The organism is Pseudomonas fildesensis, from assembly GCF_001050345.1.
In the GTDB taxonomy this organism is placed as follows: Bacteria; Pseudomonadota; Gammaproteobacteria; order Pseudomonadales; family Pseudomonadaceae; genus Aquipseudomonas; species Aquipseudomonas fildesensis.
This window is the reverse complement of the sequence record NZ_LFMW01000017.1, coordinates 55,564-112,442: the sequence shown is the minus strand read 5'-3', so window position 1 is coordinate 112,442 and position 56,879 is coordinate 55,564. Positions and strand designations below refer to the sequence as shown.

The 56,879-nt window shown below is 59.3% G+C and carries 49 protein-coding genes, 1 tRNA gene and 1 pseudogene (1 of these 51 running past the window's edge); 29 read left to right on the top strand and 22 right to left on the bottom strand.

Features of this window, described 5'->3' with window-relative positions; genetic code table 11:
- Nucleotides 1-204 precede the first annotated feature (204 nt).
- Complete coding sequence (locus ACR52_RS22520) at nt 205-624, top strand: PaaI family thioesterase (protein ID WP_048729623.1); 420 nt, start codon at nt 205-207, stop codon at nt 622-624.
- A gap of 114 nt (nt 625-738) precedes the next feature.
- Here the strand turns inward: ACR52_RS22520 and ACR52_RS22515 are convergent, their stop codons facing one another.
- Genes ACR52_RS22515 through ACR52_RS22505 form a run of 3 tightly spaced genes read right to left on the bottom strand, consistent with a single transcriptional unit; the run spans nt 739 to nt 3,322 of the window.
- Nucleotides 739-1,920 carry an acetyl-CoA C-acetyltransferase gene (locus ACR52_RS22515; protein ID WP_048729622.1) on the bottom strand — a complete coding sequence of 394 codons (1,182 nt, stop codon included), beginning with the start codon at nt 1,918-1,920 and terminating at the stop codon, nt 739-741.
- 11 nt (nt 1,921-1,931) lie between these two features.
- On the bottom strand, nt 1,932-2,591 hold the full coding sequence (locus ACR52_RS22510; RefSeq protein ID WP_048729620.1) for a CoA transferase subunit B: 660 nt from the start codon (nt 2,589-2,591) through the stop codon (nt 1,932-1,934).
- Nucleotides 2,592-2,623: 32 nt separating this feature from the next.
- The gene (locus ACR52_RS22505) at nt 2,624-3,322 is read right to left on the bottom strand and encodes a CoA transferase subunit A (protein ID WP_048729618.1); all 699 of its coding nucleotides are present in this window, start codon (nt 3,320-3,322) and stop codon (nt 2,624-2,626) included.
- A gap of 133 nt (nt 3,323-3,455) precedes the next feature.
- Here ACR52_RS22505 and ACR52_RS22500 point away from each other — a divergent pair, with 133 nt between their 5' ends.
- Nucleotides 3,456-4,355, top strand: a complete 900-nt coding sequence (locus ACR52_RS22500) for a LysR family transcriptional regulator (protein ID WP_048729616.1) — start codon at nt 3,456-3,458, stop codon at nt 4,353-4,355.
- A 174-nt stretch (nt 4,356-4,529) separates the two neighbouring features.
- Here the strand turns inward: ACR52_RS22500 and ACR52_RS22495 are convergent, their stop codons facing one another.
- From ACR52_RS22495 to ACR52_RS22470, 6 genes are all read right to left on the bottom strand, one after another.
- The gene (locus ACR52_RS22495) at nt 4,530-4,859 is read right to left on the bottom strand and encodes a hypothetical protein (RefSeq protein WP_048729614.1); all 330 of its coding nucleotides are present in this window, start codon (nt 4,857-4,859) and stop codon (nt 4,530-4,532) included.
- 656 nt (nt 4,860-5,515) lie between these two features.
- Nucleotides 5,516-6,361 (bottom strand): NAD-dependent protein deacetylase, encoded by an 846-nt coding sequence (locus ACR52_RS22490; protein ID WP_048729612.1) that lies wholly within the window; start codon nt 6,359-6,361, stop codon nt 5,516-5,518.
- An 8-nt stretch (nt 6,362-6,369) separates the two neighbouring features.
- A complete protein-coding gene (locus ACR52_RS22485; RefSeq protein WP_048729609.1) occupies nt 6,370-6,810 on the bottom strand; it encodes a CBS domain-containing protein in 441 nt (146 codons plus the stop codon).
- A gap of 131 nt (nt 6,811-6,941) precedes the next feature.
- Complete coding sequence (locus ACR52_RS22480; RefSeq protein WP_048729608.1) at nt 6,942-8,891, bottom strand: DNA topoisomerase III; 1,950 nt, start codon at nt 8,889-8,891, stop codon at nt 6,942-6,944.
- Between the two features lie 182 nt (nt 8,892-9,073).
- Nucleotides 9,074-10,696 carry an MFS transporter gene (locus tag ACR52_RS22475; RefSeq protein WP_048729605.1) on the bottom strand — a complete coding sequence of 541 codons (1,623 nt, stop codon included), beginning with the start codon at nt 10,694-10,696 and terminating at the stop codon, nt 9,074-9,076.
- A 157-nt stretch (nt 10,697-10,853) separates the two neighbouring features.
- Entirely contained in the window at nt 10,854-12,500 is a 1,647-nt protein-coding gene (locus tag ACR52_RS22470) for a GMC family oxidoreductase (protein WP_048729602.1), read from the bottom strand.
- Between the two features lie 332 nt (nt 12,501-12,832).
- On the opposite strand from ACR52_RS22470, the gene ACR52_RS22465 reads away from it, so the two are divergent.
- Nucleotides 12,833-13,723: a LysR family transcriptional regulator gene (locus ACR52_RS22465; RefSeq protein ID WP_048729599.1), complete on the top strand. Its 891-nt coding sequence runs from the start codon at nt 12,833-12,835 to the stop codon at nt 13,721-13,723.
- 138 nt (nt 13,724-13,861) lie between these two features.
- On the opposite strand, the gene ACR52_RS22460 is transcribed toward ACR52_RS22465, so the two are convergent.
- The 3 genes from ACR52_RS22460 to ACR52_RS22450 are packed head-to-tail and all read right to left on the bottom strand — an operon-like array spanning nt 13,862 to nt 16,889.
- On the bottom strand, nt 13,862-14,959 hold the full coding sequence (locus tag ACR52_RS22460) for a DNA alkylation repair protein (protein WP_048729597.1): 1,098 nt from the start codon (nt 14,957-14,959) through the stop codon (nt 13,862-13,864).
- Between the two features lie 14 nt (nt 14,960-14,973).
- The gene (locus ACR52_RS22455) at nt 14,974-16,320 is read right to left on the bottom strand and encodes a glutamine synthetase family protein (RefSeq protein WP_048729595.1); all 1,347 of its coding nucleotides are present in this window, start codon (nt 16,318-16,320) and stop codon (nt 14,974-14,976) included.
- Between the two features lie 11 nt (nt 16,321-16,331).
- On the bottom strand, nt 16,332-16,889 hold the full coding sequence (locus ACR52_RS22450) for a helix-turn-helix domain-containing protein (RefSeq protein WP_048729592.1): 558 nt from the start codon (nt 16,887-16,889) through the stop codon (nt 16,332-16,334).
- Here ACR52_RS22450 and ACR52_RS22445 point away from each other — a divergent pair.
- From ACR52_RS22445 to ACR52_RS22430, 4 genes are all read left to right on the top strand, one after another.
- Nucleotides 16,888-17,304 (top strand): nuclear transport factor 2 family protein, encoded by a 417-nt coding sequence (locus ACR52_RS22445; protein ID WP_236692180.1) that lies wholly within the window; start codon nt 16,888-16,890, stop codon nt 17,302-17,304. The genes ACR52_RS22450 and ACR52_RS22445 overlap by 2 nt on opposite strands.
- A 460-nt stretch (nt 17,305-17,764) precedes the next feature.
- Nucleotides 17,765-18,256, top strand: a complete 492-nt coding sequence (locus tag ACR52_RS22440; RefSeq protein WP_048729589.1) for an REP-associated tyrosine transposase — start codon at nt 17,765-17,767, stop codon at nt 18,254-18,256.
- Between the two features lie 237 nt (nt 18,257-18,493).
- On the top strand, nt 18,494-18,802 hold the full coding sequence (locus ACR52_RS22435) for an RcnB family protein (protein WP_048729587.1): 309 nt from the start codon (nt 18,494-18,496) through the stop codon (nt 18,800-18,802).
- An 89-nt stretch (nt 18,803-18,891) separates the two neighbouring features.
- The gene (locus ACR52_RS22430; RefSeq protein WP_048729585.1) at nt 18,892-20,085 is read left to right on the top strand and encodes an MFS transporter; all 1,194 of its coding nucleotides are present in this window, start codon (nt 18,892-18,894) and stop codon (nt 20,083-20,085) included.
- Here the strand turns inward: ACR52_RS22430 and ACR52_RS22425 are convergent.
- Both ACR52_RS22425 and ACR52_RS22420 read right to left on the bottom strand, forming a co-directional pair.
- Nucleotides 20,048-20,320 (bottom strand): DUF1652 domain-containing protein, encoded by a 273-nt coding sequence (locus ACR52_RS22425; protein ID WP_048729583.1) that lies wholly within the window; start codon nt 20,318-20,320, stop codon nt 20,048-20,050. The two genes, ACR52_RS22430 and ACR52_RS22425, sit on opposite strands and share 38 nt — an antisense overlap.
- 130 nt (nt 20,321-20,450) lie before the next feature.
- Entirely contained in the window at nt 20,451-21,947 is a 1,497-nt protein-coding gene (locus ACR52_RS22420; RefSeq protein WP_048729580.1) for a PAS domain S-box protein, read from the bottom strand.
- 196 nt (nt 21,948-22,143) lie between these two features.
- On the opposite strand from ACR52_RS22420, the gene ACR52_RS22415 reads away from it, so the two are divergent.
- Nucleotides 22,144-23,112 carry a hypothetical protein gene (locus tag ACR52_RS22415; protein WP_048729579.1) on the top strand — a complete coding sequence of 323 codons (969 nt, stop codon included), beginning with the start codon at nt 22,144-22,146 and terminating at the stop codon, nt 23,110-23,112.
- A gap of 122 nt (nt 23,113-23,234) precedes the next feature.
- Nucleotides 23,235-23,855, top strand: a complete 621-nt coding sequence (locus ACR52_RS22410) for a transglycosylase SLT domain-containing protein (RefSeq protein WP_048729578.1) — start codon at nt 23,235-23,237, stop codon at nt 23,853-23,855.
- 222 nt (nt 23,856-24,077) lie between these two features.
- Here ACR52_RS22410 and ACR52_RS22405 read toward each other — a convergent pair whose 3' ends face one another.
- Complete coding sequence (locus ACR52_RS22405) at nt 24,078-24,965, bottom strand: nitrilase family protein (RefSeq protein ID WP_048729577.1); 888 nt, start codon at nt 24,963-24,965, stop codon at nt 24,078-24,080.
- A gap of 346 nt (nt 24,966-25,311) precedes the next feature.
- Here ACR52_RS22405 and ACR52_RS22400 point away from each other — a divergent pair, with 346 nt between their 5' ends.
- The 7 genes from ACR52_RS22400 to ACR52_RS22370 all read left to right on the top strand — a co-directional run bounded on the left by ACR52_RS22400 (nt 25,312) and on the right by ACR52_RS22370 (nt 35,472).
- Entirely contained in the window at nt 25,312-25,656 is a 345-nt protein-coding gene (locus ACR52_RS22400) for an FKBP-type peptidyl-prolyl cis-trans isomerase (protein WP_048729576.1), read from the top strand.
- A 12-nt stretch (nt 25,657-25,668) separates the two neighbouring features.
- Entirely contained in the window at nt 25,669-26,268 is a 600-nt protein-coding gene (locus tag ACR52_RS22395; protein WP_048729575.1) for a GNAT family N-acetyltransferase, read from the top strand.
- A 482-nt stretch (nt 26,269-26,750) separates the two neighbouring features.
- Nucleotides 26,751-29,456 carry a magnesium-translocating P-type ATPase gene (gene mgtA / locus ACR52_RS22390; protein WP_048729573.1) on the top strand — a complete coding sequence of 902 codons (2,706 nt, stop codon included), beginning with the start codon at nt 26,751-26,753 and terminating at the stop codon, nt 29,454-29,456.
- 192 nt (nt 29,457-29,648) lie between these two features.
- Complete coding sequence (locus ACR52_RS22385) at nt 29,649-30,365, top strand: MgtC/SapB family protein (protein WP_048729570.1); 717 nt, start codon at nt 29,649-29,651, stop codon at nt 30,363-30,365.
- 304 nt (nt 30,366-30,669) lie between these two features.
- The gene (locus tag ACR52_RS22380) at nt 30,670-31,296 is read left to right on the top strand and encodes a response regulator transcription factor (RefSeq protein WP_048729569.1); all 627 of its coding nucleotides are present in this window, start codon (nt 30,670-30,672) and stop codon (nt 31,294-31,296) included.
- A gap of 1 nt (nt 31,297) precedes the next feature.
- Nucleotides 31,298-34,915, top strand: coding sequence for a transporter substrate-binding domain-containing protein (locus tag ACR52_RS22375; RefSeq protein WP_048729567.1), 3,618 nt, complete (start codon nt 31,298-31,300; stop codon nt 34,913-34,915).
- A gap of 134 nt (nt 34,916-35,049) precedes the next feature.
- Complete coding sequence (locus ACR52_RS22370) at nt 35,050-35,472, top strand: ANTAR domain-containing protein (RefSeq protein WP_048729565.1); 423 nt, start codon at nt 35,050-35,052, stop codon at nt 35,470-35,472.
- Here the strand turns inward: ACR52_RS22370 and dkgB are convergent.
- The gene (gene dkgB, locus ACR52_RS22365; protein WP_048729563.1) at nt 35,469-36,287 is read right to left on the bottom strand and encodes a 2,5-didehydrogluconate reductase DkgB; all 819 of its coding nucleotides are present in this window, start codon (nt 36,285-36,287) and stop codon (nt 35,469-35,471) included. The genes ACR52_RS22370 and dkgB overlap by 4 nt on opposite strands.
- Nucleotides 36,288-36,458: 171 nt before the next feature.
- Nucleotides 36,459-37,535 carry a 3-deoxy-7-phosphoheptulonate synthase gene (locus tag ACR52_RS22360; RefSeq protein WP_048729561.1) on the bottom strand — a complete coding sequence of 359 codons (1,077 nt, stop codon included), beginning with the start codon at nt 37,533-37,535 and terminating at the stop codon, nt 36,459-36,461.
- A 624-nt stretch (nt 37,536-38,159) separates the two neighbouring features.
- Between ACR52_RS22360 and ACR52_RS22355 the strand changes: the two genes are divergently transcribed.
- Nucleotides 38,160-38,906: a carbon-nitrogen hydrolase family protein gene (locus ACR52_RS22355; RefSeq protein WP_048729559.1), complete on the top strand. Its 747-nt coding sequence runs from the start codon at nt 38,160-38,162 to the stop codon at nt 38,904-38,906.
- Between the two features lie 18 nt (nt 38,907-38,924).
- Nucleotides 38,925-39,365 carry a GNAT family N-acetyltransferase gene (locus ACR52_RS22350; protein WP_048729557.1) on the top strand — a complete coding sequence of 147 codons (441 nt, stop codon included), beginning with the start codon at nt 38,925-38,927 and terminating at the stop codon, nt 39,363-39,365.
- A 35-nt stretch (nt 39,366-39,400) separates the two neighbouring features.
- Here ACR52_RS22350 and ACR52_RS22345 read toward each other — a convergent pair whose 3' ends face one another.
- Nucleotides 39,401-39,640: a DNA-binding protein gene (locus ACR52_RS22345; protein ID WP_048729555.1), complete on the bottom strand. Its 240-nt coding sequence runs from the start codon at nt 39,638-39,640 to the stop codon at nt 39,401-39,403.
- Between the two features lie 80 nt (nt 39,641-39,720).
- Between ACR52_RS22345 and ACR52_RS22340 the strand changes: the two genes are divergently transcribed.
- The 8 genes and pseudogenes from ACR52_RS22340 to tnpC all read left to right on the top strand — a co-directional run bounded on the left by ACR52_RS22340 (nt 39,721) and on the right by tnpC (nt 46,456).
- The gene (locus tag ACR52_RS22340; RefSeq protein WP_048729553.1) at nt 39,721-40,086 is read left to right on the top strand and encodes a helix-turn-helix domain-containing protein; all 366 of its coding nucleotides are present in this window, start codon (nt 39,721-39,723) and stop codon (nt 40,084-40,086) included.
- 152 nt (nt 40,087-40,238) lie between these two features.
- Complete coding sequence (gene gacA / locus ACR52_RS22335; RefSeq protein ID WP_017530522.1) at nt 40,239-40,880, top strand: response regulator transcription factor GacA; 642 nt, start codon at nt 40,239-40,241, stop codon at nt 40,878-40,880.
- Between the two features lies 1 nt (nt 40,881).
- Complete coding sequence (gene uvrC / locus ACR52_RS22330) at nt 40,882-42,705, top strand: excinuclease ABC subunit UvrC (RefSeq protein WP_048729548.1); 1,824 nt, start codon at nt 40,882-40,884, stop codon at nt 42,703-42,705.
- Between the two features lie 32 nt (nt 42,706-42,737).
- Nucleotides 42,738-43,298 carry a CDP-diacylglycerol--glycerol-3-phosphate 3-phosphatidyltransferase gene (gene pgsA, locus ACR52_RS22325; RefSeq protein WP_048729546.1) on the top strand — a complete coding sequence of 187 codons (561 nt, stop codon included), beginning with the start codon at nt 42,738-42,740 and terminating at the stop codon, nt 43,296-43,298.
- A 63-nt stretch (nt 43,299-43,361) separates the two neighbouring features.
- Nucleotides 43,362-43,437: transfer RNA gene (locus ACR52_RS22320), tRNA-Gly, on the top strand.
- 222 nt (nt 43,438-43,659) lie between these two features.
- Nucleotides 43,660-44,460: pseudogene (locus ACR52_RS29680) on the top strand (tyrosine-type recombinase/integrase); the annotation flags it as partial.
- Nucleotides 44,461-44,545: 85 nt separating this feature from the next.
- On the top strand, nt 44,546-44,905 hold the full coding sequence (tnpB, locus tag ACR52_RS22310; protein WP_048729542.1) for an IS66 family insertion sequence element accessory protein TnpB: 360 nt from the start codon (nt 44,546-44,548) through the stop codon (nt 44,903-44,905).
- An 18-nt stretch (nt 44,906-44,923) separates the two neighbouring features.
- Nucleotides 44,924-46,456, top strand: coding sequence for an IS66 family transposase (gene tnpC, locus ACR52_RS22305; RefSeq protein ID WP_048729541.1), 1,533 nt, complete (start codon nt 44,924-44,926; stop codon nt 46,454-46,456).
- Between the two features lie 41 nt (nt 46,457-46,497).
- On the opposite strand, the gene ACR52_RS22300 is transcribed toward tnpC, so the two are convergent.
- The 3 genes from ACR52_RS22300 to ACR52_RS22290 form a co-directional block, all read right to left on the bottom strand.
- On the bottom strand, nt 46,498-46,785 hold the full coding sequence (locus ACR52_RS22300) for a hypothetical protein (RefSeq protein WP_048729540.1): 288 nt from the start codon (nt 46,783-46,785) through the stop codon (nt 46,498-46,500).
- A 317-nt stretch (nt 46,786-47,102) separates the two neighbouring features.
- Entirely contained in the window at nt 47,103-47,495 is a 393-nt protein-coding gene (locus ACR52_RS31000; RefSeq protein ID WP_236692179.1) for a hypothetical protein, read from the bottom strand.
- A gap of 245 nt (nt 47,496-47,740) precedes the next feature.
- Nucleotides 47,741-52,360, bottom strand: a complete 4,620-nt coding sequence (locus ACR52_RS22290) for an RHS repeat-associated core domain-containing protein (protein WP_048729539.1) — start codon at nt 52,358-52,360, stop codon at nt 47,741-47,743.
- 274 nt (nt 52,361-52,634) lie between these two features.
- Between ACR52_RS22290 and ACR52_RS22285 the strand changes: the two genes are divergently transcribed.
- Nucleotides 52,635-55,127 carry a TonB-dependent siderophore receptor gene (locus ACR52_RS22285; RefSeq protein ID WP_048729537.1) on the top strand — a complete coding sequence of 831 codons (2,493 nt, stop codon included), beginning with the start codon at nt 52,635-52,637 and terminating at the stop codon, nt 55,125-55,127.
- A 153-nt stretch (nt 55,128-55,280) separates the two neighbouring features.
- A complete protein-coding gene (locus ACR52_RS22280; protein WP_048729535.1) occupies nt 55,281-55,610 on the top strand; it encodes a hypothetical protein in 330 nt (109 codons plus the stop codon).
- On the opposite strand, the gene ACR52_RS22275 is transcribed toward ACR52_RS22280, so the two are convergent.
- Nucleotides 55,611-56,492, bottom strand: a complete 882-nt coding sequence (locus tag ACR52_RS22275; protein ID WP_048729532.1) for a LysR family transcriptional regulator — start codon at nt 56,490-56,492, stop codon at nt 55,611-55,613. It lies immediately after the preceding gene.
- A gap of 109 nt (nt 56,493-56,601) precedes the next feature.
- Between ACR52_RS22275 and ACR52_RS22270 the strand changes: the two genes are divergently transcribed.
- Nucleotides 56,602-56,879, top strand: the start of a protein-coding gene (locus tag ACR52_RS22270; RefSeq protein WP_048729530.1) for an AbrB family transcriptional regulator. The gene runs 778 nt beyond the window's last position; 278 of the gene's 1,056 nt are visible here — the first part of the coding sequence; its start codon is at nt 56,602-56,604; its stop codon lies beyond the right edge, outside the window.

The window sequence follows — 56,879 nt, the reverse complement described above, 5'->3', positions numbered from 1 at the left end:
AAGCCCGCTCGCCACAATAAGCCCGCTCGCCACAAAAAAGGCGCTTAGCCATATGCTTTATGGGGTACAGGGAAATTGACGGCGATTAACGCGCGTCTGCCGAATTAACACAACGCATCCCAGGGGATTTGCGCCGCTGATGGTGATGGCTGCCGCACTGGCCCTGGAGTACACCTCAAGCCTCACTCCAAGGAAGAACTCGCCATGATCGCTCGTGCCGTGCCCGAAGGTTTTGTCCCGCTGCACCGTAGCAGCCCGTTGCTTGACCTGCTTGGCCCGGCGTATTGCCGGGGTGAAGGTTTGCAGCTGGAAATCGGCCTGCGTGCCGACAATCGTCACGCAAACGGGCGCGGCACGGTGCATGGTGGCGTGTTGGCAACCTTGGCGGATGTCGGTATGGGCTATGCCATGGCGTTTTCCAGTGAGCCGCCGTTGCCGTTGATTACCGCGAGCATGACCCTGGATTACCTGGGGGCGGTGCAGGTAGGCGAGTGGGTTGTGGTGCGGTTGGAGCATCACAAGCGGGGGCGGCAGATGGCGTTTGCCACGGTCAGTTTGCAGGTGGGCGAGAAGGTGGTGGTACGCGCGAATGCGGTGTTTGCGGTGCCGCAGGGGCAGGATTGAGGGGTAAAGAAAAGGCCTGGCTTTTCGTGGAGCCAGGCCTTTTCTGTGTTGCTCTTATCGCAGGGGGCCGCTGCGCAGCCCAACGGGAGCAAGCTCCCTCGCCACAAAGGCCCTTCAGCTGCGTTCGAGGGCGAGGGCGACGCCCTGGCCGCCACCGATGCACAGCGTCGCCAGGCCTTTCTTGGCATCGCGCTTGATCATTTCATGCAGCAGGGTGACCAGTACGCGGCAGCCTGAGGCACCGATCGGGTGGCCGATGGCAATGGCGCCGCCGTTGACGTTGACCTTGTCGGCGTCCCATTCCAGCTCTTTGCCCACCGCCAGGGATTGCGCGGCGAAGGCTTCGTTGGCTTCGATCAGGTCCAGGTCAGCCAGGCTCCAGCCGGCTTTGTCCAGGCAGCGGCGGGTCGCCGAAACCGGGCCGATGCCCATGATGGCTGGGTCGACACCGGCGTTCGCGTAGCTGGCAATACGCGCCAGCACGGGCAGGCCGAGCGCCTTGGCCTTGTCCGCGCTCATCAGCAGCACCGCAGCGGCGCCGTCATTGAGGCTGGAGGCGTTGCCGGCGGTGACGCTGCCGTCTTTCTTGAACGCGGGTTTGAGCTTGGCCAGCGACTCGGCGGTGGTGCCGGCGCGCGGCTGTTCATCCACGGCGAAGGCCACCGGATCGCCCTTGCGCTGCGCAATCAGGATCGGCGTGATCTCATCGACAAAACGCCCGGCTTCGATGGCAGCAGTGGCTTTTTGCTGGGAAGCGGCGGCGAACGCGTCCTGGGCTTCACGGCTGATGCCGTACTTGTCCACCAGGTTTTCGGCGGTGATGCCCATGTGGTAGTCGTTGAACGCATCCCACAGGCCGTCAGTGATCATGCTGTCGATCATCTTGGCGTGGCCCATGCGCAAACCGGTGCGCGCCGCGGGCAACACGTAGGGCGCCAGGCTCATGTTCTCCATGCCGCCGGCGATGATTACGTCTGCGTCGCCGCAACGGATAGCCTGGGCACCCAAGTGCAGAGCCTTGAGGCCAGAACCGCAGACCTTGTTCAGTGTCATGGCGGGTACGGCGTGGGGCAGGCCAGCGAGAATCGATGCCTGGCGCGCCGGGTTCTGGCCGCTGCCGGCGGTGAGTACCTGACCGAGGATCACTTCATCCACTTGGGCCGGGTCCAGGCCGGTCTGCTCCAGCAGGCGACGGATCACGGCGGCGCCCAGTTCCGGTGCCGGGATGCTGGCCAGCGAACCTTGAAAGCTGCCCACGGCGGTGCGGGTGGCAGCAACAATCACGACGTCTTGCATGGAATCTGTCCTCACTGGAAGTGCATTTCTGGAACGTGGTCCGGGACGATCAGTTTACCGGCGGTCTTGCTCACAATCTCTTCAACGCTGACGCCAGGTGCGCGTTCCTTGAGGACAAAAGCGCCATTTTCGATTTCCAGGTAAGCCAGGTCCGTCAGTACACGCTTGATGCAGTTGGCGCCGGTCAGCGGCAGTGTGCATTGGCTGAGCAGCTTGGACTCACCGTCCTTGGACGCGTGGGTCATGATCACGATGATGTTTTCTGCGCCGGCCACCAGGTCCATGGCGCCGCCCATGCCCTTGACCAGCTTGCCGGGGATCATCCACGAAGCGATGTTGCCGTGTACGTCGACTTCAAACGCGCCCAGCACGGTGAGGTCGACGTGGCCGCCACGAATCATCGCGAAGGACTCTGCAGAGGAGAAGATCGAGGCGCCGATGCGTGCGGTCACGGTTTGTTTGCCGGCGTTGATCATGTCTGCATCGATGGTTTCTTCGGTAGGAAACGGCCCCATGCCCAGCAAGCCGTTTTCCGACTGCAGCATCACTTCCATGCCTTCGGGGATGTAGTTGGCCACCAGGGTCGGAATGCCGATACCGAGGTTGACGTAGAAACCGTCCTGCATTTCGCGGGCAACGCGTTGAGCCATTTGTTCGCGGGTAAGAGCCATTGTGCTGTTCCTCTTATTGTTCTGGACGTGGATTATTTGCGGACGGTGCGCTGTTCGATGCGCTTCTCGAAGGTGCCGCAGATGATCCGGTCGACGTAGATGCCAGGGGTGTGGATCTGCGCCGGGTCCAGCTCGCCCGGTTCGACGATTTCCTCGACTTCGACCACGGTGATCTTGCCGGCGGTGGCGGCCAGCGGGTTGAAGTTCTGGGCGGTGTGGCGATAGATGACGTTGCCGAAGTGGTCGGCTTTCCAGCCTTTGACGATGGCGAAGTCGCCGGTGATGGACTCTTCCATCAGGTACGGACGGCCATTGAATTCGCGGGTTTCCTTGCCTTCGGCGACCGGGGTGCCGACGCCGGTGGCGGTGAAGAAGGCCGGGATGCCGGCACCGCCTGCGCGCATTTTTTCCGCCAGGGTGCCTTGGGGGGTCAACACCACTTCGATTTCGCCGCTGAGCAGTTGCTTCTCGAACAGTGCGTTTTCACCGACGTAGGACGCGATCACTTTGCGGATCTGCTTTTCTTCCAGCAACACGCCGAGGCCGAAACCGTCGACGCCGCAGTTGTTGGAAACCACGGTGAGGTCGCGGGTGCCTTTGCGCTTGATTTCGGCGATGAGGTTTTCCGGAATGCCGCACAGGCCAAAACCACCGGAGAGTACGGTCATTCCGTCTTCCAGGCCTGCCAGCGCTTCTTCATAGGACGCCACGCGTTTATCGAAACCTGCCATATGCACCTCTTTTATTATTTGTGGGCCAGCCAATGACTTGAGTGTTGCGCCGGCGGATTGATTTGTTAAGTTGTTTTTTAAGGTTGATTGATTTAAAAAACAGCATAGTCGACCCGTCGTCCGGAGTAGCGTCATGACAGTAAAACAGATGCGTGCCTTTCTCGCCGTGGCCCAGAGCCTGAGTTTTGCCGCTGCCTGTGAGCGCTTGCACCTCTCCCAGTCGGCGCTGAGCCTGACCATCAAGGGGTTAGAGGAAGGGCTGGGCGGGCGCCTGTTCAGCCGCAATACACGTAATGTCGCGCTGACGCCTGAGGGTGAATCCTTATTGCCCCTGGCACGCCGGTTGATTGCCGATTGGGACAACGCCGAGGACGAACTGCGCCAGCGCTTCACGCTGCAGCGCGGGCGGGTGACGGTAGCGGCGATGCCGTCGTTCGCGGGTAACCTGCTACCGCCGATCCTGAAGATATTCCGCGCGCGTTACCCTCAGGTGAATGTGACCGTACACGACCTGATCAACGAGCAGGTGCTGGAAATGGTTCGCGACCGCCAAGTGGAGTTGGGCGTGGCATTCGAGCCATCCGAAGGTTCATCGCTGGCGTTTACGCCGTTGTACCTGGACCGCTTTATCGCTGTGGTACCGGGGGATTCTCCCCTGGCGCAGGTGGCCGAAGTCGATTGGCCGACGCTGTTGCAGCACCCATTCATCACGTTGCAACGGCCTTCCACCGTGCGGGTGATGCTGGAAGAACACTTGGGTGCCTTGCAGATGAAACTGCCGGTGGCGCTGGAAAGTCATCAGTTGGCAACGGTGGGCAAGATGGTTGCCAGTGGTTTGGGCGTCAGCGCCGTGCCCGCGTTGTGCGCACGGCAGATGGAGGAGGCGGGGGCGCATTGCATCACCCTTAGCGATCCGGTGATTGAGCGGCCGATTGGTGTGTTGACCAAGCCGGGGCATGAGTTGTCGGCAGCGGCGCAGGTGTTGTTTGATATTTTTCGCGACGAAGCGCGCAAGGGCAGCTTCCCACGGTGATCGCGTGCAGGAGCCGGCTTGCCGGCTATGACGATATCGATTACACCGTTGCCCTCAAGATAGTTATCGCCGGCAAGCCGGCTCATACAGTTTGCGTCAGTGATAAAAATAATTAGGCGAATAAAAAAGTCCGCTCGGCTAACCGGGCGGACTTAATGTACTAATTGGTTTTTATCAGCAGTATTTATCAATCACTTTAACGTGCGATTGGCCTTTGAGATTCTGCCATTCGGTATTAAGTGTGTGGAAGACTTGCTCGATAAAGTTGCGATCGGCAGCGGCCTTCTTGCCGACATAGCCCTGGCCACGGCGGTACATCTTCAGGCGCGCTGCCAGTTCGCGGTGATCCTTGTCGAATTCGGCTTCTTCGGTATGGGGCGCCAGGCAGTCAATTTGGACTTCGCCCGATTTGCCAATCCACAGGATATGGTCGTCGAGTGTGTCTTTCTGCGCTGCGAACATCTCAGCCAATTCATCGATAGTGGGTTGGTTGTTCAGATTCATGTGTAAGCCCCTTGACCAGTTGGCGATCTATCAATTGATTCGTTAAAACTGCTTAGTTGTCTCCGGTTCCGAAAACCGGGCGTCAGTGACGGTCTGCCGAATACGGGCAGGGTCTTGAACCTGATGCATGTAGTCTTGCTGATGAACTGCTACGCAATGGTTTCATAACGAAGACAAGCAGCGTTTGAGCTCCTTGTACCGATCCTTTCGGGCCGGTCAGCTTCATCAATCTGCCTTGTGGGCAGTGCACATCCGGAAAAAACAGCTCGGCGGTCAGACGAGCTTGCTCAAAACGCTTGTTACCAACGCTCCCGATCCGGGAGACGTCTAGATCATGCAAGGACAAAAAGGTTACGTCAACGGTTATGTAGTGAATATTTTTAAGCACTACATAAATCGCAGTGGGGACGGGGTAATGCGCGGGAACGTGACTTGGGCGTCATTTTTTGGAGGTGTGAGTCAAGCAGAGGCGTGTACCTGTGGCGAGCGGGCTTGTCGGGTCGCCGCATCGCCCGCGTTGGGTGGCGAAGCCGCCCTAAAACCTGCCATCGCGGTGTGCCTGACATACTGCGTTGGTCTTATTGGGGCAGCTTCGCTGCCCAACGCGGGGCAAGCCCGCTCGCCACAGGGCAGCATTCCATAGGGTGGGTTGAGCGTTAGGTGAGTCGCTCGGCCAGCAAGGGCAACAACCGTTCACACGACGCTTCGATCTTCACCTGCAACAGCTCATCCCCACGGGTCTTGCCCAGGTTGATGGCGATCACCGGCTTGCCCTGGTCAACCATCGCCTTGCACAGGCGAAACGCTGAATAGGCCATCAGCGACGAGCCCACCACCAACAAACCCTCGGCCTGCTCCACGGCGGCCATGGCCCTGGCTGCTGTAGCCGGCGCCACGTTCTCGCCAAAAAACACGACATCCGGTTTCAGCCGTTCGCCGTCGCAATGGGGGCAGCGGGGTACCTGGAAGCGCTCTTCAAACGCGGGATCCAGCAGGGTGTCACCATCGGGCGCCTGCACGGCATCGACGCCCGCCAGGTACGGGTTTTCGATCTCCATCAATCGCTGGATCACATTGCGCTCGCTGCGCAGCTGGCAATCCAGGCACAGCACTCGGTGGAGACTGCCATGCAGCTCAATCACGTCATGGCTGCCGGCCTGATCATGCAGAGTGTCGACGTTTTGCGTGATCAGCCCGCTGATGCGCTGGCGTTGTTGCAATGTCGCCAGTGCCAGATGGGCCTTGTTCGGCTGCGCAATGTGTACCCGTGGCCAGCCCAGCATCGCCCGCGCCCAGTAACGGCGTCGCGCTTGCGCAGTGGCCAGGAACGCCTGGTACATCATCGGCGCCTTGCCCCGGCGCACGCCTTCGCTGTCGCGATAATCGGGAATCCCAGACGACGTACTGATCCCCGCGCCGGTCAGCACCAAGAAACGCCGTTCGGCCATGGCGCGGTGCAGGGTATCGAGGTGGTCTTCTTGATGTTCCAGCGTGTCGAGCATGAGGTCCCCTATTCGCCGCGAATGTACTGCTCCAGTTGTTTGATCAGGTTCGCTTGCTCGGCGATGGCTTCCTTGACCAGGTCACCGATGGACAGCAGGCCCAACAGTTTGCCGTCTTCGACCACGGGCAAGTGGCGCAGGTGACTGTCAGTCATGATGTTCATGCATTCCTCTACAGTTTTATGCGTATCGACGGTTATGACCGGCGAGCTCATCACCTCATGGACTTTGGTGGTGACCGAAGACAGGCCCTTGAGTATCAGCTTTCGTGCGTAATCACGCTCGCTGATGATGCCGACCACCGTACCCTGCTTGACGACCGGCAGGGCCCCGACATTTTTCGATGACATCACCACCAGTGCTTCGAATACGGTGTGATCCCATTCAATGGTGTGGACCTCCTGGTTTTTCTGTTCCTTGGCTTTGAGCACTTCTGCGACGGTTTTCATGGCGGCCACTCCGGTGTTGTTGTTAGGACGTCAGCGGGTCCCTACAGAATCCTAGACGGCCCGCGCCGGGGCAAGGACCAAAGCGGCGTTAAACCCGTCGAAAAACGTCATTCGCCGGATTTTTTCGCCTTTTAACCCGCACTGGTCGTCTTTTTCGCCCGTTTGGGGGCGGCCGCTGTTTTACGTGGCGTGCTCTTGCGTTTCTTTTTCCACGGCGCGGCGCCTTTACCTGCCGGGCTGGCCGGGCCGGTGATGGTCATGCGCATACCGTTGCAGCGGGCCACTTGTTTGCTCATCCAGGCCGCTTGTTTGGCGACGAATTCTTCCAGGCTCATTTCCCCGCTTTGCACCATGTCCAGCGCCTGTTCCCAGATCGCGGTGGTGCCTGGGTCGGCAATTGCGCGCGGCACCGCGTCGATCAGGCTGAACGCTGCCGGGGTCGCTGAGAGGGCCTTGCCGTTTTTCACCAGGTAACCTCGGTCGAGCAGGCCCTGGATGATCCCGGCGCGGGTGGCTTCGGTGCCGATGCCGGTGGTGTCCTTGAGCTTTTGCTTGAGCAGCGGGTCTTCCACCAACTTGGCGACGTTTTTCATCGCTTTGATCAGGTCGCCTTCGGTAAAGGGCTTGGGCGGTTGGGTCCACAGGTCCTTGAGGTTGACCTTGGCCACCGCGCAGTCCTGGCCTTGCACCAGCGTCGGCAAGGCTTGCGGCGCGGGAGCCTCGCGCCCTTTGGCGGGCGCCAGGGCTTCGGGCAGGGCGCGTTTCCAGCCGGGCTCGATGATGACTTTACCCACCGCGCGCAATGCCTGGCCCGCACAATCGAAATCCGCCTGGGTGCGATCGTATTCATGGTTGGGCAGGAACTGCGCCAGATACCGCGCGCGAATCAGGGTGTAGACCGCACGATGCTTGCCGGTGAGTTGCCCGACGTCCTTGCCGGCGCCGGTGGGAATGATGCCGTGGTGGGCGCTGACCTTGGCGTCGTTCCACGCGCGGGAGCGGCGCTGGGGATCGATATGCGGCATCAGTTCATTCACCGCCGCATCCGCTCGGCCCAATGCAGCGAGGATCTTCGGCGCGTCGCTGTGCTGGCTCAATGGCAAGTAACCGCAATCGCTGCGCGGGTAGGTGATGACCTTGTGGGTTTCGTAGAGGGATTGGGCGATGTCCAGGGTTTCCTGGGCGCCTAGGCCGAGCTTTTTCGAACAGATTTCCTGCAGCGTGCCCAGGTCAAAGGGCAGGGGGGCCACCTCGCGCATGCGCTCGGTACGCAACTTCACCAATCGCGCGCTGGCAGCGTGGGTCATGGCGTGCGCGGCGTCGCGCGCGAGTTGCGGGTTGAGGCAGCGGCCCTGGTCATCACAGACGTCGTCGGCGGCGCGCCACTGGGCGGTGAACGTCATGCGTTCGTGGCGCAGGTCGACATCGATGGCCCAGTAAGCCACTGGCACGAAATCGGCGATGCTGCGGTCGCGGTCCACCACCAGGCGCAAGGTCGGGGTTTGCACCCGGCCCACCGGTAGCACGCCCTGATAACCGGATTGACGTCCGAGCAAGGTAAACAGGCGGCTCATGTTCATGCCGATCAGCCAGTCGGCGCGGGAACGGCCCAGGGCCGAGTGGTACAGGCTGAAGGTTTCTGCGCCTGGCTTGAGTGCGGCCAGGGCCTTGCGAATGGACGCGTCGTCCAGCGCCGACAGCCACAGCCGCTGGATCGGCCCGCGATAACGGCAATGTTCCACCAGCTCGCGGGCGATCATTTCGCCCTCGCGGTCGGCGTCGGTCGCGATCACCAGTTCCTGGGCTTCCCCCAGCAGGCGCTTGACCACCTTGAACTGGCTGGCGGTCCTGGGCTTGACCAGCATCTTCCATTTTTCCGGGACGATCGGCAGGTCGGCCAGCACCCAGCGCTTGTACTTGGCGTCGTAGGCATCGGGCGGGGCGGTTTCCAGCAGGTGGCCGATGCACCAGGTGACGGTAACCCCGTTGCCCAACCAGCACCCGTCGCCCCGGCGACTGGCGCCGAGCACGGCCGCAATATCCTTGGCCTGGGAGGGTTTTTCGCAGAGGAACAGCCGCATGGTCAGCCCATTCGAGACAGAGTTGAATGGGGAGCAGGATGGGCAAAAGAAGGGGATTGATCAACCTTTATCTGGATGGATGTACAGCTATAGGTTTCAAGCGGCAAGTTTCAAGCTACAAGCTGCAAGTAGAAGCCGATCAGCTTTCTCTTGCCGCTTGCAGCTCGCCCCTTGAAGCCTGTTTAGTTGTTATCGATATCCACATGCCGCGTTTCTTTCAGGCAGAACAACCCGACAATCAGGCTCACCCCGGTCACCACCACCGGGTACCACAAGCCGTAGAAGATATCGCCGGTGTACACCACCAGGGCAAACGACACCGTTGGCAGGAACCCGCCAAACCAGCCGTTACCGATGTGGTAGGGCAGGGACATCGAGGTGTAGCGGATGCGCGTCGGGAACAGCTCCACCATCAACGCCGCCAGCGGGCCGTAGCACATGGCTGCGATCAGGATCAGTACGACGATCAGCACCACCACCATCACCTTGTTGACCTGCGCCGCATCGGCCGAACTCGGGTAGCCGGCCAACGTCACCGCGCCGCGCAGGGCCGCTTCGTCATAGCCGTCGATGCGTACTTCGCCGACGCTCACTTGCACTGGGCTGCCGGCGGGTGCGGCGGCGCTGCTGTACGGCAGGCCTTGCTTGACCAGGAAGGTCTTGACCTTGTCGCACGGGCTGTCAAAACGTGCCTTGCCCACCGGGTCGAACTGGAAGGTGCAGGTGGCCGGGTCGGCCAGCACGGTGATCGGCGCCTGATGGCTGGCCTGGTCCATCGCCGGGTTGGTGTAGTGCGCCAGGCCTTTGAAGATCGGGAAGTACAGCGCGGTGGCCAACAGCAAACCGAGCATCAGCACTGGCTTGCGCCCGACCTTGTCCGACAGCCAGCCAAAGAAGACGAAAAACGGCGCACCGATCACCACGCTGATGATCAACAGCATATTGGCCAGGGCCGGGTCCATCCTCAGGAACTGCGTGAGGAAGAACAGCACATAAAACTGCGCGGCGTAGAACGTAACGGCTTGCCCGCCGTTGATGCTGAACAGGGCAATCAGCACCACCTTGAGGTTTTCCCACTGGCCGAAGGAGTCGCGGATCGGCGATGTGCTGGCCTTGCCTTCCTCTTTCATTTTCAGGAACGCCGGCGACTCATGCAGGCTCATGCGGATCCAGGTGGAAATACCCAGCAGCACGATGGAAAACAGGAACGGAATGCGCCAGCCCCAGACTTCGAACTGGTCGCCGGTGAAGTATCGGCAGGCCAGCACCACCAGCAGCGAGAGCAGCAGGCCGAGGGTGGCGGTGGATTGAATCCAGCTGGTGTGGAAGCCGCGTTTGCCGGCTGGCGCATGCTCGGCCACGTAGGTCGCTGCGCCGCCGTACTCACCGCCCAGCGCCAGCCCTTGCAGCATGCGCAGCACGATCAGGATGATCGGCGCGGCAATACCGATGCTGGCGTAGGTCGGCAACAACCCGACGCAGAATGTCGCCACGCCCATCAGGATGATGGTGACGAGGAAGGTGTACTTGCGCCCGATCATGTCGCCCAGGCGGCCGAACACCAGCGCCCCGAAGGGTCGCACCACAAAGCCGGCCGCAAAGGCCATCAAGGCAAAGATAAACGCTGTGGTGTCGTTGACCCCGGCAAAAAACTGCTTGCTGATCACCGCCGCCAGTGCGCCGTAGAGGAAAAAGTCATACCACTCGAACACCGTCCCCAGGGACGAGGCGAAGATGACTTTTTTTGATTCGTTGCGGGTACTCGCACTGACCGCCGAGCCCAGGGGTTGAGCATGTTCTGACATCGGGTGTCCCTCACAGTGATTATTTATTGTTGTTCCACTGTCGGCGCCAACCTCAGCGCCGCTATTGCTGTTTAGGCGCCCGGCTGGCCGGCCATGGCGTCCTCAGCCATGTGCAAACCCAGGACACGCTATCGCCGGCAAGCCGGGCTCCTACAGGTCACGCGGGTGTGGTCATTTCTTTCTCTGTGGCAAGGTTCCTTGTATTCGGCGAAAGGATCAGCTGCGCGGCTTTCTCCGCGATCATCAGCGTAGGTGAACAGGTGTTGCCGGACGTGATGCGCGGCATGATCGAGGCATCGGCTATGCGCAGGCCCGGCACGCCATGCACGCGCAATTGAGCGTCGACCACGGCGTCTTTATCACTGCCCATGCGGCAGGTGCCCACTGGATGGAAGATGGTAGTCCCGATTCGCGCGGCCGCTTCGTGCAATTCTTCTTCGGTTTGCAGCGAATCGCCCGGTAAGTACTCCACCGGTTTGAATTGGCTGAGGGCCGGTGCAGCCACAATCCGCCGAGTCAGGCGAATGGCATCGGCGGCCACCCGAAGGTCTTCCGGATGGCTCAGATAATTGGGCCGGATCAGCGGCGCATCCGCTGGGTTGGCCGAGCGAATATCGATACGTCCGCGGCTTTGCGGACGCAGGTCGCACACCGACGCGGTAAACGCCGGGAACGCATGCAGCGGTTCTCCAAAGCGCTCGAGGGACAACGGTTGCACGTGGTATTCGAGGTTGGCCGAGGCCTGTTCCGGGCCGGAGCGGGCAAACGCGCCGAGTTGGCTGGGCGCCATCGACAGCGGGCCGCTGCGGTCATACAGGTAACGCAGGCCCATGCCCATCTTGCCCCATACGGTGCCAGCGATCTGGTTCAGGGTGCGGGCTTTTTCCAGCTTGTAGATCAGCCGCAATTGCAGATGGTCCTGCAGGTTGCCGCCGACGCCCGGCAACTCATGCAGCACCTCGATGCCCAGCGGCTTGAGCACATTGGAGGGGCCTATCCCTGAGCGTTGCAGGATGCCCGGCGAACCCACGGAGCCGGCGCACAGCACGATTTCCTTGCGCGCCTTCCAACTCATCTGCTGGCCGTGTTGACGCCCGACCACCGCTGAAGCGCGGCCGCTTTCCAGCACCACGCGGTCGACTTCCACTTCGGTCAGCACCGTCAGGTTCGGTCGCTGACGGATCGGCTTGAGAAACGCCTTGGCCGCATTCCAGCGCACCCCGGCCTTCTGGTTGACCTGGAAGTAGCCGCACCCTTCGTTATCGCCCTGGTTGAAGTCGTTGATGTTGGCGATTCCGCTTTGCGCCGCCGCCTCACGGAAGGCGTCCAGAATCGGCCATGACAGCCGTTGCTGCTCAACGCGCCACTCACCGCCGTCGCTGTGGAACTCCGAGCCACCGGCAAAATGGTTTTCGCTCTGTTTGAACAGTGCCAGCACGTCCTTCCAGGCCCAGCCCGAGTTGCCGGCTGCCGCCCAGCCGTCGTAGTCCTGGGCCTGGCCGCGCATGTAGATCATGCCGTTGATGGAGGAGCAGCCGCCGAGCACCTTGCCGCGTGGGTAGCTCAAGGCGCGGCCTTGCAGGCCTTCCTGGGCTTCGGTCTTGAAGCACCAGTCGGTGCGCGGGTTACCGATGCAGAACAGGTAACCGACGGGGATATGGATCCAGGGATAGTTGTCGCGGCCACCGGCTTCCAGCAGCAGCACGCGGTGGGCGGGGTTGGCGGACAGTCGATTGGCCAGCAGGCAGCCTGCGGGGCCGGCGCCTACTACCACGTAATCGTATTCAGCAGCTGCAATGGGCATCTGAGGTCTCGCTTGTTTTTCTTATTGGCTCCATCCTAGTTGTTAGTTTTCGTCTTAAAAATGTTAGTTTTTACCCAGCTGCTGTGCGTTTTTAAACAGCGCTGTTTAAGCGCTGGATGCGCACCGACCCTTGTGGCGAGCGAGCTTGCTCGCGTTGGGCTGCGAAGCGGCCCCATTAGTCAGCCCACGTTTTTTCAGATACACCGAGGTGTCAGGTTTTGGGGCCGTTGCGCAGCCCAGCGCGAGCAAGCTCGCTCGCCACAATAAGCTCGCTCGCCACTAGTGCTCGGCCAGGCATTAGACGGTACTTATGTCCAAGGGAGGAACGCGACATGTTCGACTGGAATGATTTGCGGTTTTTTCTCGAGTTGCAGCGCAGCGGCCGCCTGCTCACCGCCGCGCAGCGCCTGAAGACCACGCACGCCACCGTGGCCCGGCATATTGAAGCCATCGAGAAAAGCCTCGGCACTGCGCTGTTTGTGCAGCACGCCCAGGGCTACGAACTGACGCCCTCCGGTGAAGCTTTGCTCAAACACGCCGAAGCCATGGAAAACGTCGCGCTATTGGCCGAAGACGAACTCACCCATTCCGCCGCGCCCCTGGGCAAGATTCGTCTGGGCGTGGCCGAAGGCTTGGGCGTGATGTTCCTCGCCAGCCGCATGGGCGGGCTGTTCGACCGCTATCCGGGGTTGGAAGTGGAACTGGTGGCCGTGCCGCGCTTCGTCAGCATCCTCAACCGCGAAGCGGAAATCAGCATCCACCTCGAACGCCCCAGCGTCGACCAACTGGTCACCCGCAAACTCACCGACTACCGCCTGGCCCTCTACGCCAGCCGGGCTTACCTGGCGCGCAACCCGCCCATCGAAAAGCGCGAAGACCTCGCCGCTCACTCATGGATCGATTACGTCGACGACCTGCTGTTCAGCCAGGAACTGAAGTTCCTCAGCAGCTTCTGCCGCAACCCCAAAGTGGTGTTCCACAGCACCAGCGTCATCGCCCAGCACCAGGCGGCGCGTTCCGGGCTGGGGATTGCCGTATTGCCGTGCTTCATGGCCGCCGGCGACCCGGAGCTGGTGCAGTTGCTGCCGGGGGAGGGGATTTCGCGCAGTTACTGGATCAGCTCGCGCAGGGAGTTGCACAAGTCAGTGCGCTTGCGGGTGTTGTGGGATTACGTGGTGGAGTTGTGCGCGCGGGAGCAAGCATTGCTGCTCGGTGAGCCCTGATTGAGGAAACCGAACTAAAAATGTGGTGCCAGGGCAGCCTTAGCGCTTCATTACTTAATGCACCTGCTCGGCACACGCTTTTGCTTTTGCAAGCATCCGGCCAAACGCCTCATAGAGCCTTTTATTTGATTGGCGTCATCAATTTTGCAATTCAAATTCGGCGCTGGCGAGCCTTTCACCGTTGATCAACACATGCACCACATGCCTGCCGGGATAGTGCTTGCGCGTGGTCAGCTCACGGATGTGTTGCTCGCGGCTGATGCGGTGCTGTTCGCCCGCGCCCAGGGTAAACGCCTTGAGCTTGAACACCTTCGCCGCGCTGTGGCCGGCGCTTTTTACATAATCGATGGCGTAGTCCACCACCAGCTTTTGCGCGGTGGCGGCGGTGGACTCCAGGCTGAACGACAGGTTGATCCGCTCGCCGAGTTTGATCACCGCCGGTGTGACGCTCAGGTGATGAATCTTCACCTCGGCCTTGGCCCCCGCACCCATGATCGTCAGCGCGCGGGTGTTGCCTTGCTTGATCAGGCTGCGCAGCGCATGGCGGGCGATCCAGGCGGTGTGGCGGTTGTCCAGGTTCCAGCCTTCGATCAAGGTGAGCACCCAGTCCGGGTGGTCCTTGGTGATGTCGTTGAGGTGGTTGGCCACGGACTTGCGCACATACAGGCTGCTGTCGGCCTTGAGGTTGTCGAGGATCGACGCGCACAGCTCGGGGTTGGCTTGTACTTCGGCCAGGCGAAACGACCACGGCAGGCGTGGCCGCGAACCTTCGCTGGCCAGGCGGCGCACGTGTTCGTTGTCATCCAGCGACCACTGTTGCATCACGGCGAGAGTGCGCTGGAAGTCATGCTGCAGGAAATGCCGGATGGCAAATTCCGCTGAACCAAACGTGGTGAAAAATTTCAGCGCGGCCATGGAGCGCTTGAAGTCACCCTGGCCATGACTCGCCACGTAATGCGGCAGGAACAGGCTGACAAACGCGCTATTCAGGCGCGGGGCGAGGGCATAAAGCAGCTTGAGCGTTTGCGGGTAATCCAGCGGGATCACCGCATGCAGGCTTTCACTGACCCGCGCCATGCGTTGCATCACCGATAACTCGGCCAGCCCGGCCTTGGCGTGCTTGAGAAACCCCTTGGCGTCGAATGCCGGGTACACCGCTGTCATTTCAGTGGCAATGTGTTGCAGGCGTTCGACGTTGAAGATTTCCTTGAGGGCCGGAGCGCTTTGGTCGGTCATCGGTGATTCCAGGGTTAGAGAAACCAGCGGTATTCCCGCGCGTTGATCTCTTGTTGAAAGGCCAGGTGATCCTGGCGTTTGTTCTCGCAGTACACGTCGACAAATTCCGCGCCCAGCTTATCGCGCAATACCGGTTGATGTTGCATGGCACGCACGGCGTCGAGCATTTCCACGGGGAAGTCGGTGCCGCTGCTGCGGTCGTCGTTCAGCGGCGCGATGGGTTCGCGCTTGGCGTCGAGACCATGTTCAAGGCCCACCAGAATGGCTGCCAACACTAAATAGGGGTTGGCATCGGCACTCGCCAGGCGGTGTTCGATGCGCAAGTTGCGCGGGTCAGATTCCGGGATGCGCACGCACGCGTCGCGGTCTTCAAAACCCCAGCTGGCTCGGGTCGCCGCGTTAACCGTGCCGCCCAGGCGGCGGAAGGCGTTGTGGTTCGGCGAGAAGATCGGCATGCAGTGCGGCAGCAATTCCAGGCAACCGGCCACGGCATGGCGCAGCGGTTGCTGCTGGTGCGCCGCCAGCAAATTATTGCCCGCGCCGTCGTACAGGCTGACATGCACATGCATACCGCTGCCGGGAAATTGCAGGTAGGGTTTGGCCATGAAACTGGCGCGGAAGCCGTGCTTGAGCGCCACGCCACGGGTGCTGCGGCAGAACAGGGCGGCCCAGTCGGCGGCGCGCAGGCCGTCGTCGAGGTGGCCGAAGTTGATCTCGAATTGGCCGGGGCCGAGTTCGGCGGTGATCACCGTGATGTCGATACCCTGGTTGTTGGCGGTTTGCGCGATGTCGTCCAGCACCTCGGAGAAGCGCGACAGCCGCTCGATATGCAGGTTGGGCTGGTCATCGGCGTCATCGCTCAGCGGGTCGCGGGCGAATTGCGGCAGGCCGTTGTCGAGTTTTTTATCAAACAGGTAGAACTCCAGTTCAAACGCCACCACCGGGTGAATGCCCTTGTCCTGCAGGCGCTCTAGGACTTTCGCCAACACTTCCCGAGGTTCGAATTCGATAGGTGCTTCGGTGCCGTCCGAGGTGATCAGCATCTGGCCCAACGGCTGGTTCTCCCAGCTCACCGGCTTGAGCGTGCCGGGCACCAGGCGGCGGTTGGCGTCCGGGTCGCCGTCGTTGAAGCAGTAGTCGCCGATCTTGAACAGACCACCCTGAGCCCCCAGCAACACGGCATTTTGCGGCAGCTTCAAGGGGCTGCCGGCGGCGACCTTTTCCAGCATCTCTACCGGGTAGCGTTTGCCGTAGAAGTGCCCGGGTATGTCCAGGGCAATCAGGTCGACGTAACGCACGTCGGGATGGTTCTGGCGAAAGGTCCGTACTTCGGCCAGCAACGTGGAGGAATGGCTTTTCACGGGTGTTGCTCCTAGTTGTAAACCCACAGCACGCGGGCGGGCAGATCGGTCAAGTTGGCGTAGCGGCAATGGGCGAAGCTGGCCAGGTGGAAGCTGTCGCCTTGGCCGAGGGTGACCGAATCGGCCTCGCCCTCCACCCACAACGTCAACTCGCCTTCGAGCACAAAACCTGCCTGTTCGGCGCGGTCACTCATGGCCTGTTCACCGCTGTTGGCGCCGGGTGCGAGCAGGCTGTCGAGCATCGAAAACGCGCCATTCATGCTGGGCGAGACCAGGATGTCGGTGATGCCATTGGCGTAATACACCGTGCGCCGTTCGTTGGGGCGCGTCACCCAGTCCACCGCCTTGGGCTTGGGCAGGCTGTAGAAATAGGTGGTGGGCACATCGAGGGCGTGGCTGATGGCGGTGAGGTCCGCCACGGTCGGGCGCGACAGGCCCCTTTCGACCTGGGACAGGAAACCCACCGAGCGCTCGATCTTTTGCGCCAATTGGGCGAGGGTGAGCTTCTTGTGCTTGCGCAGGTCGTGGATCAGGATCGCCAGGGCGTCGAGTTCTTCTTGCTGGTTCATGAAATTTATGTCGTTAAATTTCATGAAAAATTACAGTATTAATTTCACGGGGGCAATGGGGATGGAGCTGGAGCAGCTTTTATTCGGGCTGGAGGAGGAACTGCTGGAGGGCGCTACCCGGTCAGATGCGGTTCGGTTATCGCAGTTACTGGCGGATGATTTCGTTGAGTTTGGTGCCAGCGGGAATGTCTGGGGCTGCAAGGACGAGGTCATCGCCGGGCTGCAAGAGGAGGTGTTTTCTGTACGCCGTATGTCTGGATTTGCCGTCAAAGTGCTGGGTGAAGGCGTGGCGTTGGTGACTTACCGCTGCCATCGGGAAGGGGTTGGGGATTCGTTGCGCAGTTCAGTGTGGCGAGAGGAAAAGGGACGGTGGCGGATGGTGTTTCATCAAGGCACACCGGCTGCCGTTGTGTAGCACCCCCTGTGGCGAGGGAGCTTGCTGCCGCTGGGTAGCGAAGCTGCCCCAATCCAGTCACCGCGTTTGTTCAGGTAGTTCGTGGTGAAGGTTCTTGGGGCTGCTGCGCAGCCCAGCGGGAGCAAGCTCCCTCGCCATAGGGGAAGTGGCGACATATGGGGAAACTGTATCGAGCGGGATCAGCGGCGGTGGCTGCTGGGTTGAATGAATCATTTATTCGTATTCCATCAAGGCACACCGGCTGCCATTGTGTAGCCCCCCTTGTGGCGAGGGAGCTTGCTCCCGCTGGGCAGCGAAGCTGCCCCAATCCCGTCACCGTGTTTGTTCAGGTAGTTCGTGGTGAAGATTTTTGGGGCTGCTGCGCAGCCCAGCGGGAGCAAGCTCCCTCGCCACAGGGGGAAGTGGCGACATATGGGGAAACTGTATTGAGCGGGGTTATCGGCGATGGCTGCTAGGTTGAATGGATCACTTATTCATTCAAGGGAGCAAAGGATTGCTTCAAAAACCCAACTCGCATTTGTTACGTCGTGGTCGTTACTCTGAATCAGGCCGAGCCTATTTGGTGACCGCCGTGGTCTATCAGCGTCGCCCGGTATTTACCAGCTTCCATCTAGGCCGATTACTGGTTGCGGAACTCAAGCAGGCCCATGACCTCGAGCTGGTAAATTCCCTTGCCTGGGTCATCATGCCGGACCATTTTCACTGGCTGCTTGAGCTTCGAGACGCAACGTTGCCCCAGGTGATGAGGCGAGTGAAGTCGCGCAGCACATTGACCATTAATCGTGCCGGTCGCACGCAGGGTGCTTTTTGGCAGGGCGGTTACCATGATCGTGCGGCGCGCGCCGAGGAAGACTTGGTCCGGATCGCGCGTTACGTCATTGCCAACCCTCTGCGAGCTGGCTTGGTCGAGCATATCGGGGACTACCCGCTATGGGACGCAGCCTGGTTATAACGACAGGCCCCCCTGTGGCGAGGGAGCTTGCTGCCGCTGGGCAGCGAAGCTGCCCCAATCCAGTCACCGTGTTTGTTCAGGTAGTTCGTGGTGAAGGTTCTTGGGGCTGCTGCGCAGCCCAGCGGGAGCAAGCTCCCTCGCCACAGGGTTCGGTGCAAGGCTTGGGTTAGCCGGCTGAATGATTCCACGCGCCTGCGGTCCGAACCTGGGTACGCGCCATTAATTGAAGGAGCACCCATGAAATCCAAAACCCTCGCTGCCTGCCTGCTGGTCGCCGCCAGCCTGTCCACCGCCAGCTTTATCGTGCAGGCCGGTGATACTCCGCAAGAAACCGTGCAACCTTCAAACATCAACGCCCGCGACTTGAAAGAGGGCGACCGCGCCCCGGATATGCTGATGCGCAAGGAATCGGCCGTCAGCGACTGGAAAAAACGCGGCCTCAAGCAACCCGAGCAAGACAGCCAATGGGCACGGGTGGGCGACAAGTTTGTGCTGCTTAAAACCACCAATGGCACCATTCTCGAGATCACTCCGGTCAAGAAATAATCCGCCGGCAACGCCTGCTTTTTTCCAGGATCTTGCGTTAAGGTAACCGGCCGCAATGGTCGCGTTACCTTCCAGGAAAAGAGAGCAGGATGCTTGCCACAATAAGAAACTACCCCCGTGCCGTGAACCTGTTGCTGTCCGCCACGTTGATGCTGACGTTGGCCAAGGCCATCACCTTCCCGTACCTCGTTATCTACCTCACCCGTCACTTCGCCCTGGACATCAGCCAGGTCGGCCTGGTGATTGGCAGCTCGTTGATTGTGGGTTCGTTGCTCAGCGTGTACGGCGGGTTTCTGGTCGACCGCATCAACAGCTACCGGCTGTTGCTTGGGTTGAGCGTGCTGTTTGCGCTGGGCTTTATCGGGACGGTACTCGCGCAGAATATCTGGGCGTTCTACAGCTGCCTGATCCTGATCAACCTCGCCTATGCGGTGATCGACATCGCGGTCAAGGCCGGCTTCGCCAGCCTGCTGCCCGAAGAGGCGCGCAGTGAAGTATTTTCGATCAAGTACACCCTGACCAACATCGGCTATGCGGTGGGGCCGTGGTTTGGTGCGATGGTCGCCAAGCTGGATATCAGCCTGCCGTTCCTGCTGTCGGCGCTGTTGGGGGCGGGGTTTTTCCTGCTGTACTGGCGCTGGGGTGACCGCACGCTGGCCACTGTCGATGCCACGCAAAAGCCGGTGTCGTTTCTTGCTGTCGCCCGCGTGCTTCTGCGCGACCACCGCCTGGTGTGCTTCACCGTCGGCGGTTTGCTCAGCGCGGTGGTGTTCGGCCAGTTCACGGCCTACCTGTCGCAATACCTGGTGACTACCACCACCGCCGAATACACCTACACCGTGATCAGCGCAGTGCTCACCACCAACGCTGTGCTGGTGATCGCCTTGCAGTACGCGATCGGCCGGCGCATTTCCCACCGTCACTTGAGCCGCTGGCTGATCGTCGGCTTGAGCATGTTCATGTTGGGGTTGATCGGTTTCGCGCTGTCCACCAGCGTGCTGTGGTGGGTGCTGGCGATGGCGGTGTTTACGGTGGGGGAAATCATCGTGTTTCCGGCCGAGTACATGTTTATCGACCGGATTGCTCCGGACCACCTGCGGGGCATGTACTACGGGGCGCAGAATCTGTCCAACCTCGGCGCCGCCCTGGGGCCGGTGTTGTGCGGGCTGGTATTGGCCAGCCTGCCGGCTCACTACATGTTCTACATGCTGGGGGCGTTTATTGTCGCGGGCGGGGTGTTCTATTTCATTGGTTCGTCGTTGAAGGCAAGTCATCCAGCATGATCTTGCCCAGGTTGTTGCTTTGCAGCTCGTAGCGCAATTCGTCCATCATCTTTTCCACTTCTTGCGGGGTCTGCAACCGGTTGGTGCTGATCCCCGTCACCACCAGGTCGACACGGCCGGTGTCGGCATCGTAGACCTTGAGGGTCAGCGATGCGTCGCGGCACAAGGTGAATTCGCACGTCAGCGGCGACAGGCCTTCTTCGATGCAATTTCGCAGTTGAGAGAGGGTAAACATGTGGGTTCCTTCAAGGTGTCGTTGTGCGACGGCACAGTTTCAAAACCCTGTGCTTTCCCCTTGAAGGTTAAGGATTACCCTGCTGCGCTATAAGGCGAATTCGCACTAGCCGCACTAGTGCATTTGCACTTTATTTTTTGCTTTTTACCCGCAATTCCCCGGCGAACAGCCCGCGTTCACGCGCCCAAACGATCGCAGCACTGCGACTGTGCACCCCCAGCTTGGAGTACACCGTGGCCACGTGGTTACGCACGGTGTTGGGCGCCAGTTTCAGGCGCGAGGCGATTTCCTTGTCGGCCAGGCCTTCGCAGATCAAACCCAATACATCTCGCTCGCGAGAGGTGAGGTCGGTGAAGGCAATATTCGGCCGGTTGGGGCTGTTGACGCTCTTGGCGTTGGCCAGTTTTTCGATCAGTGTCTGGCTGAACCAGGAGGCGTCCTGCATCACTTCCTCGATGGCCGCCACCAGCTCCAGCTCCGAGCGTTTGCGTTCGGTGATGTTCATCAGCACGAGCAGGTAGCAGGGCACGTCCTGGATGATCACCGTGTCGGCGGAGACCACGCAGTCGATCACCTCGTTGCCTTTCTTGCGCACCTTGAGGTCCAGCCCGTCGAGGTTGCCGGCTTTTTCCAGGGTGGTGAACAGTTGCGCGGCGGCCGGCGGGCTGTCGATAAAGTCGATGTCTTCGATGGCTTTGCCGATCAGCTCTTCGCTGATGTAGCCGGTGATGTTCATGAACGCTTCGTTGACATCCACCACCTGCCGGTTGGTGGCGCTGCACACCAGGGTCGGCACCGGGGTCAGGCGGAACGATTTGGCGAAGCGCTCTTCACTCTGGCGCAGGGCGATTTCCGCCTTGCGCCGTGGCTCAAGGTCGGTGAAGGAAAACAGCATGCAGTCTTCCTCGTTCATGTCCAACGGCTGGCCGGCGACGATCACCAGTTTGCTGCCGCCTTCGGGCAGGCGCAGTTCGGCCTGCATCTGCGGGATGGTCGCGCCTTCGCCCAGGCGCTGGATGGCCAGGTCCTTGCGCTCGGCCTGTTCCAGCACATCGAGTTCATACACCGAGCGGCCGATGACCTGGTCGCGGTTGTAGCCGGTCATCTCCAGAAAGCCCTGGTTGACCTTGATGTAGCGCAGGTCGCTGAGGCGGCAGATCACGGCGGGCGCGGGGTTGGCGTTGAAGGTTTTTTCGAAGCGCAGTTCGGCGCTGGCCCACTCGGTGGCGTCGCTGAGGATCAACACCAGTAATTCCGGCTCACCGTGCGCATCGGTCAGCACCAGGCTGCGCAGGCGGTGCACCCAACGGCGGTGTTCGTCGTCAGTGGGCGTGACTTCCACCACCACATCGCTGAATTCTTCACCGGCCGCCACACGGCTGAGCGGGTAGTTGTCGAGCAGCAGCGGGTGGTTGTTGCGGTAGCGCAGGGCGAAGCGTTTGGCATATTCCTCGGTGTTGGCACCCAGCTGTTCGATCGCGCTGACCCCGTGCATGGTCAGCGCCGCTTCGTTGGCCCAGAGGATGGTCTGGTCGACCTCGGCCAATATCACGCCGTCGGACAGCCCGGAGATGATCTGCTGCAATTGGCGGCGGTTGGTTTCTTTGGCGAGGACGGCCTGGCTCATGGTTTCTCCCGGAAAAAAGCGCATAAAGCTACGACAGACGCCACTCAGGATAGTGCAAAGAAAATGCAGGGAGGGGAGTGCGAATGCACCAGTCAATCTGGTGCATTTGGGTTGCGACTGAGCGTATGTCTTTTCGCCACACTCACACCCATCAAGGCAAATGGCCTTGTTCCTATAACGTGTGAAGGACCTCTGTATGACCACTGTCTATGAAACCAATCGATCGTTGTTTCGTGTGTCCTGGAGCTCGGTATTGGCCGGTAGTGCAATCGCCCTGGTCACTTACCTGGTACTCAGTGTGCTAGGCACCGCCATTGGCGCCAGCGCCGTCAACCCGATGGAAGCCGGTAACCCGCTGAGCGGTTTCGGCACGGGCGCGGGTATCTGGCTGTTTGTCTCCACGCTCGTCGCCATCGGCGTCGGCGCCTTTGTGGCGGGCCGCACTGCACCGGATCGCGGCGGCCTGCACGGCGTGCTGACCTGGACCGTGACGACGTTGCTTACCACCTGGCTGCTGGCGGGTTTGGCTGCCAGCGTGGTCGGTACGGCCGGTAACGTGGTCGGCAAAGGCCTGTCGGCTGCTGGAAGCGGGATTGCCGCCGCCGCACCTGGAATTGGCAACAGCATCAAGCAGCAACTGAACGAGCAGGGCATCCAGCTGGACTGGAACAGCCTGCAAGGCCAGCTTGATACGCTGCTCAAGCAAAGCGGCAAGCCTGAGTTGGATCCGTCCAATGTCGAGCAAAAAACCGATCAGGCTGCGGCTGACGGCAAGCAATCGGCGACGGACGCAGCGACCCATCCTGCCCAAGCTGGCGATGAGCTGAAACAGTGGTTCGAACGCGTCAAAGCCTCAGGTGAACCAGCGTTGAACGCGGCTGACAAAGAAGCGCTGGTCAACATCGTTGCCGCCCGCACGGGCAAGAGCAAAGTGGAAGCCACTCAAATCGTCGACAACTACGCCCAGGCTTATCAGCAAGCCATGCAAAAGGTCGATGAGCTGAAACAGCAGGCTGAACAAAAGGCCCGTGAAGCCGGTGAAGTAGCGGCCAAGCAACTGTCGCGTGCTGCGTGGAGCACTTTGGCGATGCTGCTGTTGGGCGCGGCCTTGAGCTTCTTTGTAGGCCGTATCGCGCTGACTAACCGTCGGGTGCCGTTGGCTTGATAACCACACAGGGAAAGCGGCAGGGACGCCGCTTTCCTTGTTTTCACGGATGTCAGTGCTCCACCTTTTCGTGATACGCGTAAACTGCCGGCTTTTTACGCGTATCACGAAAAGGTGTTCTCTTGAGCGCAGGAAAAACCGTCGGCCTTTTGCTCCTAACCTCACTGCTGGTCGCGTGCGGCACTTCACCACCGCGCGCACCCAACGACCTCTGCAGTATTTTTCGCGAAAAGGACGACTGGTACGACGCCGCCAAGGTCACGCAAAAGCGTTGGGGTGTGCCGATCCAGGTACCGTTCGCCATCATCTACCAGGAGTCGGCTTTCCGGCAGGACGCCAAGGCCCCGCGCAAATACCTGCTGTGGATCATCCCCTGGGGCCGCGTCTCCACCGCCTCCGGCTATGCCCAGGCCAAGGACGAAGTGTGGAACGACTACCGCAAAAGCACCGGCCGCAGCGGCGCCAGTCGCGAGGACTTCGATGACGCCATCGACTTTGTCGGCTGGTACATGGACAAGACCTACACCGTCAATGGCGTCTACAAATACGACGCCTACGGCCAGTACCTGAACTACCACGAAGGCTGGGGCGGCTACCGCCAGCGCACCTACGCCGGCAAACCTTGGTTGCCGCCGGTGGCCAGCAAGGTGCAGGCGCGCTCGCAGCTGTATGCGCAGCAATATGCGGGGTGCAAGGATGATTTGGGGCGGGGGTTTTGGAGTCGGTTTTGGCGGTGGTTGTGATGAGTGGCGTAAACACGCCGGCTGTGGCGAGTGGGATTCATGTGGCGAGCGGGCTTGCCCGCGTTGGGATGCGAAGCAGCCCCAAACCAGACGCCTCAAATGGGCTGACACACTGCGGTGACTTTAATGGGGCTGCTTCGCATCCCAACGCGGGCAAGCCCGCTCGCCACAACAAGCCAGCTCGCTACAAGGAGCCCGCTAGCCACAAGGGGAACGTGAGACTTAGCGCGGCAACGCGCAATGCTGGGTGTACCCAAGTATCTGATCATAAAGATCTACGCGCCGATCCCTCAGAAGGTCATTGAGGTTGTTCCAGATCGGCGCACTGCGTGCGCTGCTGAGGTCGATATCGGCAAACAGGATTTCCTGCCGGTTGGCCGACGCCACCTTGCCGATCGGCCAGCCATTGGTTCCGGCAATCAACGAACACCCCAAGTAACGCGCATTGCGTTCTTCACCGATTCGGCTGGCGGCGGCAATAAACACGTTATTAACGTGTGCAGCCGTCATCGTCAGGTAAGACGCCATGCACTTGCCGGCTTCGTCGAACAGCGGCGCAGGCGTCCAGACCCAGTTGTTCAGGCTGCAAATGATATCGGCGCCCTGCTGGCTGAGAATGCGCGGTACTTCGGGGAACCAGATGTCCCAGCAAATCAGCATGCCAATACGCCCGATGGGTGTATCGAAGACTGGAAAACCGGTGTCTCCCGGCGTGAACCACAGCTTCTCCAGGTTCCAGAGATGGGCTTTGCGGTACTTGCCGATAAAGCCGTTCGGGCCCACCAGAACGGCGGTGTTGAACAATCGCACACCGTCGATTTCGTTCACACCCGCCGCCAGGTACACCCGGTGCCGGCAGGCGAAGTCGATCCATGCTCGAACGCTCCGACCGCTCGGAACCGCTTCGGCGTGATCGAAAGCGTCTTGGCGGCTGGCAAAAAAATAGCCGCAGTTTGAAAGCTCGGGCAGTACGATCAAATTGGCGCCGCCGTTTGCGGCCTCGGTTGCCAGCTCCAGGCTACGTTGCAGGTTTGCGGTGCGATGATCCGTACCGACCTGTGGATCGAATTGAATGACAGAAACACGTACAGGGCTTGTGGCTTGGTTCATTGGGGGTGACCTCTTTGGTGGATGCGACTGGTGTGGTTGGCTGTCCATAAGAGGTGACGGAGCGGGAGATGGTAAATCGGGTGCTTCCGGTTGAGTTGTCAGTTGGCTCCTGAAAATCGGTTGAGTTTATTGATGATCGTTCCCACGCTCTGCGTGGGAATGCAGCCCGTGACGCTCCGCGTCACCCTTGCGCCAGACTCGAAGCTTGCTTAGACAGCCGGACGCGGAGCGTCCCAGGATGCATTCCCACGCGGAGCATGGGAACGATCAGTGGTGAGTCTGAGGCTTGCCAAACCCACCCGATTCTGGGAAAACCTCACCCTTTGCGCCTCCAGCGAGACCAGCCATGAGCCAAGACGAACTCCAGATCACCGACATCAAAACGGGCACCGGCAAAACCGTAGTCAAAGGCGCGCTGATCACCACCCAATACACCGGCACCCTGGAAGACGGCACGGTGTTTGATTCCTCCTGGGATCGGGGCAAGCCGTTCCAGTGTGTGATCGGCACCGGGCGGGTGATCAAGGGTTGGGATCAGGGTTTGATGGGCATGCAGGTCGGCGGTGTTCGCACGTTGTTTGTGCCGGCGCACCTGGCGTATGGCGAGCGCTCAATGGGCGCGCATATCGAGCCCAACAGCAATCTGCGCTTTGAGATTGAGTTGTTGGAAGTGCTGACGCGGGATGATTGAGGCTAAGTAAACATGGACGTTGAGAATCAGGCCCTGCCTGGCTGCGCCATCGAGGGCATTCGCGTGGTTGAACTGCTTGGCCATGATGAGGCTGAGCTGCAGCGTTTCTTCGAGCGGGCGCCGGATTACTTCATTGCGGTCAACGGCGAGCCCGCCACACCCACCGAGGCGCACGAAGAATTGCAGGGCCAGTTGCCGCCGGGCTGGCGTTGCCGCCGGATGTATTGGCTGGGTTATCGCGATGCTGAAGATCAACTGGTCGCGGTGGTGAATATCGCGGCGGACTTGCTGGCGGACGGTGTGTGGCACATCGGACTGCTGCTGGTGGATACGCGCCTGCATGGCAGCGGGCTTGCGCAGCGATTGCATGTGGACCTTGAGGCTTGGGCTGTGGAGAACGGCGCCCAGTGGTTACGGCTGACGGTCGTCGTTGGCAATACCAGGGCTGAGCGTTTCTGGCCCAAGCTTGGTTATGTGCCGGTGCGTACGCGTGACGGGATCATGATGGGGCGGCAGGTGAATACAGTGTCGATTCAGGTCAAGGCGCTGGCCGGTGGGCAGGTTGATGAGTACCTGGAATGGGTGGGGCGCGATCGACCCGGTACGCCGTAATAACTAATGTACGCCCGCTCCCACATTTGATCTTCGGCGGGTTCAAGATAGTGGGTTCCTGAACCCATCCTGAAGAATCTTCTTATTCCCCATGCGGAAACTTTCCTACGGTTTACTCTCCTGTAATCGGGGCGTAAGCTTCGCGCGTTTTCATCAATAGCGGAGACCCTCAGTGGGTACTTGTTCGAGTGACAGTTGTCGGCAGGTTGTGGTAACCGGCACATACTTGGCAAGATAGCGCGCATTTTTCCGATGCCGTTGTCTCGCCACCTAGCGAGAAGCGGCATCCCGGTAGCGGCCAGTCCTGGCGTTGCCTTGATCCTCTCTCATCGACGCTGACCAGCACCTGACCAACCTCAGGATGCTACGGACGCGCCTGCCTGTTACGGCGGGCGGGCCAGGCCGGCTGTGCCTGTTTAACGGGCGCGGCGCGGATGGACAGTACCTGCTCGACGGTTTTTTCCTCGCGCAGGAGTAACACCATGAACCTCACTCTGTTGAAAGAGTTTTTTGCCGGCTTCCTGCGGACCCGGCACATCGCCCGGCATTTCCGTCGGCTGGCGATGCTCGAGACTGTGACCGACGCCAGCGTCAGCCGCGAAGTACCGCCGACCCTGGCGCAAACCCTGGTGGTCGCGGCCAACAGCAGCGCGGTGCAGTTGCTCGGCACGCTGGGCAGCCATGCCGAGGGCTTGAACACCGAGGACGCCGACGCCCTGCGTGTTCAATACGGCCTCAATGAAGTCGAGCACGAGCAGCCGTTGCCGTGGTGGGTGCACCTGTGGCACTGCTACAAAAACCCGTTCAACCTGCTGCTGACCTTGCTGGCGGTGATCTCTTGGCTGACCGAAGACATGAAGGCCGCCACGGTGATTTTCTCCATGGTGGTGCTGTCGACCCTGCTGCGTTTCTGGCAGGAAGCCAAGTCGAACAAGGCCGCCGACGCCTTGAAAGCCATGGTGAGCAACACCGCCACGGTGCTGCGTCGCGATGAAGCCAAGCGCATTGAACTGCCGATCAAGCAACTGGTGCCGGGCGACCTGATCGTGCTGTCGGCCGGTGACATGATCCCCGCCGACTGCCGCGTGCTCAGCGCCAAGGACTTGTTTGTCAGCCAGGCGGCGATGACCGGCGAATCGATGCCGGTAGAGAAATTCGCCCAGCAGCAGGACGCCAAGACCCGTAACCCCCTGGACCTGGAAAACATCCTGTTCATGGGCACCAACGTGGTGTCCGGCGCCGCCACCGCCGTGATCCTGACCACAGGCAACAGCACCTATTTCGGCGCGCTGGCGCAGCGTGTGACTGCGACGGACCGCACGACCACCTCGTTCCAGCATGGCGTGAACAAAGTCAGCTGGTTGCTGATCCGCTTCATGTTTGTGATGGCGCCACTGGTGTTGTTTATCAACGGTTTCACCAAGGGTGACTGGACCGAAGCGCTGCTGTTTGCGCTGTCGATTGCCGTGGGCCTGACCCCGGAAATGCTGCCGATGATCGTCACCTCTACCCTGGCCAAGGGCGCGGTGTTTCTCTCGCGCAAAAAAGTCATCGTCAAGCGTTTGGACGCGATCCAGAACTTCGGCGCCATGGACGTGCTGTGCACCGACAAGACCGGCACCCTGACCCAGGACAAGATTTTCCTGGCGCGCCATGTGGACGTGTGGGGCGAAGAGTCTGACGACGTGTTGGAAATGGCCTACCTCAACAGCTACTACCAGACCGGCCTGAAAAACCTGCTGGACGTGGCGGTGCTGGAGCATGTGGAGGTGCATCGCGAGCTGAAAGTCGGCACTGCGTTCCACAAGGTCGATGAGATCCCGTTCGACTTCAATCGCCGCCGTATGTCGGTGGTGGTGGCCGAGCAGGGCCAGCCGCACCTGTTGATCTGCAAGGGCGCGGTGGAAGAGATTCTGTCGGTGTGCAACAACGTGCGTCATGGCAACGTCAACGAAGCGCTGACCGAAGAGCTGCTGACGCGCATTCGCGAGGTCACTGCGGCGTTCAACGAAGAAGGCCTGCGCGTGGTGGCGGTGGCCGCACAACCGATGGCGCCGGGACGAGATACCTACAGCCTGGCGGATGAAAAGAACCTGACGCTGATCGGCTACGTCGCCTTTCTCGACCCGCCCAAGGAAAGCACCGCGCCTGCACTGAAAGCGCTGAAAGCCCATGGCGTCGCAGTAAAAGTGCTGACCGGTGACAACGAGCTGGTCACCGCGAAGATCTGCCGCGAAGTGGGCCTGGAGCAACAAGGCTTGCTGATGGGCAACGACATCGAGGGCATGACCGACGCCGAGCTGGCCAAGGCCGTGGAAACCACCAACGTGTTTGCCAAGCTGACGCCGTCCCACAAGGAACGCATCGTGCGCCTGCTCAAGGCCAACGGGCATGTGGTGGGGTTTATGGGCGACGGCATCAACGACGCACCGGCGCTGCGCACGGCGGATATCGGTATTTCGGTAGACAGCGCCGTGGACATCGCCAAGGAAGCGGCCGACATCATTCTGTTGGAAAAGAGCCTGATGATCCTGGAGGAGGGCGTGCTGGAAGGCCGGCGCACCTTCGCCAATATGCTCAAGTACATCAAGATGACGGCCAGCTCCAACTTCGGCAACGTCTTCTCGGTGTTGGTGGCCAGTGCGTTTATCCCGTTCCTGCCGATGCTGCCGATGCACTTGCTGGTGCAAAACCTGCTCTACGATATTTCCCAGATAGCCATTCCGTTCGATAACGTCGACGAGGAAATGCTCAGCAAACCGCAACGCTGGCAACCGGGAGATGTAGGGCGCTTCATGCTGTTTTTCGGGCCGATCAGTTCGATCTTTGACATCACCACGTTTGCACTCATGTGGTATGTCTTTGATGCCAACACCCCGGACCACCAGACCCTGTTCCAGTCGGGCTGGTTCGTGGTGGGGTTGCTGACCCAGACGCTGATCGTGCACATGATCCGCACCCCGAAAATCCCGTTCCTGCAAAGCCGTGCGGCAATGCCGTTGATGGTGATGACTGGCGTGATCATGGCCGTGGGGATTTTCCTGCCGATGGGACCGCTGGCGCACTACTTCAAATTGCAAGCGCTGCCGTCGCTGTACTTTGTGTTCCTGCCGGTGATTCTGCTGGCGTACATGGCGCTGACCCAGGCGGTGAAGGGCTACTACATTCGTAAATTTGGCTGGCAGTAAATTAACAGAACACTCTTGTGCTCCTGTGGCGAGCGAGCTTGCTCGCGTTGGGCCGCGAAGCGGCCCCTCCTCAGGGCACGGTGTTATCCAGATACAACGTCTTGGCCGGTTTTGGGGCGGCTTCGCAGCCCAACGCGAGCAAGCTCGCTCGCCACAAGGGGCGGCTGCGCTTCAAGGCTAAAGGGATTTCCTATGCAAGCAATCAACAACATCAACCTCGATTCCCTGATCGATACCCTCGTCAGCCTCACCGCCGCGTTCATCCTCGGCGGCTTGATCGGCTTCGAGCGCCAGTACCGCCAGCGCACGGCGGGCTTGCGCACCAACGTGCTGGTGGCGGTGGGTGCGGCGATTTTTGTCGACATGGCCAACCGCCTGGGGGGTGCCGAAGGCGCGGTGCGGGTGGTCGCCTATGTGGTGTCGGGCATCGGCTTTCTCGGTGCCGGCGTGATCATGCGTGAAGAAGGCAATGTACGCGGGCTCAACACGGCCGCCACCTTGTGGGCATCGGCGGCGGTGGGGGCGTGCGCGGGCGCCGACCTGATCCTCGAAGCGCTACTGGGTACGCTGTTTGTGCTGGCGGCCAATACGCTGCTGCGGCCTATCGTAAATAACATCAACCGCCAGCCTATGGATGTGGTGTCGGCCGAAGTGACTAACATCCTTTACGTCATCGCGCGGCGCAGCCAGCAACAGGCCGTGATGGTCTTGCTGGAAGCCGAGTTGGCGCGCTGCAACTACCCGGCCAGCGATGTTGATGTGCGGCCGTTTGGCAGCGAAGAAGTGGAAATCGAGGCCACGTTGGCCGCGACCTCGGTCGACGGCGATGAGCTGGATGCACTGGTGGCGCGCATCTCTACTTCGACCCTGGTGGTACAGGCCTTCTGGAGCCCGAGTACCACCGACTGAATCCCCCGCGCCAGGCATAGTCAATCTCAGGATTGGCTATGCTTGTGCGAGGAAAAGTCCTACACGCAGTCAGGACTATCCCTTCATTTCATACATCACTCCATTGCTAAGGTTGCGCGCTTGCCGCTGGCCTTCAGCAACGGTACGGCTTCACGTGTTTGTGGTGTTTTCAATCGAAGGGACCAGGCTACGCCTGGCTGGCCTCCTGAAGATGTGCAGCGCCGCTCGTCGGAACTGTCATTTCTAACAGGTAGTTGGGTCCCGCGTGATGTGTCAGGGTACTTTGTCCTTTCAGGGGTGTTTTATGAGCAAAGCTTTAATCGTGGATGATCACCCGTTTATCCGAGCCACTGTGCGGTATCTGTTGAAGCAGGAAGGTTTTACTGAAATTGATGAAGCCGGTAATGGTGCCGATGCCGTGCAAAAGGCCAGAGAGGGAAGGCCGGATTTGGTCATTCTCGACCTGGCGATGCCCAAGTTGGGCGGGCTGGAGGTGATCGCGCGAATCAAGGCACTGGGTCTGCCGTGCAAGATCCTGGTGCTCACTTCTTACTTGGCCGTGTTTTTTTCCACCCGCTGCATGCGTGCCGGAGCCATGGGGTTTGTCGCCAAGACCGGCGAGCTGGACGAGTTGCAAAAGGCGATCAAGGCGGTGATGTCCAACTACAGTTGCTTCCCCAGCCTGCCGACCAGTTCGGTGCGCCGCGATGATTTGCAGACCAGCGAGCGCGAACTGGTGGAGGCGCTCTCGGATCGCGAGCTGACGGTATTGCAGAAACTGGCCCTGGGCCTGGGCAACAAGGAAATCGCCGCAGACATGCTGTTGAGCCACAAGACCATCAGTACCTACAAGACCCGCCTCAAGGAGAAATTGCGCATGTCATCGGTGGTGCACCTGTCCAAGTTCGCCCAGCGCAATCATCTGATCTGAAATGACCGTCGTCGCGTTTTCAAGGCTCGCCGCCTTTCTGTTGGTGGGCCTGTTGCCCACCCTGGCGGTGGCCCTTGATGAGTCGAACGAGCTGCATCTGTTGGGGCACTCCCGTCTCGAAAGCCCCAATGTGTTGCTGGACGAAACCGACTGGCGCTGGCTGCGCGAGCGGCGCACGTTGTCGATGGGGGTGTCCGCCCCCGATTACGCGCCGTTCGACCTGAGCAACAATAATGACGAACTTGAAGGCATCACCGCCGATTACGCGGCGTTGGTGGCCCAGGCGCTGAATGTCACGGTCGATGTTCGGCGTTACGACACCCGTGATGAAGTGATCGAAGCGCTCAAGCAGGGTGAGGTGGATTTCCTCGGTTCAGCCAACGGCTATGAAGCGGTAGACCCGCAATTGGAGCTGTCGCGCTCCTACGCCAATGATCAACCGACCCTGGTCACACGCACCGGAGACAGCCAGGCCTTGAGCGCCGACCTAGCCGGCAAACGCGTGGCGATGCTGTACCACTACATGCAGCCCGAAGCCGTGCAGAAGTTTTACCCCGATGCACAGTTGATGCTGTATGCCTCGACCTTCGAGGCTCTTAGCGCGGTGGCGTTCTATCAGGCGGATGTGTACCTGGGCGATGCCATCAGTACGGGCTACCTGATCAATAAAAACCACCTCAACAACGTGCGCCTTGCAGATTATTCCGCCCTGGAAGCCAACCCGTTCGCGTTTGCCGTCACCCGGGGCAATGACCAACTGCTGGGCATCCTCAATGCGGCGTTGGCGGCCGTCCCCGTCAATACGCAGATGGACATCCTGCGGCGCTGGAGTGCCGGCAGCAGCGGTTTTCTGGAGGTCGACCGGCTGAGCCTGAGTCAGAGTGAGCAACGTTGGCTGGAGAAACATCCGCGGGTGAAAGTGGCGGTGCTCGACAAGTTTTTTCCGCTGTCGTTTTTCAACGAGCAGGGGCAGTTTGAAGGGTTGAGTGCCGAGGTGCTTTCGCGGATCAGCTTGCGCACCGGCCTGAAATTCGATGTGGAGAAGGGCAGTTCACTGCCTCGCCAAATCGACGAAGCCGGCGCTGGCAGCGTGGACATGATCGCGGTCATCACCCCCAGTCATGAACGTGCCGAGAAAATCCGCTTTACCCGGCCGTACCTGAGCAATCCCTATGTGCTGGTCAGTCGTATTGACGACAAAGGCCCGATCACCCTGGAGGACATGTCCGGCAAGCGCCTGGCCTTTGTCGGCGGCAATACCCTGGGCGGACGTATTGCCCGCGACTTTCCGCGCATCGAAATTGTCGACGCCGAGAACCCTGAACAAGCCATGGCGATGGTGGCCAATGGCGGCGCCGATGCGATGGTGTTGTCGCTGATCAGCGCGCGCTACATGATCGCCCGCCATTACCGTGACCGCCTGCGCATGACCAGCACCGTCGGTAGCGAGCCGGCCCGCATCACTTTCGGTGTCAACCGCAGCCAGCTGGAGTTGTACTCGATCCTGGACAAGGCGTTGTTGAGCATTACGCCCGAAGAAATGGACGAACTGACCAACCACTGGCGCAGCGAAGTGATCATCGAAGACAGTTACTGGTTGCGCCATCGCAACGCGATCATCCAGGGGTTCGGGCTGGCCGCCATGTTGCTGCTGATTACCCTGGGCTGGGCCATGTACCTGCGCAACCTGATTCGCAAACGGGTCCAGGCCGAGCGCGCCTTGAGCGATCAGATGCGCTTTATGAGCGTGTTGATCGACGGCACGCCCCACCCGATCTACGTCCGTGATCGTCAAGGGCGGTTGATGGCGTGTAACAACGCCTATCTCGACGTGTTCGGCTTCAAGCTGGAAGACGTGATCGGCAGGACGGTGGTGGAAACCGACACGGGCAACCCGCCACAATCCCAGTCGTTTCATGACGATTACCTGCGGTTGATGGCTCGGGGCGAGCCGCAGATTCAAGACCGTATCCTCAGGGTGCCCACTGGGGCGGTGCTGACCATTTACCAGTGGATGCTGCCGTACCGCGACGGCGACGAAAAGGTCGTGGGCATGATTGCCGGCTGGGTGGACGTGAGCGAGCGCCAGCATTTGTTGGGCCAATTGCAGGAAGCCAAGGACGACGCCGACGCTGCCAACCGCGCCAAGACCACGTTCCTGGCGACCATGAGCCACGAGATCCGCACGCCGATGAATGCAATCATCGGCATGATCGAGTTGGCCCTGAAAAGCGCCGAGCAGGGCCGAGCCGACCGCGATGCGCTGGAGGTGGCCTCGGTGGCGTCGCGCGGCATGCTGGAGCTGATCGGCGATATTCTCGATATCGCCCGGATCGAGTCCGGCCACCTGTCTCTGGTCCAGGAGCCGGCCAATCTGCATGAGCTGCTGGCGTCGGTGGCGCGGGTGTTCGAAGGGCTGGCGCGGGCCAAGGGCCTGGCGCTGCAGGTGGAGCTTGATCCGCTGCTGGACCGCCCGGTGCTGATCGACCCGCTGCGCTTCAAGCAGGTGGTGTCCAACCTGCTGAGCAATGCCATCAAGTTCACCGCCAGAGGCCAGGTGCAGCTCGGCGCGAAGGGCAGTGTGTCGGGTGATCAACTGATGCTCAGGTTGTGGGTGCAGGACACCGGCATCGGCATCAGTGCCGAAGACCAGCAGCGCCTGTTCAACCCGTTTATCCAGGGCAGCAACAGCGAGCAGTCGGCGCGCAGTGGCTCCGGCCTGGGGTTGGTGATCAGCCGCAACCTGTGCGAAATGATGGACGGTCAATTGCACTTGACCAGCGTGCTGGGGCAGGGCACGCGTTTGGATGTGAGCCTGGTACTGACCATGACGGCTGCGGTGCCTGCGCAGGTGGCGGCAACTGTCGCGCATCTTCCCCCGGCGTATGCCTTGAGCATCCTGGTGGTGGATGACTATCCGGCCAACCGCCTTCTGCTGGCTCGGCAATTGAGCTTTCTGGGGCACCGCATCACCACCGCCGAAGACGGCATCCAAGGGCTTGCGCTGTGGCAAACCGGTCACTTTGATGGGGTGATCACCGATTGCAACATGCCCCACAAGGACGGCTATGCCTTGGCGCGGGACATTCGTGCACACGAACGTGAGCGAGGCCTGGTCCCGTGTTTGCTACTCGGTTTTACTGCTAACGCGCAGCCGGAAGAAGTTGAACGCTGCCGGCAGGCTGGCATGGACGGTTGCCTGTTCAAGCCCACCGGGCTGGACGACTTGCGCTTGGCATTGGCCTCGCGCATGGCCAGTTTTCCCCCGCCGCAGACCGAGCCGACGTTTGATTTGGGCGCACTGGTCGCCCTGACCGGTGACGATCACGCGGCCCTCAAAGAGCTGTTGATGCCACTGCTCGAAAGCCTGGAAACCGATCGCGCACTGTTGCCGTCACTGCAACGCCAGGCTGACTTTGCCAGGCTGCATGACCTCGCACACCGTGCCAAGGGTGGGGCGCGGATGGTCAAGGCACAGGCACTGATCACCTGCTGTGAAGCGTTGGAGGCGGTGTGTGAGAAACAGGACCGTGATGCCCTGGATAATGCGGCGGAGGCTGTCGGCGAAGCGATCGATGATTTGCATCGATGCCTGAGCGTTTATTGCAATCAGCCTTGACCGCCGTTGATGGCCATTCAGTGGTTTTGGGATAACTCCTACGCGAAGTGGGAACATGCCTGATTTTGTCTTCGGGATATGTCTGGAAAATGGGCGACGCTCAATGACGAGCACTGCCTGCCCAGGGGTTTGCCATGCCGAACAAAGCACTGACTGTCCTGATTGCCGATGAACAGCACCTGCAACGGCTGTACATCGAAAAGATGCTCAACCAGTTGGGGTATCACCGGATCGTGCCGGTGCAAACCTTTGAAGAAGTACAAATTCTTACGGCCATCCCGGCCGAACCCTTTGATGTGCTGATCATCAATGCGGGTTTGGCTGCCCATGCCAGTGGGCCGCAAGCCCAGGTGCGGCATGTGCTGGTCTACGACCATCTGGACCTGGGTGCACCCGTCGGCGCAACACCGGCGGTGCTGGTGCGGCTGCCGGGGGTGCCGGACAACGTCAACCTCGAACACTTCATGGACATCATCGACCCGCCCGAGGCCACGATGGGCCTGCGGGTATTGCCGTGGCTGCGGGAGTTATCCCGCGCACGTGCGGGCGGGGTTTAGTCCCACTTCGGCGCAATGCCCTTGGGGCTGGTCAAGCGGTGGCCGCGCTCCAGGCCGGCAATCTGCGCCATGTCGGCATCGCTCAAGGTCAGTTGCAGGGCCTTGAGGTTGCTTTCCAGGTTGGCGCGTTTGGTCGACGAGGGGATCACCGCATAACCCAGTTGCATGGCCCAGGCCAGTGTCACTTGTGCGGGGGTGGCCTGATGGCGCTCGGCGATCTGCTGGATCACCGGGTCTTTCAGTACTTCGCCGTAGGCCAGGGTCATGTACGAAGTGATCTGGATACCGTTGGCCGTGGCGAAATCCACGACCTTCTGGTTTTGCAGGTAGGGGTGGAGTTCGATCTGGTTGGTGGCGATGTTCTCGGCGCCGACGGCGGCAATCGCCTGCTTCATCAGGTCAATCGTGAAGTTGGAAATACCGATCTGGCGCGTCAGGCCCAGGCGCTTGGCTTCGAGCAACTGGCCCATGAATTCGGCGACGGGCACCTGGTCTTCCGGCGATGGCCAGTGGATCAGGGTCAGGTCCAGGTAGTCGGTCTTGAGCTTGCGCAGGCTCTCCTTGAGGCTCGGAATCAGCTGGCCTTCGGCGAAGTTGGCAATCCAGATCTTGCTGGTGATAAACAGCTCGTCACGCGGCACGCCGCTGTCGGCAATCGCCTGGCCGACGTCGGCTTCGTTTTCATAGATCTGTGCGGTGTCGATGACGCGGTAGCCCAGCTCCAGGCCGGTGCTGACGGAATCGATCACCACCTGGCCTTGCAGGCGGAAAGTGCCGAGGCCGAAGGCGGGTACGTTTTGTGTAGGGATAGACATCAGTAACTCCTGAGCGGGTGTGAACAATGGAGTCGAGTATCCGCCCGTCGTTCCTTCGGAAAAACCGTCGAATCCGAAAAGGACTCTTTACCGAAAATCACGAATGGCCGGTGTCTTGTACCGTCTGACGAGGCGCTGTACCCGCTGTAGCAGCGCCTTGATCGGTTGCCCCTAAGCGCGCAAATGCTCGGCGGCACTGCGCAACAACTGCTCGGTGGCGTCCCAGCCCAGGCAACCGTCGGTCACCGACACACCGTATTTCATCGACATGCTCAACGGCTGGCAGCCTTCGAACAGGTGGCTTTCGAGCATCATGCCGATCAACGACGTGTCGCCCTGCAAGCGCTGTTCGAGCACATCGTTGAACACCGCCGGCTGACGCAGCGGGTCCTTGCCGCTGTTGGCATGGCTGCAATCGACCATGATCCGCGGCGCGACCTTGGACTTGGCCAGATCGTGCTTGATCTGCGCCACGCTCTGCGCATCGTAGTTCGGCCCTCGGTGACCGCCGCGCAGCACCAGGTGGGTGTCGGGGTTGCCCGGGGTCTGGATGATCGCCGGATGGCCCTGGCTGTCGACGCCGAAGTGGCGGTGCGGGTGGGACGCCGAGCGCATCGCGTCACAGGCAATCGCGACGCCGCCATCGGTACCGTTCTTGAAGCCCACGGGCATGCCCAGGCCACTTGCCATTTCGCGGTGGATCTGCGATTCGGTGGTGCGCGCGCCAATCGCCACCCAGCTGAGCAGGTCATCGAAGTAACCGGCGGCCATGGGTTGCAGAAGCTCGGTGGCGACCGGCAGGCCCAGGCGCAGCATTTCGCGCATCAGCTCGCGGGACAGGCTCAGGCCGGCGGCCATGTCATCGCTGCCATCCAGGTGCGGATCGTAGGCCAGCCCTTTCCAACCGATGGTGGTGCGCGGTTTTTCGACGTAGGCGCGGATCACCAGCAGCATCTGGTCGCTGACTTCCAGGGCCAGCTTCTTCAGATTGCGCGCGTATTCCATGGCCGATTCGGGGTCGTGGATCGAGCACGGGCCGACAATCACCAGCAAGCGTGAATCTTCGCCATTGAGGATGGCGCGCACGGCTTGGCGATGGGCGTGGATCTGTTCATGGAGGAACGGGCTGAGCGGCAACTGGTGCTTGAGCTCAAGCGAGCTGGGCAGGCGCTGGGTCAGGGCTTCATTGGCGCTGGTCAGGGCGTTCTTCAGGGCAGAGATGGGCAGAGCGGCGACGGAGGAGTTCATATTCAAGGCTTCCTGGGCAAGCGGCGGGCTGTTCCCGCACGCTCGGCCCTACTGGGGTGTTCGACAATTGGCCGTATCGGCTACGTGTGTTGGCTTGCCACCAATAGGTGACCGATCGGAGGCGGCAGGCTGTCCCGAGCGGAGCTGGCTAAATCGCCATGCAGTGCAAGTGTCGTAGCGGTAATAGGTGGCGTAGTTCATGTCGTGATTCCTTTAAGTGTTCTTGATCAAGCAAAAAATTTTATGGAGACCTGAAAAAACAAAACCCCCGATCGGGGAGCCGACCGGGGGTTAGATTTCTCTGGTAGGCGACCCCTTGAGCAGTGGGCGCCGATTTCAGGTATCAGGCGCGCCAGTGGCTAAACCAATACCCAAAATAAAAGCTGACCAGTGCGCTCGAACCGTTCACGCGGGTAGCCGACACCGAGCGCGAGGCGCTGGCAGCAGGGCAAACCTGAGTGTGGGTGAGTTGCAACATGGTATGTCTCCAAATGATGGGGGGAGCTTACTAGACGCGCACGGGTGGATTCAATAAGTAATTTCTATTGTGTGGGGGTACTTACGGCTATGGGGTGAGTGCCGATATGCTAATGACACATTCGAAATGTTTGCTGGGACGCGACCATGACTGCCTTGACCCTTGCTGCTGCTCAAACCCTTTCCATTGCGGGCGATGTGCCGGCCAATATCCAACGGCACCTGACGTTTATGCGTGCGGCCGCGGAGCAAGGCGTGCAATTGCTGGTGTTTCCGGAGCTGTCGTTGACGGGGTATGAGCCTGCGTTGGCCGCCGAGTTGGCGATAGCTCCAGAGGACGCTGTACTGTCGCCGCTGCGTGAGATGGCGCGGGAGTTGCGTTTGACGGCGGTGGTGGGGATGCCGGTCCGCCTGGCGCCTGAGGTGGGTGTGTTGATTGGCGCGCTGGTGCTGGGGGCGGATGGCTCTCTTGCTGTTTACACCAAGCAGCATCTTCACCCTGGCGAAGAGGCGGCGTTTATAGCGGGGCAGGGCGGTGAAGCGCTTGAGTGGGGAGATGATCGGATTGCACTGGCAGTGTGCGCGGACTTCTCCCACTCCAGCCACCCACGTAATGCGGCAGAATCTGGCGCAAATATTTATGCCGCCTGCGTGCTGATCAGCGAGGGTGGCTATGCCGCCGATACCGCGTTGCTCCAGGCGTACGCCGCTGAACACCGGATGATAGTACTGATGGCCAACCATGGTGGACCCACTGGCGGGTGGACCTGCGCGGGGCAGAGCGCCATTTGGGATACGAACGGCTTGATTGCTGCGGCGTCGGGCATTGGCGAGGCACTGGTGATTGCACATCGAGAGGGTGGGCGCTGGACCGGACGGCAGGTGGAGATCTGAATTGGAGAGGATGAAAGAATGACATTTCAACTGCGCGCAGCGACAGACCAGGACCGGCTGTTTGCGCGCACGCTCACACGTGAAGCGATGAATTGCTACTACGAGTACTACGGTTTCATTTGGTCCAATGATGGTTTCGACACCGCCTGGGCGGGGCGCAAAAGCTGGTTGATCTGCCGCGACGAGGCAGTCATAGGTTTTATCAGCGTGAGCCGGGACGACGAAGCGCTATTCATTCGCGAGTTGCACGTAATCGAGGCATGTCGCGGCCAAGGGGCGGGCAGTTGGGTATTGGAGCAGATGGTCTTCAAGGCGCGAGCACTGGGCTTGAGGCTGCTGCGGCTGACTGTGTTCAAGACCAATCCCGCCAGGCAACTCTATCTGCGGCAGGGGCTGAGTATCGTCAGCGATGAAGCGTGCTTCTGGCAAATGGAGCGCCTTTGTCAGACCGCAGTCTAAAACAGGCACTGATCTCTAATAAGCGCATACTGCCTTCAGGAAACAACTTCTCTACCGCTGTGCTGGGCTTCAGTTTCGTCCAGGATAATCCCTTCTTTCATGCCCAGGAGGACCGCCACCTTATGGGCTTCCCCACGCCGTCCCTTTTTACGCCCAGCGAGCACTTGATAGGTGGTAGCCGGGTCGACACCGTGCTCGCGCGCGAACGCTTGAACTGACTTTCCTTGATGGTCTAACCAAGCCTTGGCTTGTGCAGCAGTGCGGATACCGGGCATAGTTAAAAACCGTTCAAGTTTGTGTAAAAGAGATGAGGGTGTCACCTCTTGGGGTGGGGCATAAAGGATCATACATCCAAATGAGTGGAATCGGTTCGCGCTTAAGGCAAGAAAGAGAGCGACTAGGCTTGTCGCAGAAAGTATTTGGTGAAATAGGCGGCGTCGAAGCCAACGCCCAAGGTAAATATGAAAACGGAGGTCGTGCACCTAAAGCAGATTACCTGTCTCGTGTCGCCGCAAGAGGTGTGGATATCCTCTACGTGCTGACTGGTAATTCAACACCGCTTCAATTGGAGAACCTGAGCCAGATTGAAGAAAAAGTACTGGGTGATTACCGCGCGATGTTTAAGGAAGACCAGGATGCGATTCGCCGCTTGACGGCCACCCTGGCGGAGCATTCCTATTTATCGAATGGGAAAATCAAGCTGCAGCCCCAGGATTCTTGACCCTTTACCCAGGAAACAGCGCCTTTTCGTCATTCGCCGAACAGGCGCAGCGCGTTGAAACTCTATATATATGACGCTTCCAGCTAGGTCTGCGCCTTGGTTTTTTGCTAAGGTGTTCAGCAACCTATAAGACCAAATCGCGAGGTGTCTGCTTGATTAGGGTGCTAGTAGTCGATGACCATGATCTCGTTCGTACAGGCATTACACGAATGCTGGCTGACATCGATGGCCTGCAAGTAGTCGGCCAGGCTGAGTCGGGGGAGGAGTCTCTGATCAAGGCCCGGGAGTTGAAACCCGATGTGGTGTTGATGGACGTCAAGATGCCCGGGATAGGAGGTCTTGGTGCCACTACCAAATTGTTGCGCAGCCATCCGGACATCAAAGTCGTGGTGGTCACCGTGTGCGAGGAAGACCCGTTTCCTACACGTCTTTTGCAGGCGGGTGCGGCCGGCTACCTGACCAAGGGTGCGGGCCTGGCCGAAATGGTCCAGGCGATTCGCCTGGTATTTGCCGGCCAGCGTTATATCAGCCCGCAGATTGCCCAGCAGTTGGCCATCAAGTCCTTCCAGCCCACCAGCGATTCGCCGTTTGATGCGCTGTCGGAGCGGGAAATCCAGATCGCCTTGATGATTGTCGGTTGCCAGAAGGTGCAGAGCATCTCCGACAAGCTGTGCCTGTCGCCCAAGACCGTCAACACCTACCGCTATCGCATTTTCGAGAAGCTCGCCATCAGCAGTGATGTTGAATTGACCTTGCTCGCGGTGCGCCACGGCATGGTGGACGCCAGCGCCTGACATGACCACACCGTTCGATCCAAGTGCCTTCCTCTCAACGTGCAGTGGTCGCCCCGGCGTTTACCGCATGTTCGACAGCGAGGCACGCCTGCTGTATGTCGGCAAAGCCAAGAACCTGAAAAACCGCCTGGCGAGCTACTTTCGCAAGACCGGCCTCGCGCCGAAGACTGCCGCCCTGGTAGCGCGCATCGCCCAGGTCGAGACCACCATTACCGCCAATGAAACCGAGGCGTTGCTGCTTGAGCAGACGCTGATCAAGGAGTGGCGGCCGCCCTACAACATCCTGCTGCGTGACGATAAATCCTATCCTTACGTGTTTTTATCCGACGGCAACTTCCCACGCCTGAGCATTCACCGTGGGGCGAAGAAGCAGAAGGGCAAGTACTTCGGGCCTTACCCCAGCGCCGGTGCGATTCGTGAAAGCTTGAGCCTGCTGCAAAAGACCTTTTTTGTGCGCCAGTGCGAAGACAGCTTCTACAAGAACCGCACGCGACCGTGCCTGCAATACCAGATCAAACGTTGCAAGGCGCCCTGCGTCGGGTTGGTTGAGCCAGCGGAGTACGCCGATGATGTGCGCCACTCGGTGATGTTCCTCGAAGGTCGCAGCAATGCGCTTACCGATGAGCTTTCCGGCGCCATGGAGCAGGCCGCCAGCACCTTGGATTTCGAACGTGCCGCCGAGCTGCGTGACCAGATCTCCCTGCTGCGCCGCGTCCAGGACCAGCAAAGCATGGAAGGCGGCACCGGTGACGTCGATGTGATCGCCGCCTTCGTTAACCCGGGTGGCGCTTGTGTGCACCTGATCAGCGTGCGTGGCGGGCGAGTACTGGGCAGCAAGAACTTTTTCCCGCAAACCGGTATCGACGAGGAGGTGGCCGAAGTCATGGCTGCCTTTCTTGGCCAGTATTACGTCAGCAGCCCAGAGCGCGACTTGCCATCAGAGTTGATCGTCAACGTGGTGCATGAAGACTTCCCGACGCTGATCGAGGCGATCCACGAGCTGCGCGGCCGCGAGCTGGACATTAGCCACCGCGTACGCGGTACCCGTGCGCGTTGGCAGCAATTGGCCGTGACCAACGCCGAGCAGGCCCTCGGCGCACGCCTGGCCAATCGACAGCACGTCGCCGCACGTTTTGACGCTCTGGCCGAAGTCCTCAACCTGGACGAGCCACCGCAGCGCCTGGAATGCTATGACATCAGCCACTCCAGCGGCGAAGCCACGGTGGCGTCCTGCGTGGTGTTCGGGCCGGAAGGTCCGATCAAATCCGATTACCGGCGTTACAACATCGAAGGCGTCACTGCCGGCGATGACTACGCCGCCATGCACCAGGCTCTCATGCGCCGCTTCAGTAAACTGAAGGACGGGGAGGGCAAGCTGCCCGATATCCTGCTGGTAGACGGCGGCAAGGGCCAGTTATCCATGGCCCGTGACGTGCTCAACGAACTGGCCGTGCCCGACCTGATCCTGCTCGGCGTGGCCAAAGGCGCCACACGCAAGGCCGGGTTCGAGACGTTGTACTTGAATGATGCGGCCCATGAGTTCACCTTGAAGGGCGACTCGCCTGCGCTGCACTTGATCCAGCAGATCCGCGACGAAGCCCACCGTTTCGCGATTACCGGCCACCGTGCGCGCCGTGGCAAAACCCGGCGAACCTCAACCCTGGAAGGGGTGGCAGGCGTAGGCCCGACACGTCGTCGCGACTTGCTTAAACATTTTGGTGGCTTGCAGGAGCTATCCCGTGCCAGCATTGACGAAATAGCCAAAGCACCCGGTATCAGTAAAAAACTCGCTGAGTTGATTTATGCAAACCTGCACAGCGAATAGAATGCCTTCTCACCTCGTAGCCAGTTGTGCCGATGAATATCCCTAATCTGATCACCGTTCTACGCGTCCTGCTTATCCCGATTTTCATTTTGCTGTTCTACCTGCCGTATGAATGGAGCTATATGGCCTCCAGCTCGGTGTTCGCATTTGCGGCCGCCACCGACTGGCTCGACGGCTACCTGGCGCGTCGCCTGGAGCAGAGCACGCCGTTCGGCGCGTTCTTGGACCCGGTGGCCGACAAACTCATGGTCGCCGTCGCCCTGGTCCTGCTGGTTCAGGAACACGGCAACCTGTGGCTGACCCTGCCGGCCGCCGTGATCATCGGCCGTGAGATCGTCGTCTCGGCCCTGCGCGAATGGATGGCCGAAATCGGCGCCCGCGCCCACGTCGCGGTGTCTAACATGGGAAAATGGAAGACAGCCGCGCAAATGCTCGCGCTGGTCATCTTGCTGGCCAACCCATCGGACTTCACCTTTTGGGTCCTGGTTGGCTACGCCTTGCTGCTCATCGCCGCCGGCCTGACCTTGTGGTCCATGCTGCAGTATTTGCGCGCTGCCTGGCCTCATCTGCGCACGACCGTTGAAAAGAAATAAAACTTTTTTGAATCAAGGGGTTGACGGGTGATGAGGATTCTATAGAATGCGCATCACCAAGACGCGGGAATAGCTCAGTTGGTAGAGCACGACCTTGCCAAGGTCGGGGTCGCGAGTTCGAGTCTCGTTTCCCGCTCCAAATATTGCGCTGCAGAGTTCCACTGAATTCTGTAAGTGATTGAAATCAGGACCTTCGGGTCCTTTTTTCGTTCCGGCGGGAACCACTGAAATCCAGCACTATCCGGTGCGTTTAAGTCCAGGATTAAGTCCAGGATTCTGACGCGTACGGAATCGGTTTGTTGCTGGAGCAGTTTGCGTATCGAGATGAGCATCTGGCCCTGACTCTGTTCAGGAGCTCGCGATGGCACTCTCAGAAATGGCAGTTCGACACGCCCGAATCAGCGGTAATGACTACACCCTCGGTGACAGTGATGGTCTCACACTCAATGTTACGGCTAGCGGTGGAAAGGTCTGGCTTTTCCGTTACTACTGGACGGGCAAGCAGAAGCGCATGTCCTTAGGTTGTTACCCGCAAATCAGCCTCAAAGAAGCGCGTACCCGTCGTGATGAAGCGCGTGCCTTGGTTGCCCAGGGCATCAATCCCTATGAGCACCGTAAACAGCAACGCCGTGCTGTTCGTAGCGCGGCAGAGCATACCTTCGACGCGGTGTTCAATCAGTGGGTCGAATTCCGCAGTCTGAGCCTGAAGGAAGGCCGTCAGAGCACACTCTCGCAAATCTTAAGAACCTTCAGTAAAGATATCCTGCCATTCCTTGGTGGGCGGTCGATCTATGATATTAATCGCCACGATCTGCTGGATGTACTGAGCCGGGTCGAACAGCGCAAGGCATTAACGACAGCCGAAAAGTGTCGGACTTGGTTCAACCAATTATTCCGATATGCTCTGGTAAAGGTAGAGGGGCTTGAGCAGAATCCAGCTTCAGACCTCGATGTTGTCGCACTTCCCAAACCCCCGGTTGCGCACAATCCGTTTTTACGTATGGACGAGCTACCCGCATTGATGGCTGCACTTCGCGGTTCTCGGGGGACGAGCCAAACACGGTTTGGTCTTCGACTTTTGTTGCTGACCGGCGTCCGCACGGGCGAGCTGCGCTTGGCGACACCTGATCAGTTCGATCTGGAGCGGCGGCTATGGATCATTCGTAAGCGCTCCATAAACCCCACATTCAAAGCGCTTATCGGATCCCGGATGCTGTGCTCCCGATTCCCTCAGGAGCCAGCTCGCCATGATGCGACCCGATGCCAAAGTCGAAAAAGTGTATCTGTACCCCAAGCCGGTCGACTTCCGAAAATCCATCGACGGCTTGGCTGCGCTGGTTGAGCTGGACATTAAAGTCGCGGTATTCGACCCCGTGCTTTTCGTCTTCCTCAACAAGCCCCGCAACCGAGTGAAAATTTTATATTGGGAGCGCAACGGCTTCTGTCTTTGGCTCAAACGTCTCGAGTCCGAACGATTCAAAACATCGCCTGACGCCACCGACGAGGTGATCGTTCTGACCGTCCAGGAACTCAACTGGATGCTCGATGGCTTTGACCTCTGGCGCAACCGTCCTCATCAAGTTTTGACGCCGCGATTCGTAGCCTGATTCGGTATAATCCAGGGCATGAATTCCTTGCCCGAAAATCTTCCAGATGATCCCGTTCTGCTCAAGCAAATGCTTGGGCAGATGCTCGACGAGCGTCAGTTGGACAAGGGAAAGATTGTTCGGCTAGAAGAACAGAATGCCCTCCTGCTTCAGCGTCTGTTCGGACGTAAGTCCGAGCAAACAGCTGATGCGGCAACGCCGCAACTGGCCCTCTTCAATGAAGTAGAAAGCGTCGTCGAGCCTGTGGACGAAGCCTCAGATGAAGAGGTCGTTGCCCCGACCAAGCGCCGCGGCAAACGCAAGCCACTGCCCGCCGATCTGCCACGCATCGAGATCATCCACGAACTTCCCGAGCATGAACTGACGTGCGTCTGCGGCTGCCGCAAACACACTATTGGCGAAGAAGTCAGCGAGCAGCTTGAAATCGTTCCGATGCAGATCCGTGTGATCAGACACGTTCGGAAAGTTTACGGTTGCCGCGACTGCGAGATGGCGCCGGTCACTGCTGACAAGCCGGCTCAACTGATTGAAAAAAGCATGGCCAGCCCAAGTGTTCTGGCGATGTTGCTGACCACCAAGTACGTCGATGGACTACCGCTTCACCGTTTCGAAAAAGTCTTGGGCCGCCATGGCGTCGATATCCCGCGCCAGACCTTGGCACGCTGGGTTATCCAGTGCGGTGAACACTTCCAGCCGCTGCTGAATTTAATGCGCGATAGCCTACTGGGCAGCCGTGTTATCCACTGCGATGAAACACGGGTACAGGTGTTGAAAGAGCCTGACCGAGACCCAAGCAGCCAGTCCTGGATGTGGGTGCAAACCGGCGGCCCGCCAGATAAACCAGTGATCCTTTTTGACTACTCCACCAGCCGCGCGCAGGAGGTGCCGACACGCCTGCTCGATGGCTATCGTGGCTACGTGATGACCGATGATTACGCCGGTTATAACGCGTTGGGCGCGCAGGCTGGAGTCGAACGTTTGGGCTGCTGGGCGCACGCAAGGCGCAAGTTTGTTGAGGCGCAAAAAGTGCAGCCGAAAGGCAAGACAGGACGCGCTGATATCGCACTGAATCTGATCAATAAACTTTATGGCGTCGAGCGTGATCTGAAGGATACGGGCGACGACGATCGTAAAACCGGCCGGAATGATCGGAGCCTGCCAGTGCTGGCTCAGTTAAAAAGCTGGATGGAAAAGACGCAGCCACACGTTACGTCTCAGAACGCCTTAGGCAAAGCCATCGGCTATCTGGCGAGTAACTGGAACAAACTCGAACGGTACACCGAGGAAGGCTATTTGCCGATCGACAACAACCCCGCCGAGCGTGCGATCAGGCCCTTCGTCATCGGAAGAAAGAACTGGTTGTTCAGCGATACGCCCAAAGGCGCAACGGCCAGTGCTCAACTTTACAGCCTGGTCGAGACTGCTAAAGCCAACGGCCAAGAGCCCTATGCGTGGCTGCGCCACGCATTAGAACGGCTGCCAATGGCGACCTCGGTTGAAGATTACGAAGCGCTGTTACCGTGGAACTGCTCGCCGGCATCGCCTAGCTAGGCGCATTACCCATCTTGAAGTCGGTGGGGTTTATGGAGCGCTTACGTTAGTTGTGCGAATAAAAGTGCCTTGTTTAGCGTATCAATTGAATGTGCAGTGAGAGTTAGAGTGGGGGATTCCCACTGATAGTCTTTTATTATCTTTATATTAAAATTTCCCTTTATGTCGAATGAAGGATACCAGCCTACATCAAGCAAAAAGCCGTCTGGATATTCAACTTGAAGCATATCCTCCTTCAGGTCGTTGAGCTGGTGTTCAATCCCCAGATTTTGAAGTAAGGAAAGCTCATCATATGTGACCCTCCCTTGTAGGAAGTCTAACGAGATCATTTTGTTAATCTCCTAAATTCTTGCTCTGAAATAGGAAGGCCGTGAATCGTATTTGCGCTTAATTCTATGCGTATCCAACGGCTGGAAGTACCTTCGAGTAAAGGGGGCGGATTTATTTAAAATTAGCGGCGTCCTGCTTATATACATAAATCCGTCCCATTTGTTCTTAAGGGTCGGAGGAGTCATAATTGCTCTAAATAAATCCGTTCCCTTTGTTATACATTTGTTCGTCCTTTGTTTTTGTCGATATCGGTTGGTGTTTTTTACAGTAGACAATGCTGCTATCTCGGCGGGTACGGCGGGTTTGGAACGTACAGTTATATTTTTTCAACGCTGTAGCCGTCTGCGACTACTGTGAAAATGCTCTCTCCGTCGTTACTTGCCTTGAAACAGTAGCTTCTGCCATTTTCTATAGGCGTAACACGTTTTACGTCTTGCGAAAGGTTAAGATCTGTTTCTTTGTAAATATCATGTATTTCGGCACCAACCGCATTAATGCCTTTGAATGCAACGGGGTTGTGAAAGGTGATCAATAAAAATTCATTTTGCTGGTTTGTATAAACCACCAGTAATTCGTTACGTTTGCAGGTTACTTGTTGAATGATTCCATTTGAAACTTCAAGCAATTCTGTGCAATGACTTGTCTTGTTCAATGGCTGGTCAGGTTTCCAAAATTTCAAATTGGATAGGTGTCTTTCTATATCATCCATATCATCATCGTCGAGAGAGTCATCGAATTGCTTGGAAATTATCGTGCGGACCTTTGCTAAGCGCTGGGTGACGGCAAAGTCGTCGATGAAGTCAGTGGTCGCTTTCCGGTACTCTTATAGAGCACCAGGCTTTTCAGCATAAAAGCTGCCCATTTTATGTAGGGAAATTAGTATGAACTCGATCTCTTTAAGTGCGTCAAGTGCTTCCTCTCCGTCGAGGGCTATTTTTTGATTTTGTTCTAGCATTACTTTCTCCTCGTAAATTTAGGGTTGTTTAATGTTAGGTTTCCTTTTACGGTCAGCTCCATGGTGTTGTATCTAGGGTTTTTCACCATTTCTAGTTGTGATTCAGATACGTCAAGCTCAATGTAATCACGGCCTTTGCTTTTGTCGATATGATATTTGTCCTGTGCGTCTTGCGGGCTCAGTACTTTGCTTTTCGCAGGTTCAAGATAAACTCTATTGTTATCTTGAGCCAATATAACTCCTTCTTTTTCAATGCCTTTTGAGCCTTCTCTGCTTGTGTAATGTCGTACTCTGACTGTGTTTTCTTGTTTTGAGGTGGGAGCGGGTAGCGTTGGCTCGCCATCGTTAGCTTTTGCGTGCTTTGTTGGGCTCTTAGCATTACGCGATGGTTTACATCCATCGTCACCTGGGCATGGGCTCAAACCCAGTGGATCAACCCATCCTGTCGGGTTGGGTACGTACTGGTACCCATTGACCCCACCGGCCAGCTTCACTGGATCAGGCGTCAGGTAACGACCAACATCCGGATTGTAGTAGCGATGGCGGTTGTAGTGCAGCCCGCTTTCCTGGTCGAAGTATTGGCCCTGGAAGCGCAGCGGGTTGTCGATTTTTCCGATGTCGAGGCGGGCGATTTCGCCGTAGGCGCGGTAGTGGGCGGACCAGACGATTTCTCCGTCGGGGGCGGTGAGTTCCTGCGGCGTGCCGAGGTGGTCGAGTTGGTAGTGGAAGGGCTTTGTTTCTTTGGGGCCAAAACCTTCCAACAACGCCAGAGGGCGGAAACTGTCAGGTTCGTAGATGTAGCTGCGATGGCGATCGGCGTGGTGCTCGGCAATCAGCTTGTCGCCTTGCCAAAAAAACTCCGTGGTGATGCCGTCGACGGTTTTGCTGATACGGCGTCCGAACGGGTCGTAGCGATAGCTCGCGGTTTGGCCGTTGGGTTGGGTCAGGTGGATCAAACGATGCTGGCAGTCGTAGCGGTATTCGGTGATCAGCGCGTGCCCACGGCCGCGCCGCTCGCGGATGAGGTTGCCGAAGGCGTCGTAGTCGTACTGGCGGTCGCCCTGGATCATCAGGCGGTTGCCGGCGACGATGTCGGGGCCCGGGCGGTCGAGCATGAGCAGGTTGCCCGCTGGGTTGTGGGCGAAGCGTTCCTGTACGTCTTGCGAGTGGTTGGCGCGGGTCAGGCGGGCGAGGGGGTCGTAGTGGTAGAGGTGTTCGCCTTTGCGGGTGTCGAGGAGGCGGGTGAGGTTGCCGGTTTTGTCGTAGTCGTATTGGCGTTGGTAGAGGGTGTGTTGCTGTTGGGTGAGGGTGTGGGCGTGCAGGCGGTTTTGGTCGTCGTGGTGGTAGTGGCTGAGGAGTTGGCCTTGTTGGCGCTGGCGTTCGCGGCCGTCTTTGAATAGGTGTGATGTCAGCTGCGTGCCGTTCAGTTCGACGGTGGAAAGGTGGCCGCCTTTGTCGTGGTTGAACACGAGGCGGTTGTTGTCCGGAAGGCGCAGGTTTTTCAGTTGGCCGCAGGCGTCGTAGCCGTAGCGCAGGGTGCCCCAGCCTTGGTGTTCGCCGGTGAGGCGGTTTTGGACGTCGTATTCGTAGGCTAACGCCCAGTGGGCGTCGTCGACGCTGAGGAGGTTGCCTTGGCGGTCGTAGGTGTAATCGACGTTTTTGCCATCGGGCAGGGTTTTTCGTACGAGCCGTCCGGCGTGGTCTCGCTCATATCGGGTAACGAGCTGACTGCCATCATCACCGTGTTCAGTCTTCTCTTGCAGATTGCCGTTGAGGTCGTAAACGTAGGCGGTGCGCTGCCCGTCAAAACCGGTTTCCTGTTGGATCAGTCCATTGGGGTGGTATTGAAGCCGGTAGCTTTCGCCGACTTCATTCTCGATCTCGGTGAGCAGCAACCGCACGTTGTCGTAGCGATAGTTAACCTGGGTGCCATCCGCGTTGAGACGGCGGCTGATCAGGTGCAACCCGTCGGCGTATTCGTAGCGGGTGACGTGCCCCAGCTCATCGCGTTCTGCGGTGATTTTTCCGTAGGGGTTGTAGCTGTATTCCCTAAAAGCACCGCCCGGCAATACGACACGATTTAACCGGCCAACACTGTCCCACTCATATTGGGTGAGCGCGCCATGTTCGTCCTCACGCGCAACCTGCCGCCCAAGATCGTCATAGTGATAGCGCTTGATCCCGCCATTCGGCAACTGCTCCTCAAGCAACTGCCCCCGCTCATTCCACACCAGCCGCTGACAACTGTGATCCGGATACCAAACCCCAATCAGCTGCCCATATTTGTTGTAGCTGTAGTCGGTAACCTGTCCATCGGGATCGGTCCTACGCGTAACGTCCCCCTGGTCATTACGCTCGTACTTCCAAAGCGCTTCCCCACGCCGAACAACCCTTACAAATCCGTTGTCATGCTCGTAGGAAGTCGGCTCGTCCTCTCCCGGAAACAGCGCCACCAAGCGCCCGGCTTCGTCGTACTGATACGCCGTCACCGCCCCCAGCGGGTCCTGCTCGACCGTCAGCCGGCCTTTGTCATCGTAGGATTTGAAATGCTCTGCACCGTCCGGATCAATGCGTTGAACCAGCCGTGCACGCTGATCGTGAACATAAACTTCCTGGCTGCCATCAGCGTTATGAACGCCAACGCGGCCGTCATCCCCCCAGACATACCGCGTGTCCATCTGCGAAAAACTGGCCCAATGCCGAACACATCGCGCCGCCTTGCCAGACCGTTCCCACGCCCAAAAGAAACTCGCCCCACCGGCCAACTGCCGTTCAAGAATGACGTGCTGCTCGTCGTACCGATAACCCTCGCTTTCACCTACGGCATTGGTCGCCGAGACCAGTCGTCCAATGTCGTCATAGGCGTAGGAAACAACGTTCTGCTCGGTCACCCAGACGAAAGGTTCATGCCCCGTGGCGCGATGGATCTGGTAATCCACCGCCACGATTCGGCCGAGCTCGTAGCGCAAGAACAATGACCGACCGACACCGTTATCCAGCCGCTCAACCCGCCCCAGCACATCCCGGGAAACCCGCAGCCGGTTGTCATACGCATCGCTGATCGCTGCCAGCGTGCCATTGCGAAAATGATAAAAACGCGACGACTGGACCAGCACCAGTTCATCAGGCGCAGACCCCAGGTAGATCGCTGCTTCGGCCAGCGAGTTAGTGATCGCCGGTCGAGAAGAAGAGGGCCGGGGAAACTCAGTAATGCGATTTTCATGATCCGTCCAGACCACCGAATCGCCCGTCACAACAAGCCGCTGCGCCAGCGAATGACTCCACCCAAACCCCAACCCACAATCCACTTCCACCGCACTGGTGCGATACAGCCGCGTCCACTCAAACGGCAAAATCCCGTCCAACGCACCATCCGTCAGCGTCAGCAACTCCTCCCCAGTCACCATCGACACCGGGCAGCCGTTAGTCAGCGTCTTATCCGAAGAAGCAGCGGCATCCCCAGCCGGGTTCTTCGCCGAAGCCGGCACATCATCCACATGCTCTTTCTGCTTCAACACCGCGTTCTGCCGCGCCCGCCAGCGCATCTGCATCGTGCCTTGCTTCAACCCTCCGACCACCCCGCGAAGCGCCACCGTCTTGTACCGGTCCACCGCCTGCATAAACTTGGTCAAAATCCCGAGCAGGCTCTTAACAAACCCCACCGCCGCCGCCAGAATCCGCGAGCCGTACTTGACCAACCGCAAACTCAGATACGCAATTCCCGCCGCGGGCAACGCAACCGTCAGCACTACGCCAATCACCAGATCAATCAACAGCGACACCAGAAACCCGGTCGCACCCGCGGCGATCTCGCTCGGCGGCAGCGCGTCCAGCCACAACATTGCCGTGCGCACCATCAGGAACAGTGCCGCTTCGTCACTCGCCAGCAGCATCGCCTGCTCCATGACCTTGGGCGCATCGCTGGCCAGTTGCGCCAACTTGGCCGCCTCGGCACCGAGCTGTTCGACGTAGTTCAACGGGTCTTCAAGAATCGCCTGCACCAGCTTGATGCTGTCCCACACCTCCCGGATCGCTGCCCAACTGCCCGCCAGCACACCGCTGCCAATCGCACTGGCTGTCGACTGTTGCCAGTGCGGCTTGAAGCCGTGCCACTGGGTGCGAAGCCATTGCTCCAGGTCTGCTGTCAGCCCGGCGTAGGACGCAAACAATGCGTCTACCTGTTCCGTCGAAACGCCGCCTTGCACCCGCACCTGATAGCGCTGGCCCGCAGCGCAGTAGTGAGTTCCTTTACCGTGTTCATCCAGCAGAATGACCGTCGAACTGCCGTCATCCAGCCCGATCACCTCAACCGGGATATCGCCGATCGGCACGTCATAAACCGACTCGAATTTGCTCTCGATCTTCAGATCGCCGCCCAGCGGGCACATTGCGACACTGCCCAGAACGTCTGGATCGGTCATGCTGACCGTCGTCTGCGAATCCCCCATCCGCAACACCCGATCCATCCCCAGCAACGACGGCAAATCCGCAGCATGGCTGACCGAATCCAACGCACGCGCATACCAACCCCCCATCTGCTGGCGATACACCACCAGGCTTTGATGAAAGCCATCCAGCTCGTGTTCGATAAAGGCAATGTGCGATGAGGAAGCGGTCATCCGTGACGTCTCTGCAAAGGAAAGGCGTCGGAGTCTGCCGCAGCAAAAAGGGGCTGGACGAGCGGTTTGAAAAATCGGAATGGGCTGACGCAGTACGGGAAAACCCCGCAGAAAAGCACCTCAAAGGGCTACACAAAAAGGCGATCAAACCCATTGCGAAAAGGCCGCCGAACAGCCGTCGAAAAGAATCTCAAATAAAAACCACTCTCATCCTTGCCCGATCTTGCGAGATGGCCGTCATGGTTAATAGAACCTCCCTTACGCAGGATTTCCCATGTCGCGCCTTGCTCGTCCCTTGCATCCACTGGCCTTGTCAGTGGCGATAGCCTTTGCCGCCGTGCCGCTGCTGACTGTCCAGTCTTCCTTCGCTGAAGAAAGCCGCAGCGCTTTGCGCCGTTTCCAGATTCCGGCCGGTGATTTGAGCCAGGCGCTCAATAGCCTGGCCGAGCAGGCGGGCATGGTGCTGGCATTTGATGCGAGCCTGACGCGCGGCAAGCGCAGCAATGGCCTGAGCGGGCAATACGACACCGACGTGGCGCTGACCCAGTTACTCGCCGGCAGCGGCTTGCAGGCGCAGAAGATCTCCGCCGACCGTTACCGCCTGGAAGTCATCCCGGATAACGGTGGTGCCATGGAGTTGCAGGCCACCACCATTAGCGCTGCCTACCAGGCCGAGAGCCCCACGGGGCCAGTGTCCGGCTATGTCGCCAGCCGCAGCCTGTCGGGCACCAAGACCGACACCGCGCTGATCGAAACCCCGCAGTCGATCTCGGTGGTGACCAAAGACCAGATGCGTGCGCAGAACGCCGAAAGCCTCAATCAGATCCTGCGCTACAGCGCTGCCGTGGTCCCGGAAACCCGTGGTGCCACCGCTTCGCGTCTGGACCAATTAACCATCCGTGGCTTCTCCCCGGCGACTTACCTTGATGGCTTGCGCGTACCGTCGAGCCGTGACGCCTTGCCGCAAAAAGACGCTTTCGACCTCGAGCGTGTTGAAGTACTGCGCGGCCCGGCATCGGTGCTGTATGGCCAGGGCACGCCGAGCGGAGTGATCAATATGGTCACCAAGCGGCCGCTGGACACGCCGTTTCATGAAGTGGGCGTCGAATACGGCACCTTCAACAAGAAGCGCACCACCTTTGATCTCAGCGGCCCGATTGATGATCAGGGCGTTTATTCCTACCGCGTCGCCGGGCTTTTCGATGACGCTGACGGCCAGGTCGAACACACCGAGACGCGTCGCCAGTCACTGTCCAGCGCGTTCACCTGGCGCCCGGATGAGGCGACTTCGCTGACCTTGCTCGGGCATTTTCAGAAGGATCCGAAGGGTGCATCCTACGGCTCGATACCGGCCTGGGGCTCGGTGTTGAATAGCCCGACCGGGCGCAAGATCGACGTGGACTTCTACGATGGCGAGAAGAATTTCGAGAAAAGCGACCGCGAGTATTATTCCCTCGGCTACGCGTTTGAACATCACTTCAACGATGTGTGGACCGTGCGACAGAACGCGCGTTACCTGCGTGCCGAAGGCGTCTACCGCAGCGTTTACAACAGCAATCTGCAGGCGGATTACCGCACGTCCAACCGTTCTACCATTGCTACTGATGTGGACATGGACGCCTACACCCTCGACAACCAGCTGCAGGCCAAATTCGACACCGGGCCATTGCAGCACACGTTATTGATGGGGCTCGATTACCAGAACACCAGCACCGACACCAAGGCGGGTTACGGCAAGGGGCCGAACCTGGATATCTTCGATCCCGTCTACGGCGCGCCCGTTGCCACCCCGGCCTTTCAGACGGACGCCACTTCGCGCAGCGAACAGACCGGCGTCTACCTGCAGGAGCAAATGAAGTGGGAAAAATGGGTGATGCTGCTGGGCGGTCGCTATGACTGGGCAAGCACCGACAGCACCACCAAAACCCTGCTGAGCGGCGCCAAGAGTAAATCCTCCCTGGAGAGCAAGGCGTTTACCGGCCGCTTAGGCCTTGTCTATCTGTTCGACAACGGCCTGGCGCCGTATGCCAGCTATGCGGAGTCGTTCAACCCGCAATCGGGTACCGGTTATGGTGGTTCGGTGTTCAAACCGACCGAAGGCAAGCAGTATGAAATCGGTATCAAGTACCAGCCACCGGGCAGCAACAGCTTTATCACCGCAGCTGTATTCGACCTGCGCCAGAGTAACGTGCCGACCCTCGACCCGGATCCGACCCACCTGTGCGGCAGCGGGCGTTGCAGCATTCAGGACGGCGAACAGCAATCGCGCGGCTTCGAACTGGAAGGCAAGGCCAGCCTCAACGACAACCTGGACATCACTGCGGCCTACGCCTACCTGGACAACCGCGCGAGCAAATCCAACAGCACCACGCAATACGCGCCGATCACCGATGTAGGCACAGGCCCGGCGATCCCGATCAAAGGCACCACCACCTACGGCTTGCCGCGCCACACGGCCTCGGCCTGGGCCGACTACACCTTCCACGATGGCCAGCTCAAGGGCTTCGGCGTGGGAGCGGGCGCACGGTATGTCGGGTCGTCCTGGGGCGATACGGCCAACACCCTGAAAGTGCCGGGCTACACGTTGTTCGATGCGGCGGTGCACTACGACATCGCGAATATTGCCAACCCCAAGGACAACCTGCGCCTGGCGGTGAACGCTAGCAACCTGGCGAACAAAGAGTACGTCGCTTCGTGCCTGTCCTACTCCTGGTGCTGGTATGGCGCGCAGCGTACGGTACAAGCGAGCGCGACCTACCAGTGGTAAGTGCATAAGCCCTGGCTGCTCCCCATAACTGGCTCGCATGCTGCAGGTGACGGTGCGCACTTATTAGGCCTGAGAAGGCAATTTAATGGCCCATTTGTAACAAAATCCTCGCCAGAATCGCTTTTATTTTCAGGTGGTTAGGTGGGGAAGCAAATGCGCAATGTTGGAATCATGCTGATCGCCTGCTCCCTGGCCGGCGGCGCGGCTGCCGTGCAGGCACGGGAGCTGCGCGAGGGTGACAAGTACATGTGCAGTTGGGGCGCCGGCACCGCCGCCAGGGCTCAGGAGCTCAAACTGTCGGGGGTGTCGCTGTATGCCGCGCGGCAGAAGATCCAGACCATCAAGTTCAACAAGCCGTGGATGCACATGATGGCCATGGGCATCACCGAGCAGACCTATGACAGCGGTTCACGGCTCAAACCTGCGGCGATTCGGCAGAGTTTTTATCAGGATTGCCTGCGCTACAAAGTGGCGCGCAAGTGATCAAAGCTTCTCGTGAAAAAACAGCCTGGCCGTCTCGATAAAACGTTGATTGGCCAGCGACACATACTCATGCCCACGCCAGCACAGGCAGAAGCTCATCACCTGCACTGGCTCAAACGCCACGCCGACAATGCCTGGTGTTTGCTCCTGCACCGACCGCAGCAGGGTAGAAATCCCCATGCCGCTGCGGGTCGCGGCAATCACCAGCGACACAAAATTACTCTCCAGGGCCGTGGTGTAGCGCACCCGGCCGCTGGCGCAAAAGGCATCCAGCAGATGGCGTTGCAGGAAGGTGTTATCGAACACCAGCATGTCCAGGCCCTGCAGTTGTTGCGCCGTGATCGACGACGCGCCTGCCAGCGGATGCGCCTCGCTCATGCACAGCACCATTTCATCATTGCCCAGCACCACCGATTGCCACGCCGGATCCACGCGCCGCGACTCCAGCAGCGCCACATCAATTTCGCGCATCGCCAGGCGCCGGCTGATGTCATCGGCACTGCCTTCTACCACGTGCATCGTGATGCCAGGGTACTGCGCGCGGTACTGCATCAGCAGCTCGGGAATATGCCGGATGCCATACATCGGCGGCACACCGACGCGGATCTCGCCGCTGTGCAATTGCGTCAGGTCTTGCAATTCTCGACGGGCACCGGCCAGCCCCTGCAGGCAGGCTTCAGCACGAGCCAGGAAAACCAGGCCCTCGGCCGTCACACTGATCTGCCGCGTGGCCCGGTTGAACAGCGCAACACCCAGTTCATCTTCCAGCCGGCTGACCGCCATGCTCAGCGCCGGTTGCGCCACATGCAGGGCCTGTGCGGCCTTGGTAAAGCTGCCTTGCCGGGCGATCTCGACGCAGTACTCCAGGGCTTTCAGGTTCATGCAAGCTCACATAAAAAATAGTGATGATGTTGTTAACAAATGGATATTTTCTGTGATGCTGGCGAGTCTATAACCTCACGGCATTCTTCTCCATGCCGGATTCTTCACGATGCTAAATTTTCGCCAGTACTGGCTCGCTACCTTGATCATTGGTGCCGTGGGCGGTTACCTCGCCAGTTTGGTGAATTGGCCGTTGCCCTGGGTGATCGGCGCTTTGCTCGCGGTGATGATCACCCGCTGCGCCGGCGGCCTGGTGCCAGACATTCCCCACGGACGCCAAGCCGGGCAGTTGATTATTGCCGTCGCCATTGGCTGCCATTTCACCTTACCGGTGATGCAACAAGTGGCCGCCCATCTCGGGCTGATCGTCATCGCGATCCTGTTGAC

What these genes read in the sequence shown, in the direction of transcription:
- ACR52_RS22300 (WP_048729540.1), bottom strand. Translation starts at nt 46,785, where the DNA reads ATGATCTCGTTAGACTTCCTACAAGGGAGGGTCACATATGATGAGCTT.
- ACR52_RS22415 (WP_048729579.1), top strand. Translation starts at nt 22,144, where the DNA reads ATGACCACTGTCTATGAAACCAATCGATCGTTGTTTCGTGTGTCCTGG.
- ACR52_RS22395 (WP_048729575.1), top strand. Translation starts at nt 25,669, where the DNA reads ATGGACGTTGAGAATCAGGCCCTGCCTGGCTGCGCCATCGAGGGCATT.
- ACR52_RS22450 (WP_048729592.1), bottom strand. Translation starts at nt 16,889, where the DNA reads ATGAACCAGCAAGAAGAACTCGACGCCCTGGCGATCCTGATCCACGAC.
- ACR52_RS22445 (WP_236692180.1), top strand. Translation starts at nt 16,888, where the DNA reads ATGAAATTTATGTCGTTAAATTTCATGAAAAATTACAGTATTAATTTC.
- ACR52_RS22275 (WP_048729532.1), bottom strand. Translation starts at nt 56,492, where the DNA reads ATGAACCTGAAAGCCCTGGAGTACTGCGTCGAGATCGCCCGGCAAGGC.
- uvrC (WP_048729548.1), top strand. Translation starts at nt 40,882, where the DNA reads ATGACCACACCGTTCGATCCAAGTGCCTTCCTCTCAACGTGCAGTGGT.
- ACR52_RS22485 (WP_048729609.1), bottom strand. Translation starts at nt 6,810, where the DNA reads ATGAAAACCGTCGCAGAAGTGCTCAAAGCCAAGGAACAGAAAAACCAG.
- ACR52_RS22480 (WP_048729608.1), bottom strand. Translation starts at nt 8,891, where the DNA reads ATGCGGCTGTTCCTCTGCGAAAAACCCTCCCAGGCCAAGGATATTGCG.
- ACR52_RS22360 (WP_048729561.1), bottom strand. Translation starts at nt 37,535, where the DNA reads ATGAACTCCTCCGTCGCCGCTCTGCCCATCTCTGCCCTGAAGAACGCC.
- ACR52_RS22425 (WP_048729583.1), bottom strand. Translation starts at nt 20,320, where the DNA reads ATGTTTACCCTCTCTCAACTGCGAAATTGCATCGAAGAAGGCCTGTCG.
- ACR52_RS22470 (WP_048729602.1), bottom strand. Translation starts at nt 12,500, where the DNA reads ATGCCCATTGCAGCTGCTGAATACGATTACGTGGTAGTAGGCGCCGGC.
- ACR52_RS22515 (WP_048729622.1), bottom strand. Translation starts at nt 1,920, where the DNA reads ATGCAAGACGTCGTGATTGTTGCTGCCACCCGCACCGCCGTGGGCAGC.
- ACR52_RS22430 (WP_048729585.1), top strand. Translation starts at nt 18,892, where the DNA reads ATGCTTGCCACAATAAGAAACTACCCCCGTGCCGTGAACCTGTTGCTG.
- ACR52_RS22350 (WP_048729557.1), top strand. Translation starts at nt 38,925, where the DNA reads ATGACATTTCAACTGCGCGCAGCGACAGACCAGGACCGGCTGTTTGCG.
- ACR52_RS22380 (WP_048729569.1), top strand. Translation starts at nt 30,670, where the DNA reads ATGAGCAAAGCTTTAATCGTGGATGATCACCCGTTTATCCGAGCCACT.
- ACR52_RS22495 (WP_048729614.1), bottom strand. Translation starts at nt 4,859, where the DNA reads ATGAATCTGAACAACCAACCCACTATCGATGAATTGGCTGAGATGTTC.
- ACR52_RS22460 (WP_048729597.1), bottom strand. Translation starts at nt 14,959, where the DNA reads ATGACCGACCAAAGCGCTCCGGCCCTCAAGGAAATCTTCAACGTCGAA.
- ACR52_RS22370 (WP_048729565.1), top strand. Translation starts at nt 35,050, where the DNA reads ATGCCGAACAAAGCACTGACTGTCCTGATTGCCGATGAACAGCACCTG.
- ACR52_RS31000 (WP_236692179.1), bottom strand. Translation starts at nt 47,495, where the DNA reads ATGGATGATATAGAAAGACACCTATCCAATTTGAAATTTTGGAAACCT.
- ACR52_RS22490 (WP_048729612.1), bottom strand. Translation starts at nt 6,361, where the DNA reads ATGCTCGACACGCTGGAACATCAAGAAGACCACCTCGATACCCTGCAC.
- ACR52_RS22465 (WP_048729599.1), top strand. Translation starts at nt 12,833, where the DNA reads ATGTTCGACTGGAATGATTTGCGGTTTTTTCTCGAGTTGCAGCGCAGC.
- ACR52_RS22405 (WP_048729577.1), bottom strand. Translation starts at nt 24,965, where the DNA reads ATGAACCAAGCCACAAGCCCTGTACGTGTTTCTGTCATTCAATTCGAT.
- ACR52_RS22290 (WP_048729539.1), bottom strand. Translation starts at nt 52,360, where the DNA reads ATGACCGCTTCCTCATCGCACATTGCCTTTATCGAACACGAGCTGGAT.
- mgtA (WP_048729573.1), top strand. Translation starts at nt 26,751, where the DNA reads ATGAACCTCACTCTGTTGAAAGAGTTTTTTGCCGGCTTCCTGCGGACC.
- ACR52_RS22505 (WP_048729618.1), bottom strand. Translation starts at nt 3,322, where the DNA reads ATGGCAGGTTTCGATAAACGCGTGGCGTCCTATGAAGAAGCGCTGGCA.
- ACR52_RS22345 (WP_048729555.1), bottom strand. Translation starts at nt 39,640, where the DNA reads ATGCCCGGTATCCGCACTGCTGCACAAGCCAAGGCTTGGTTAGACCAT.
- ACR52_RS22340 (WP_048729553.1), top strand. Translation starts at nt 39,721, where the DNA reads ATGAGTGGAATCGGTTCGCGCTTAAGGCAAGAAAGAGAGCGACTAGGC.
- ACR52_RS22435 (WP_048729587.1), top strand. Translation starts at nt 18,494, where the DNA reads ATGAAATCCAAAACCCTCGCTGCCTGCCTGCTGGTCGCCGCCAGCCTG.
- ACR52_RS22440 (WP_048729589.1), top strand. Translation starts at nt 17,765, where the DNA reads ATGGATCACTTATTCATTCAAGGGAGCAAAGGATTGCTTCAAAAACCC.
- ACR52_RS22285 (WP_048729537.1), top strand. Translation starts at nt 52,635, where the DNA reads ATGTCGCGCCTTGCTCGTCCCTTGCATCCACTGGCCTTGTCAGTGGCG.
- tnpB (WP_048729542.1), top strand. Translation starts at nt 44,546, where the DNA reads ATGATGCGACCCGATGCCAAAGTCGAAAAAGTGTATCTGTACCCCAAG.
- ACR52_RS22475 (WP_048729605.1), bottom strand. Translation starts at nt 10,696, where the DNA reads ATGTCAGAACATGCTCAACCCCTGGGCTCGGCGGTCAGTGCGAGTACC.
- ACR52_RS22280 (WP_048729535.1), top strand. Translation starts at nt 55,281, where the DNA reads ATGCGCAATGTTGGAATCATGCTGATCGCCTGCTCCCTGGCCGGCGGC.
- ACR52_RS22520 (WP_048729623.1), top strand. Translation starts at nt 205, where the DNA reads ATGATCGCTCGTGCCGTGCCCGAAGGTTTTGTCCCGCTGCACCGTAGC.
- dkgB (WP_048729563.1), bottom strand. Translation starts at nt 36,287, where the DNA reads ATGTCTATCCCTACACAAAACGTACCCGCCTTCGGCCTCGGCACTTTC.
- ACR52_RS22420 (WP_048729580.1), bottom strand. Translation starts at nt 21,947, where the DNA reads ATGAGCCAGGCCGTCCTCGCCAAAGAAACCAACCGCCGCCAATTGCAG.
- ACR52_RS22510 (WP_048729620.1), bottom strand. Translation starts at nt 2,591, where the DNA reads ATGGCTCTTACCCGCGAACAAATGGCTCAACGCGTTGCCCGCGAAATG.
- ACR52_RS22385 (WP_048729570.1), top strand. Translation starts at nt 29,649, where the DNA reads ATGCAAGCAATCAACAACATCAACCTCGATTCCCTGATCGATACCCTC.
- tnpC (WP_048729541.1), top strand. Translation starts at nt 44,924, where the DNA reads ATGAATTCCTTGCCCGAAAATCTTCCAGATGATCCCGTTCTGCTCAAG.
- ACR52_RS22500 (WP_048729616.1), top strand. Translation starts at nt 3,456, where the DNA reads ATGACAGTAAAACAGATGCGTGCCTTTCTCGCCGTGGCCCAGAGCCTG.
- pgsA (WP_048729546.1), top strand. Translation starts at nt 42,738, where the DNA reads ATGAATATCCCTAATCTGATCACCGTTCTACGCGTCCTGCTTATCCCG.
- ACR52_RS22375 (WP_048729567.1), top strand. Translation starts at nt 31,298, where the DNA reads ATGACCGTCGTCGCGTTTTCAAGGCTCGCCGCCTTTCTGTTGGTGGGC.
- ACR52_RS22400 (WP_048729576.1), top strand. Translation starts at nt 25,312, where the DNA reads ATGAGCCAAGACGAACTCCAGATCACCGACATCAAAACGGGCACCGGC.
- ACR52_RS22355 (WP_048729559.1), top strand. Translation starts at nt 38,160, where the DNA reads ATGACTGCCTTGACCCTTGCTGCTGCTCAAACCCTTTCCATTGCGGGC.